The organism is Vibrio phycocola, assembly GCF_053850235.1.
Genome location: NZ_JBSQDJ010000021.1, coordinates 1 through 57,671, shown reverse-complemented (window position 1 = coordinate 57,671; position 57,671 = coordinate 1). Strand labels below are relative to the sequence as shown.

Here is a 57,671-nt window from a genome sequence, read left to right as displayed (position 1 = left end):
TCTAACGCACTGCCGACCAACGAACCACCTTCACCATGATCTTTTGCTTCTTTACGGTTGAAACAATATGCAGTATCCACATCGTGATGATCTGCTAGCGCAACTGCTGTGGTTGTTGCAATTGGAATACCTTTGTAAGCAGGGCCAAAAAGCACATCATACTGAATACCTGAATCCGCTAATGCCGCAGCATAGAAACGACCAAGACGCGCCAAATCACGACCGGTATTAAATAAACCGGCATTAAAAAAGTAAGGACTAGTACGACCTGATTTCAAAGTAAACTCACCAAACTTAAGAACCTGCTTTTCAATTGCAAATTCAATAAACTCGCGCTGATATGCTTTCATTATTTTCTCGCCTTATTATTGCTGTACCCTGGCATCACTGCCACATGTCATGACCAACGATAAGCTCACGCTGATCATCTCTGACTTATTTAGTCAGCTAACGCCGCTTTCTGTGCAACGACGATTTCTTCGATTCCTTTCTGCGCACTCTCTAAAAGTGCTAATAACTCTTGATGACTAAACGGTTCGCCCTCAGCAGTACCTTGAATTTCAATCATTTTACCTTCTTCAGTCATCACGACATTCATATCCGTATCGGCTGACGAATCTTCCACATATTCAAGATCACACAAGATATCCGATCCAAGAATGCCAACCGAAACCGCCGCAACATGGCTTTTCATTGGGTTTTTCTTCAACTGCCCTTTTTCGATCAGGTGAGAAAATGCATCCGCTAACGCAACACTTGCTCCACTGATAGAAGCGGTACGAGTCCCACCATCAGCCTGAATAACATCACAATCTACTGTGATCATAAATTCGCCCATCGCCTCTAAGTCAACGACAGCGCGTAAACTACGAGCGATCAAACGTTGAATCTCCATCGTACGACCACCTTGCTTACCGCTAGCCGCTTCACGACGAGTTCGACTATGAGTTGCACGTGGTAGCATTCCATATTCTGCCGTCACCCAGCCTTTCCCTTTGCCTTTCAACCAACGCGGAACATTATCTTCAACCGTCGCATTACACAAAACTTTAGTATTGCCGAATTCGACTAATACTGAGCCTTCTGCATAAGCGGTATAGTTACGCGTAATTTTGATTGGACGGACTTGATCTGCTGCTCGGTTACTTGGACGCATGGTGCATCTACCTTTGATTAATGAAGAGTCTAATTGGGCGCGAATTATAGCGGAAATCCGTTGATGTTCCTAGTCAAGCTGAGGTTCTACAGCGCGACTCTCGAGTTCGAACTATGTTACTATGGCCGAATTATTTATGAACGTCAGGAACCTAAGGATAAATTGATGATCTACAGTATGACAGCGTACGCACGCAAAGAAGTCAAAGCTGACTGGGGAACCGCGGTATGGGAAATTCGTTCCGTTAATCAACGCTATCTAGAAACCTATTTTCGCCTACCAGAACAGTTTCGTTCTTTAGAACCCGTGCTTCGCGAGCGATTCCGTAAGCGCTTAGCACGCGGAAAGGTTGAGTGCCATCTACGTTATGAAGCGAACCCTTCAGCTAAAGGCGACCTTACTATCAATAACACCTTGGCAACTCAAGTCATCAATGCTGCCAATCAAGTAATGGAACTCACCGGCGAAGCCAGCCGAATTAATCCATTTCAAGTCATGCAGTGGCCTGGCGTCATGGAAACCCCTGAGCAAGATTTCGATACGATTAATAAAGAATTAATGGAAGCGTTCGATATCGCAGTCACCGATTTTATTGATGCTCGCGGACGTGAAGGCGAGAACATGAAAGAATTGATCGTTCAGCGTTTAGATGCCATTAGCAGCGAAGCCACCAAAGTTCGAGCACTGATGCCTGAAATTATCGAATGGCAACGTACTCGATTAACCAGCAAGTTTGATGATGCAAAAGTGGAATTAGATCCAACTCGTATTGAGCAAGAGTTGATCATGATGGCACAAAAATCTGATGTAGCTGAAGAGCTAGATCGCCTAGATTCGCACGTAAAAGAAACTCAAAACATCCTCAAGAAAGGGGGCGCTTGTGGCCGTCGTTTAGACTTTATGATGCAAGAGTTTAATCGCGAATCAAACACCCTAGCCTCTAAATCGATCAATACCGAAGTCACCGCAACCGGCGTTGAGCTTAAAGTATTGATAGAGCAAATGAGAGAGCAGATCCAGAATATTGAGTAGGTTTTTCGGTAGAAAGTTATCTGGCCAAGAATGTCTTAAAGCCCTGTATTACCTTGTGAAGAGCATTATAAATACAGGGCTTTTTTGTACTTAATTAGTTATTGCATATCATAAATAGAATTTGATATGCAATTGTAGATAATTGTTAACTTACTTTCTTATTTGCAGTGGACATTATGGGAATTTATCCTCTACGAGGAGTACAGTGATATGTTCTGTTATTCATTTCACCTTCCGCATAATTAGTAAAACTCGCTTAATCACACCTCTGCCTCTTTGTATAATTTGTTAATAACTAAAGTCGTCATGATAGTCATCCTACAGCTAACTTAGCCGCTTGATGCCACATAAAATTCGGCATCGACTCTTTTAGCTGCCAAGTGATACTCATAGGTTGTGAACCGGCATGTGATACATAGTCCACTTCGCCATAATTAACAAAACCCATGGTGCGACCATACTCATCGTTAGTCTGTTCTCGCACAAATAAAAACAAACGCTTACCAATTTTTTGATGGTGAATATAATCCTTACCATGCCCACGATCAGGTCTGGCACTATTCTGTGACTGCCAATGAAATCGAGACTCATTAATCGCATAATCATGATACATGGTCGTGGGTGAAAACTGCTTTTCATTTTTGTCTAAGGTGACAAACATCAGTTCAATATTTTGATCTTTCAGCACAAATACACCCTCACGAGCTGACGGTTGTCGCTCAAACGTTGTTGCTCCGAACGCCACCAATATTTGCTCCCTTGCATAGCGCGCATGTAATCTCAATGGAACGTCAGGCAATCCGAACATTGTCGGTTGTTTATGCTTGATTTGCTCAAGTTGCCAATCTAAAACGTCAGAAAACTCCGCTTTTAACTCAGGTACGTTCAATTGGATAACACTTTGCTCGACCGACTCGAAACCACACTCTGGTCCTGTTTTTTGCCAAAAATCATAATGACACATCAACACATGGCGATGACTCGAATCCTCTATTGCGAAATTGTTATGGCAAAGCTGCTTTAAGAAACTTAAATAGGCACGATCATCACAGGTCAAAATTCGGTTATGAATGGCCTTTTTAAGCATGTTCAGCAATTTTTCATCTAGATTATTTTCGTTGATTTCATCTTTGGCTAGTTGAATGAGCTGCGACCAACTCCCCAGTTTATAAAGTTCATTCAGATCGATATGCGGATTTAGGGTTAAGAAGTTCGACAGCGTTAACGGTAGTGACGAATGCTGTGGATACTGGCGAATCATCGCGACGAGACGCTTCAAAGTTAACGAAGCTTGACGAATATTTCTGAGTACCATGTCTTGAGTGTGCTTGCTTAGTTCGATTCGGCAACCCAATGGCACATGAGGGAATCCTTGCTTTATCTCATCACTGATGGCGCGATTACTTTTACCCACCAAGGCTCGAAATTTATTAGCAAAATCATATTCAGGGCGTGAATTTCCGACAAAATCCAGTACAGTACAACACTCCTTGCCGTCAGCTAAACGTAAGCCTCGTCCCAATTGCTGTAAGAAAATCGTTAGGCTTTCTGTAGGCCTCAAAAAGAGCAAGGTATCGACTTCAGGAATATCAACACCTTCGTTGAAAATATCGACCACACAAAGGACATTAATACTTCCTGAGCGGATGGCTTGCTGCTTTTGTTGTCGCTCGTCGCGGTTATCGCTAGTCAGTACATCTGCTTTTACGCCCTTCAGCAAAAGCTGCTGAGTCATGTACTGTGCGTGCTCTTTGCTTACACAAAAAGCTAGTGTTTTCATTTTACTTAGATCAGTGATGATCTCCTGCATGCTCAGTAAAATCTTATCAAAACGCTCTTGGTTGTGGGTATAAAGATTAGTCAGCTGAGCAATGTCATAACGCCCACGACTCCACGGAATCGTGCGAAGGTCAGTATCATCATCGATACAAAAATACTGAAACGGGCAAAGGTGTCGACGATTAATCGCTTCAGGCAAACGAATTTCTGCCGCAATTACACCGCAAAAGTCAGCTAAAATATCACCACCATCATGGCGCTCTGGCGTTGCAGTCAGCCCTAATAGAATATCGGGAGAGAAATGATTTAGCACAACACGGTAACTTTTAGCCGCTATGTGATGAACTTCATCAATAACAACATAATCGTAAAAATTAGACGTTAAATTTAGTTGCTCAATCTGGTTGTTTAGCGTCTGAATGGAAACAAACAATTGTCGGTAATGCTCAGGCGTATGACCACCAACCCAAAGCTCACCAAAAGTGCCATTACGCAATACACCACGATAAGCTGCTCTTGCTTGTTTTAAAATTTCTTCTCGGTGCGCAACAAATAAGAAATTTGCTTGCGGTTTTTCTTTGATAAAACGCGCAAAATCAAAAGCTGAGATGAGGGTCTTACCGGTGCCTGTAGCTGCAACGACTAAATTACGAAAGCGCTGGTGAATGCTTCGCTCTACAGACAGTTGCTCTAGGATCTCACTTTGATGGGGAAACGGCGATATATCGAAGAAGTGCGTTTGGCTACCCTCATTTTGTACTCGCTGCTTGCTCAATGCTTTTTTAAGTTTTTCGCTGCTGGTAGCATCACCACTAAACAATTCAAAATCATCCGATGCCCAATATGTTTCAAAAGTACTCAGCGACTTTTTAATGATATGAGGGATTTCTTGAGAGGTGATCTTTAAATTCCATTCCAAACCGTTAGTTAATGCAGAATGCGAGAGGTTGGAGGAGCCGATATAACCCGTATGGTAGCCAGTACTACGCAAAAATAGATAACTTTTGGCATGCAGACGCTCACGCTCAGTGTTGTAGCTCAGTTTAACTTCGGTATTGGGTAAACTTGCTAGATACTCCACTGCTTTCGCATCAGTCGCGCCCATATATGAGGTCGTAATGATTTTTAGCTCGCGGCCACTTGAGGTAAATGCCTCCAGCTCTTTGCGAAAAATCCGTATTCCTGCCCACTTAATAAATGACACTAGCCAGTAAATTTTATCCGATGACAGGATCTCTCGCTTCAATTCTGATTCGAGTGACAAGCCTGCATTACTGCCACTAAATAACTCACTTTGAGTTAAACCGGTTAGGGGAAATATGTCTTTAATGTAATTTTTTAAATCAGCTGAAATAGGATTTTCTAATTCATAGAGAGCGGTCAGAATTTTGCCTTTGCTAGTAAGCAAATTATCTTCGATAAAAGCCTTGTCTTGAATTTGTGTTTTTAGCCAGAGTAACAATTGATTGGATAAAGCAATTTGCTGTTGCAGACGATCATCACCCGCCGGCACAGACTCAATCGCATACTCAAGAATGTGTGATAAGAAACGTGATAGCCAGACAGATGCTTCATTGCTATTGAGTTCACGTTCGCCAACATAGAATCGCTCTCGGTCAATACGACTCTCGATAAGTTGCGTTATAAGCTGCTCATAAATTCCGATTTGTTGCATGCTTTTCCTTTTATTATTATGGGTTAATCAAAAACCGTATGAGTACACAAATGCGATATAGCTTATCAACTGCTGATAATCGTACAGGATTATTTCCCGAATTAGGGAGATATTAAGCAGATAAATACCTACCAAACTCATAAAATTCAAAGATATAGGACTAGCCCATATCAAATTGATTTTTTGGGGTGGCATCATTGAATAAATCAGATGCGATGGTATTTACCTCAGCTTAAGCAAGTATCATCTCAACCTAAGAGTGCCGCGTTTTCTTGCTTACGCTCTGCGAGTGTTTTTTCTATCGCTAACACAGTGATCATACTCACCCCGTGTTGCTCGGCAAGCGGCCTAAACTGACTAATGGCATCAACGACTTCTTGAATGCATTCTTGCGCTTGCCTCCATGTAGCAAAGCCTGCACTGGCCGCAAGCTTTTGCATCACTTTGAGTGGTGGCGCTTTTCCGTATCCTGCAAAGGCGGTTGCATGTTCATTAAAGGGATGAGGGCTAAAGGTCACATCGTAAAAAGGGGCCAGCTCCCAACTTCCATCATCGGCTTGTAAAAAGCCCCAGTTTTTACTGTGATCGTCTTGGTTCGCGGCAAATAAGTTAAACATTGCACGGCGAAATTGAAGTTGCCCAGCAGCAGGTGACTTACACAGTTGGCGACTGGCTTTAATAAGGTCGCTGTAATCTAGGCTCGGGCTTCGGAAGTCAGCATCCAATAAGCCGCAGGCACTGTGCATATGTAAACGTCCAGCGTTCTTCTGTGCGGGTAAATAATCGAAGCGTTTTAACGCAAGCCATGCCTTAGCGCCGCTACTTGCTGGCGCTTCAATTAATTGCCACATCGGGGGCCGGCATTTTGCCAACTCAGCCATTTGTAAGTAGACCGCTTCACACAAACCCTCTTCATGGCCCAGCGCCAAGTTCTTCGAAGTAAACTTAACTAACCATGCTTCATCGCCAGGTTGTGCATAGGTGCGGCATTGCGTCGCGTCGCCAGCAGGCATATAAATTTGCGCTTTAGGGCGAGCACCGCCGGAGCTTCCTACGGCGACTAAGGTAGTGAGCACCTGTTGAGTATTACCGTCTAAGTCGTAAGTCTGGGATTGATCAAATAAGTTTTGTGCTTCCAAGCCGAGTGTTGCCAAATCAATATCTGATCGCTGATCCGATGAAAACTCTGATACAGGGGTAAAAGACAATGCCCCCATTCCTTGCTGGCCAACAAACGCTAGTCTATCCATTGCCGTTACTTGCGCTGGTATTACACCTTTTTGGCGAAACACACGATCTTGCAACAACAAACCCCAACCATCGGGAAGACTGTCGCCAAAAACACCGTGAATGCCTTGGTGAGGTTCTTTTGGTGCTTGCTGCAATCGCACATCGCCTTGAAGAGTAAAAGGGGATAAATTGCCAAACCTGCTTAGATATTTTTCATCGTACTGAAAGAAAACACCTTGACGGTTTTGCGCTAATATTCCCACCGATACGATTTCTCCCGTTGTGAGAGTGCGCTCCACATTCAGCTTTTGAATGGATTTAAAACTCATCTTTAAGCACCTCTTCGATGCTGGTCGGTAAAGCGGTGCGGTCAGCGGTTACTTGTGTCAATTGATAAAGCCGGTCTAGTGAATCCAGCGATTGCCATAAAAGCAGCAGCTGGCGAAATGAAATTTGTCCGGTGAGCTCAAATTTTTTTATGGTCGAAGCTGGTACACAACTACGCTGGGCCAGTGCCTCTCGAGATAACTTCGCTTGTTTGCGTAAGCCACGCAGGTGAGAAGCAAAAGCTTGGCTAACATCGGTATCATCTAAAAGTGAAAAGTTCATATGCAGCCTCAATGGACACAGTAGTGTCTATTATAGCGCTATTTTGTAAGTTATGGATACAATAACACCCATACAAGTGTAAATGACCACTATATGATTGGAGAAGGATACTAATTACTGATTCTTTACATCACCCACTACTTAGTAAACTGCAAACCAAACACCAATTTTTTACCACTATTGATAATTTACTACTCACAATATTGATACGTGTCATATACAATAACCATGAGAATACGAATAATTATCAAGGGCGTTATTGTTTCTGAATATTCGTTCATTCAACAAAAAATATTCGATTCTACTTGGAGGTTGTTTTGGTTCGTAAATCTATCCTATGGTCATGTTTGATCATGCTTTGTCCACCAGCATTCGCGAGTGCAGACACAACGCCAGTAGAAGCAAAAGCTCAGCTTGGGCAAATCCTATATTTCGATGTAAATATATCTAAGAACCGGACTCAATCATGTGCAACCTGCCATAACCCAGCTCATGGCTTTGTTGATGATCGAAAAAATGCGCTCAACGCCATGGTTTCACTGGGTGATGATGGTCACTCATTTGGTGATCGCAATGCTCCAAGCGCTGCATACGCCAATCGCATTCCTGTTATTACTCGAAATAGTGAAACTGGCGAGTTTAAGGGAGGCCAGTTCCTCGATGGACGAGAACGGGATTTAGCCGGTCAGGCAGGTGGACCTCCACTCAACGGGCTCGAAATGGGAATGCCTGATAAAGCATCCGTTGTTGGTCGATTAAAAGAAAATGAGTTCTATCTAACACGCTTTGCCGAGCTTTATGGCGATACGATTTTTGAAGATACTGACGCTGCATATAGCGCTATGACCGACAGTATTGCTGAATTTGAAAAAACCGACTTTTTCTCCCCTTTTGATTCTAAGTACGATCGCTACGTTAAAGGAGAAGTCTCTTTAACCAAGCAAGAGTCCTTGGGCGAAGCACTGTTCTTTTCCCAACAATTTACGAACTGCAATAGTTGTCATCAATTAAAAGCATTTGGTAATAGCCAAGGCGAAACATTCTCGAACTATGAATACCACAACCTCGGCGTGCCGATGAATATTGCTGTTCGAGAAGCCAATGGATTGGGTCTGGATTATGTAGATCGAGGTTTATTAGAGCACCCTCGAATCGACGATGAGAAACAAGCGGGAAAATTCAAAGTCCCGACATTGCGGAACGTTGCTATTACCGGACCTTATATGCATAACGGTGTTTTTCAGGACCTTCGCACTACCATTCTATTTTATGACAAATACAACAACAGCACGCGCAAGCTAAATCCTGAAACTGGGCAGCCTTGGCGTGAACCAGAAGTAAACCGCAACCTAGCGTTAGAAGATAAAGAGTTTAAGGCCCCTGCATTAACCGATAAAGAAGTCGATGCATTGGTTGCCTTCTTAAAAACGCTCACCGATGAACGTTATGAACATTTGCTGAAATAGTGCTCAATCGAATACAACAATGATTATTACGGTCTAAACATTCGAATTAGACCGTATTATCAAGTCATGGTGAGCACTTACTTACATTCCATAAACAAAAGGTCGACCTTTTTCACCCATAGCATGATGAATAGGTTTTAATGCTGTCGCATATGAAGCTAACAGCTCTAATGTATATTGCGTACGGAGCATCATGCCTTCATCAACACAATTGAGTTCACTGTCTAATGTGGATTCAATGTGGCGAAAAATTAGATGATCAGGCAGAAGGCAAACATGATTATTTTTGCTGGCTGTCATTCTTAATTCACTGATTGGATAAACCCCATTACCACTGGCAGAAACGCTTACAAGTAATGCGGGCTTATGTGCCAACTCATTTGCGGTTGTTAACATAAGAAAGTTCTTTAATGCTGGTGTCGCCATACCATGCCATTCAGGTGTTATAAAAACGAAAGCGTCAGAGACAGAAAGCTGCTGAGAAATCTCCTTCCATGGCTTCCATTCATCCGTATCTTGCCAAACCCCTTCATTCCAAAATGGCAAATTGAGATCGAACAGATCCATGATCTGCACTTCTTTAAAACCTTTGCTACTCATCTTTTTTAAATAACGAGCTACATTTAAGCTCTGTGAATTACCACGCTGACTACCAGAAATAATCGTGAGTTTCATAAAGTATCCTTAAAATAATTAAATGACTTATTCAGTCTGCACATTAATGGGCTTAGCAGAAACGCGATTACGCGAACTGACCATAACAATTGCAGCAAAAAGGCCTAACATTCCAACTCCTTGAAGAAGATTTAACGATTGGCCGAGAAATATATACCCGAGTAATACCGCAGAGAGGCTGCTCAAAAAACCAAGAATGGAAATAGTGAGCGTTGGCAGTTTACTAATTCCATTAAACCAAAGTGCATAAGCAAGTATTGCTCCTACGATAGATAAATAACCATATCCTATAGTATTCTTAATCGTGATCTCATTCGGCAGCCCCTCAGACCATAATGCCAATGGTAGCAACATGATCCCTCCCAAAAGCAATTGCCACCCTGTAAAACCAAGTAGAGTCATGGTTTGAGGACTTCCCCAACGCTTGGTTAATACTATCCCGAAAGACATGCTGATTGCACCGAATATTCCTATAACAACGCCTTCAACATTTAACTCAGCTTGCTCATTAAAAAGCAACAGTGCCATGCTTCCAATGGCAAAAAAACTCGCCACTAATTGCCTTATATTCAATTGATTTTTCAATAAAAAATAGCTTAATACGATGACAGCAATCGGAGAAATAGACATTACTAACGCGGCCATTCCACCAGGAAGGTGTGTGGCAGCATAAAATAGGCAATAGAAGAAAAAACCAACATTCAAAAAAGCTAAGGTCACTAATCGACACCACCAATGACCAGATGGTAATGATCTCGTTAACAATACTAGAATTAGGCCAGCGGGCAATGCTCGCAATGTAGAAGCTGTAACAGGATAATTTTCCGGTAGTAATTCGCTCGTCACAATATAGGTACTACCCCAGATAATCGGCGCGATGGCGGTTAATCCTACAGTCATAAGATAACTATTTTTCTTCACATTTCCCTCTCTCAATAAGAACTATTTTATTGCTCGATTATTTATCTTTCCAAAAAGATACTTTTTAGAGAGTATTGTTAAATGAAAGAGAAATCAAGTATCTTTTTAGAAAGTTACTTTTATGGTTTTAATTATGAATGATCATGTAGACCTCATTTTACAGCAGTGGAAAGAAGCCAAACCGGATCTAGATTGCTCTGCGATGGGCATCGTTGGACGCTTGGCACGAGTTGAATCGGTCTGGAAGAAACAACTAAGTCATGTGTTCAAGCATCACAAGTTGAGTGGGATCGAGTTCGACATACTTGCAACTCTATATCGAAGCCAAATGCCCCTAACACCAACAGATCTTTATACAACACTTATGCTGTCCTCAGGCGCAATGAGCACTCGTATTGAAGCACTTGTTCAACGTGGTTTAATAGAAAGAATTTTAAGTGCGGAAGATCGTCGAAGCTGCAAGGTTACCTTAACGGAACAAGGAAAAAACCTTATCAACCTTGCCGTTGAGGCTCACGTTATGAATATGGATGAGATGCTTTCAATGCTTAATGAAGATGAAAAAGTTCAATGTGCTGCACTATTAAAAAAGATACTACTCGCGCAAAAGCAGCCCTTCTGAGCTTATAAAATTACAATTTATCAGGTGCAGCTAAGGAGACGTGATTGAAATAGTGGCAAAGTAATTGATAGAAACGAGTGACGTGGGCTGGCTTATCCTTCTGGTATTGGTGCAAGAAATAGAAATGCCAGGCCCTTCCTTGAACCTCAGGTAGTATTTTCACCAACTGCTCCTTAAGCAATGCCGACTGAGCGAGAAACTCAGGATACAATACTATTCCCATATCATAGCGCGCCATATCCAATACCGTGGATAACGAATTCGCTTTAGCGCAATGTTCAATAGAGAAGGAAAATGGATTCTTTTGTTGATTATCAAAAAGTTGCAGCTCACCATTTTGCCACGGCGTTGCAATAAAACGATGTTGGGAAAGTTGAGCGACTTCTTTCACCTTGCCGTGCTGTTTAATATAGCGAGGAGAGGCACAAAACACCTCAGCGACCTTACCAATAGACAAAGCTCGATAATTACAATCTTTAAGATCGCCACCAAATACCGCAACATCTAGGCCATGTTCAATTAAATCTTGCCATTTTCCCGTCACAATTACATCTGGCTGAATAAACGGAAATTCCAAACACAATTGGTGAATTGCCGGAATAACAATGTCTTTTTCGAAAAATGGAGGAATAGCGACCTTAAAAACACCACTCGGTTGTTCTTTTTCACTCTCGAGCTCAGTGAGTGTCAGACTGAGCTGCTCACTTAATAACTCACTACGACTCAGTAATGTCTCTCCAACAGCAGTTAATACCAAACCTCGCGTATTCCGCACCAATAACTGATGGCCGGTGGCTTCTTCTAAACGCTTAATTTGCTGGCTAATTGCCGACTTGCTCAAACCCAATTTTTTCGCTGCCGCGGTAAAAGAGCCTTTCTTGGCAACTTCGACAAAAATAAGGAGCAATGGTGCTAGCTTTACTGCGTTCATATTATTAAACAGTCCGTACATATTGTGGTTATTGTTTAATATTCAGTAAGTTTTATTCTGTGTCAACACCATCAACAAAAGGAAACTTTCTTATGACCTGCTTAGTCATTATTGATCTAACCCCAACAGATAAAACCCAACTATCCGCCTACAGCGCACAAGCTGCTGACACCGTTACCGCTTACGATGGAAAATTTATTGCTAAAGGAGAAATCGAAATACTGCATGGCGACTCTGAATATAAGAATAAAGCGGTCATTGAATTCCCGAATCAGGAAAGCGCGAGAAATTGGTACCATAGTGAAGCATATCAAGCACTGGTTCCATTACGAGAGAAAGGAATGAACAGTCAATTTCATCTGGTTTAATACGAAAATGGGCTTACTTATCATAGTGAGCCCAATTAATAATCACATCACAACAACTACTCAATATCTCTTTCAAGTGGCCACTCTCCACAGATATTGAAAGGGGCTGCAATTGTCGACCATTTGACTGGTAGAAGGCGATCTTTAGGTAGAATTGCCTCATCTTGATAAGCGGCTTTGCGATAACGCTGCATTAACGCTTCCATATCCGAATTTAAAGCACTGAGCGTGTCTGGAGACATAAAACGAAATGAGCTAGAGAACCAAGTTTTAGGATCACTGTGGTTATTTATCGCATGGTCCAAGAAATTATGATTCCTCTCTCGCACAAGAGCGGCTAACTTGCTATCCAAACTCATTAATAATTTGCCTTCCACTTTGAGTTTGAATTGGTTATTCGCCGATAACTCAATAAACCCATGCCGATCTAAATCACGTAAGTAACGAAAAACAGTGATGTCATTAAGCTCGTAATTTTCCTGAACAGCATCAAGGCTATAGCCAGAGACGAGAAAGAAAAGGAAATAGAAGTGTGAGGGATGGGATGCAAGAAACTCTTCTTGTTGACCATTTAAGCGCACCAAAGGCTCAGAGTACCCTTTCGCCACTTCAAGCAAATCATAAAGGGAAATATTAATCGCATCACACACCTCGCTCAGTCGGCTAAGTGAGCAGTCACGATCTTTAAATAATCGCTTAATCGTTTGTTCTGATACACCAATGTGATTGGCCACATCTTTGTAAGTAATACCTTGTGCTTTCAATGCCAATTTGAGAGCAGTGGTGATCTCTTGAGGAGCAGCCTGTTGCATTGTTTTCTCCATTTAATGGTACTTACCCAACCCAATTAGATACACAAATTGTACCTTTTAATTACATTAATGACAAAAAGATACTTTAGGTGTTCCATACCCATAGTCTTAACTACACACTATTGGAGAACAAAATGAAAAAAACCACGTTGATTGCTGGCCTACTACTCTCTCAAGTTGCCCTTGCTGAACCAGAAGTATTATGGCAATACGATGATTTTAAAATGCCAGAATCGGTACTGATCGATAACGAACGTAACCAGATTTACGTATCAAATATCAATATGGATCCCGTGTTAGAGGATGAGAATGGCAGCATTGGTCTCATTAGCGCTGATGGGAAAAGTCATACTGTTGAATGGGTCACAGGACTTAGTTCGCCAAAAGGTCTCGCGCAAAAAGGCGAGTATCTCTATATCGCCGATGTAAAAGAGCTCGTCGTCATTAATGTCGATACCGCTCAAATTTCAGCACGCTACCCAGTTCCAGGTGCTGGTGTTCTGAATGGTTTAGCATTTGACAAGCAAGGGGATCTCTATGTCTCCGACTGGATGGGGAACCGTATTTATCGCCTAAAAAACCAAGAATTAACCGTCTGGTTGGAGACCGAAGAACTGGAGTCACCGAATGGCCTTGTAGTCAAAGATGATTACCTTTATGTGGCGGCTTGGGGCAAGAACCCTAAATCAGATTTCTCCACAGAAGAAAGTGGCTTACTAAAACGCATTTCGCTGAGCGACAAGCATATCGAAAATTTACCTGATGACCGTTCTTGGAATAACTTAGATGGCTTACACCCTTTACCCAATGGCTGGTTAGCAACAGACTTTTTAACCGGGGAGCTCCTCACTTTAAACAATCAAGGAAAAATAGTAGACCGAGAGCTTTATGGTCAAACCTCTGCGGATTTCTGGCTGGACGAGAAACACAACCTGTTGCTCGTTCCTTACATGATGAGCAATCGTGTTGCGGCATATCGCTATGAAGAGAAAAAGTAGAGATCTACATAGTGTCTCTTCGCTACCAAGGAGTTTCTTTCGAGTTTAAGAATTCTTAGTCGTCATATTGAAGACAAATGATATACTTCCACCTTTGGTTACTAACGATAGACAGATTTAGTCGACTGTCTAAGCATTAGATCGATTGGTGGGAGCCTAGCTTCATGTTTTTCCCCCGACAATAAATTCAGTATCGAATGCGCACAAACAATCCCAATTTCTTCAATTGGCTGGCGTAACGTCGTCAACCCCGGAGTGAAGTATCGAGAAGTAGGTAAGTCATCAAACCCTACAACTGACACATCTTCTGGTACTCGAAATCCATTATCGGTTAATGCTTTTATAGCACCATAGGCTGTAAGATCATTGGAGGCAAAAATCGCCGAAAAATGCACTTTCGATTCAATCAGTTCAACTGTTTTTTCGTAACCTAAGTCAGCACCAAAATCCCCCTGCTTCACGAGTTTTGGATTTACCTTTATCTCAGCTTCGTGTAACGCTTTTTTATACCCATCAAAACGCGCGCCTGAATCGGGTTGGCTTGCTAATCCTTTTATATGCGCGATATTCATGTGACCAAGTTGCAATAAATGCAGCGTGGCAATATAGCCCCCGAGAACATTATCTAGGTTAAGGGAACGTATATTATCGCCTTCAATATTAAATCCTACAGTGACAACAGGAATCGATTTTGCTGTTTTTAAAATCAACTCCTCACTCAGTGTACCGGTAACGACAACCAAGCCATCAACATGACTTTTCATCAAATACTCAAGCGCGTGCATTTCGAGCTTGTTTTGCCAATGACCACTAGCCAAAACCAACGAGTAGCCCTGTGCTAATAATACATTTTCCATATCGTTTAAGATGCGACTGGTGTACGGACTGTCTGGGTGCTGAACCAATACACCAATCGTCAAAGTACGGCTATTGGTGTTTGCCTGCATATGAAAATTGGGCGTATACCCAAGATCCGTTATGGCGCGAGCGATGTTTTTACTCTTGTCATCAGAAACATAAGTGGTTCGATTAAGAAATCGTGAAACGGTACTTGCTGATACGCCAGCATGCTTAGCGACATCGTAAACGGTTATTTGTTTTTTACTTCGCTTTTTCATTGAATTCACTTATCAAACTATAGAAAGATAGAAGATAACTTTAGCACCCCTATATGTATAGGAGTGCTCGTCATTTTGTCTACAATGACTCATAAAGATAGGCGAATATCATACCTGGCCTAAAGTAGCGCCCTGCGGTGTATTTTAGCCCTGTACTTAAAAGCCATTTATTCAGATCTAGCATGACTGACTCTTCAATCACACGCGAAGCCTCAAGCTGGCACTTAAAGGTCGAAATATCACTGGTCAACTCTGGGTTTACTCGACCATCACCAAGTAAGTAACCCACCTTGATTAAGTCATTATACCAGTCACTTGCCACCGCAGACGTCAATTGAAATTGCTCTGCTAAGCTAGCTTGAGTCACCGCCACCGAGCAGTTAAAACCTTCAGGAGCTGCGAACGGAATTTTCGCCATACCATAAAGCGCATGATATACCGTATCAATTAAGCGTTCAGCTTGTTGTTGCTTCCCTGCAAACCTTAACGCAGTGGCAGCACTAAATTGAACGCCAATCCACACATCTTGAGCTTGAAATGCCTCATGAGGTTGACCATCCGCTAAAGTCATATTGGCGACTCCCAACTTAGGGCTATTTATTTCAAAGTTCGTTCGGTAGATAAAATCTAATGTTCGATCAATACGCTCTTCAGGAAATAGTCCTTCTAAGCCAACAAGTTTCAGATAGCTATCGGCCAGTAAGGCATCACCAAAACTGTTATCAGAGTCAGGCACAAGCTTAGTAAATTCATCACTAAAGGCATTGGGGGCTAATGATAGCAACGTCTGTTTTTTCTCAGCTCGCTGCTGACTTTTGGGCACTGAACTTGTCAAATCAACATCATCTAAAAACTGATTCAAAAGACTCGCATCTGCAATGGTCTCTCCAGATAATGTTAACCCTAAAGGCTCAAGTAATTGATAATCGATTCCGGTTAAATGCTTTGCTTGAATCGGCGTAATAAAGAAATGGTAATAGCCGTTCTTCTCATCCCATAATCCACGTTCTACCGTTGCAATAGCTTGTACTGAACGCTCAGAAAAACCTAGAGCCAATGTCGGCTCATTGAGTAAACTTGCCAGCTCGCTCGCTGCTTTTAATCCTGCCGCCCATAAACTACCACAGTAAATAGAGACACCATGCGATGATAAGTTATCAAAGGTATCATCGGTACCACGAGTCAGAGGTAAGGTATCTCCTTCTTCGATCAAACCATTTAGAAATCTAATGCTCGCTTGAACAGCTGGCCAACACTGTGTTACCACATCCAGATTGCCCGTTTTTTGCCAATGACGATACACCATCAAAATGTATTTCGGTGCTAAGTCTTTCCACTCTTTTACATTATGCCAGCTGTAAGCATCTGGCTGAATGTCATAAGGGCTGCCTAAGTCATGAATCACCGCGCCTTCTATGGCTCGTGTCCCTTGATACTTCTGATCAACTAATTCTGCATTGGGTTTATCTTCGTATTCCCAATATCGCCGGACCGTATCATCACTGGCTAAAATAGCTTCGGCAAAATGCGTCATCACACAGCCATCGAGTTCCGGAAGTAGATAGAGCAATGAGAACGAACCATAGAAATAAACATCAAGAGAGTTAAAAAATGGGTAGTCGACGCACTCTTTCACTAAAAACTTATTCTCTTTATCCCATACGGTAGACTCCGCTAAGAAGGATAAACTATTCATTGCCATCGTCGCATATCGAGCACTACTGTCACTGTGCTCAAAGGCAGCTTCAGCTTGCAATCGAAACTCACTTTGCTGACTGATAATACGCTCTTCAATACTTTCTAATTGAGGAAGCACATCCTCTAGTATCGCCTTGGCTCGTTTGTTGCCTGAGTAATAACGTGAGTACGCTTTTTCTGATGCCCAACCATTTAACGATATCTTGCTATGATCCATCACTTGAGCAAAGCGCAATTCAATGCTTTCGCCCGCTTGCAATTCGATCTGGACGCACACCAATGCACTCAAGGATTCTCGACCGCTGTATATACCATGATCAAAATGATCGTTGGTTCGCCCCGTTTTCAATGCGCGTTCAACTTGCTGCTGTGTATGACTAGCGTACAACTGAGATTTCATCGAAACCGTGACTGTATTTGAGAAAACCGATTGGGCATCAGCATGCACGCCATACACAACTTCGCCTTCAATATCTGCCCCGTATCTTGATTGAGAGCTGAGACTCACACCTGAAAATTGAAATTCTTCTCCACCTATTTCAACTTTACAATGACGTTGTGCAATCGGATTTTGAACCAAATGACAACAAGAATCCTGTATACCATCTCGCGCCTTTTGATAGGTTGAACCAATAAGGTTTCTTAGTGGCTGAACCAACGTAACCAATTGAGTTTTCTCAGACTGATTGACCATCGAGAAGTGATTCCAGTGCAGCGGTAAACTGCACCGTTTCTGATCATCCTTAACCACAGGTGAAATCACATTTCGCGTAATTTTGACGGTTTCAAATGCTTGATACTCGTATTCAGCAATAGGGTAGAGTGCTCGGTAATCAATCTGATTTGCTGAAATACTGTCGATTCTAGAATGCCGATTGCCCGCCGTTAGAGACAGAGATCTTGCACTCGCGTTAACCAATAACCCATTAAAAAAGTCCAGAGCGACCAATAACTGGGTCTGCATCGATTTGGGGTTAACGCTAATTTCGCGTTGAGTCTTTGCTGTGAACTCGACATTCCAACGTGCAAAAGCCCGTTGGTTATTAAGATAAAATTCTCCCGATTTAAGCGAGTGTTGAATGTTGGTTAGCCACGCTTCTTTGCTGCTTATTGCCGAGCAATCGAAGCCCAAATCCGCAGGATAAAATTTTAAGAATGAGGCCAACTCATCGGCATCGAGTATTTCTAGATTATCTAACGAAATATCATCCATAACAGAACAATAGAAGTCGTTAAAATGAATATCCTCGTGCTCACAATCGATAAATATTCCAGGGATAAAACTAAAATTAGGCGTTTTCCCTTCAGGTGTCAGTGTGAACGTATTGCCAATACCACCGACAGCCATACCTGTATTTTCAGGTGTTGTCGAAATTGGGACATACCAAGGTTGAATAAATTCAACCGCATTTCCTTTGCTACAAAGTGCCTCAGACTTACCTAAATATGAGGTATATGGAATTTTATTTGTCATAGTCCGACGTCCAATATTGAATGCTTAATTTTCAATCTTAAGTAAATAAGCGAACCAAATAGGGAGCCTTCACTCCCCATTTTATTAGCCGAGTATTACATCCACAATATGCTCACCACTGGTAAAGATCGGCGCTTTATTTCCCTCAACAATTGCGCCATTGACTCGCATTTCCAATACCCCTTTACTAACGCTATTTGGGTTGGTGACATGAATATGATACGTCGCACCACGGAAGCGACGTTGAACACGAAACTCAGGCCAGCCAGAAGGAATACAAGGATCAATGGTTAATCCATCCACTTCAGGGCGAATGCCTAAAATCCATTGCGTGCCAGCGATATATGTCCAAGATGACGTCCCAGATAACCAAGCATTACGCCCAAGCCCAAACTGCGGATGCTCATCCCCTAAGATGTTCTGTGGGTAGCAGTACGGTTCTGATTCAAACACTTCGATAAAATGATTTTTAGACGCTGGGTTTATCTGACGATAGTATTCGTAAGCTCGGTCACCGTTGCCCATTTTCGCTTCGGCAATCATGACCCAAGGGTTTGCATGAAGGAAAATGCCACCGTTCTCTTTCGCCCCAGGAGGGTATGTCGAGACGCCACCCAAATTTGGATCAAATCCATCATATCCTGGTGTTGAAAGCTTAATCCCATTTGCGGTATTCAATTTGCTGTAAACCGAATTTAACGCTTGTGTCGCCCGCTCCTGACTCGCAAAGCCGGAGATCACTGGCCAACTTTGACCATTGGTATAAATTTGCCCCTGAAGATTCACTTTTGAGCCTATTGGCGCAGCTTTTTCATCAAAATAACGAATAAACCATTCACCATCCCAGCCACACTCATTGACTGTCGATTTCATCTGCTCATACTTGGTTTGATACTGAGCTTTAAGCTCGATATCTTGTTTTAGGTCACAGAGATCCAACATGTCCAACAGCGCCTTTCCGTACATATTGGCAACCATCATAGATTCTGCACCAGTCGGCAAATTCACCGTATCGTTCCAGTCTGCAAAACCAAGTAAAGGCAAACCATGTTGACCCGTATTGGAGTAGGTAAATTCAATCGCGCGACACAAGTGATCCCAAACCGTTCCCGATTCAATTGGATTATCTTGTGTGTCCTTTTGATAGTAAGGAATAACACGGTCTAAGAAGTCGACATTGCCGGTTTCTTTAATGTACTGAGCCACTGAGAAAATAATCCACAAGTGGTCATCACCATAATAATCAGGACGATCTAACTCCTCACGTGAGTCTCCAGCGTTCGCTTCCATGGTTGATGGAAAGAACTGATGCATAGCTGAACCATTCTGGTTTTGTACCGAGAGTAATCGTTCAATAAACTCACGCGCTTCTTCTGGCATATGAGTAATAACACCGAGGGTATCTTGCGATGAATCTCTAAAACCGATGCCTCTTGCTCCGTAACCCAATTGATAAAGCGACAGGTAACGAGACCAGTTCTTTGTCGTATGACACTGTCTTGGGTTATGAATATTTAACATCGAATTCATTGCAGGATCAGGAGTTTCCACCTGAACTGTCGACAAGTAATCGCCCCAATGCCTAGCCAACTCGTAAAACGCACGATCGACTTCTTCATGGTCACGATATTTCTCTAGCAATGACGTCGCTGCGTCAACACTTTCCATCTGCGTCAACTGAACGACCGTACGTTCAGTTTGTTGTGGCTTTAACCACCCCAAACGCAAGTTAAGTGCACCAATGTTGTCCCCACGTACGCATTCACTATTGCCAAGTTCAGAGGTAAATAATTTCTCTGGAGCACTCCAACTGCCGTATCCCATGTTGCCAAGGAATTTCTGACGGTCTCCATCAAACGACGTTGCAACTCGGTCTGCTGTCATCAAGTTAACCGCGTAATCGCGCTTCATAAAGGCGTATTGCTCAAGAACAATGTGACCCGATTCTTGTTGATGGGCATTGAGCGTCATGGTTTGTGGAACCCAATCTGCATTGACCAACTGTTTTAATGCATCAAAATGCGTGAATTCAAAAACCGGAACCACATCGACATGCAGTTCTTCGTCGCTCAGGTTGGTAATTTTAATATCTTCGAGTAAGACGGCATCACTCTTAGGAACAAATAACGTTGCCTCACAACGAACGCCATACCCTTCAGAAACAATCTTGGTGTAAGACAGCCCAGTATGGTTTTCAAATTTATCCAATGGCTTTAATGTTGGGGTATAAAACGGAGAGAACACCTCAACCTTGCCCGCTTTATCCGTCACCTTAAGGTAAATCGTTGACCCTTTAAAATCTGAGTTTGGCAACTGGGTAATGTATTTGGTAATACGGTTTAGTGCCGGATCACCTTTACACAATATCACTCCTCCATTGCTGTCAACTAATCCACCAAACGCCAGCGTACCGACATAGTTACTCCATTTGATCGGTGTACATGGTGTTGTGGTGACATATTCTTTATTGGTATCGTCAAAATATCCGAATTTCATATCTCTATTCCCTAGCCGGCTTTCTCAATGGGTGAAAGCCAAAATGTAAAATTTTTATTTAGGCGGTTAATTAACTTGCCAATGAGTTCCCACTAAGTGCATCGAATAGGTGGATTGCATCTAAATCGAGGTAAAGTGTTAATTCCTCTACATTTACTTCTGCAGCTTGAGTCTCCACCATCAAAGGTTGATCGCTAATTTCGGTTTTGAGCAAAATACTGGCACCAAGTAACTCTTTATCTTTAATTTTTACAGGAACAGGCAGAAGGCGATCATGATCCACTTGTTGCGCTCTTAGATGAATATCGGTCGGTCGAACGCCAAAATGCAATGCGATATTTTTCGAAGCCAGTGCTTTAAATCGCTCTGGTAAGGGAATTTCAATCTCTCCCAATGTCACAAAAAATTCGCCTCCTCTATCGATCAATTGAGCATCGAGCATATTCATTGAAGGGTTACCAATAAACTGAGCAACAAACTTGTTGGCGGGACGCTTAAACACTTCCGTTGGCGTACCCACTTGAGCCACATAACCGTCTTTAAGAATGACAATACGATCTGCCAACGTCATCGCTTCGATTTGGTCGTGCGTTACATAAATTGTGGTGGTTTTTAACTCGCGATGAAGTTGTTTAATCTCTTCACGCATCACACCACGCAACTTAGCATCGAGGTTCGACAAAGGCTCATCGAACAGAAACACTTTCGGGGTTCGTACCATAGCCCGACCCATTGCAACACGCTGACGTTGGCCACCAGAAAGATCTTTAGGTTTTCGGTCGAGCAGCTGTTCAAGCTCTAACATCTTGGCGGCCTTGCGGACTTCTGCATCAATATCGGGTTTTTTCATGCCTTTTAGCTTTAAAGCAAACGCAATATTTTCGTAAACCGTCATATGTGGATAGAGCGCGTAACTTTGAAACACCATGGCAAGGTCACGATCTTTGGCATCAACGTTATTGACCAACTTATCGTCAACAAGAATATCGCCAGAAGAGATACTCTCAAGCCCTGCAAGCATACGAAGTGTCGTCGATTTACCACAACCTGATGGGCCTAGGAAAACCACAAATTCTCCATCTTCGACAGTGAAATCAAAATGCTTAACCACATCGACATCACCAAACGATTTCTTAATGTTTCTAAACTCTACTTTTGCCATTACTTGTTCTCCTCAGCGCGCTGTTGCAACATATTTCGATACGCAATAGCGCTCTGTTTCAATGTTCTTTTTTGTGTTTGGTAATCGACATGGACAATGCCGAAACGTTGCTGGTAGCCAAAAGCCCACTCAAAGTTATCCATTAAACTCCAAGCGAAATAGCCATCAACGCGAACGCCTGCTTTAATCGCGTTATCAACCGCTTCTAAATGAGTCTGAAAATAGCGGACACGCTGGCTATCATTGACGTCACCGTCGTGCACTTGGTCATTACCTGCAGCACCGTTTTCGGTTATATAAAGCGGGGGAAGGTTGTCATAACGCTCTTTAAATCGAACCAAAAGATCCGTTAGTCCTTGTGGGTATATTTCCCAACCAATATGGGTCGTTTCGACACCTTCAGGTACAGGGGTTTTAATGTCGCCATCCGAGTCATAGTACGCGACACTTCGGGTGTAATAATTGATGCCAATATAGTCAACAGGTGCTGAGATCACTTCAAGGTCACCAGGTAGAATCATAGGCACATTGGCTTTTTGGTGTTCCATTACGAGTGCCGGGTATTCACCTTTCAATACCGGATCGACAAACCAATGGTAGTTTTCCGCTTCACAATACACGGCCGCATCGATGTCTTTTTCGCTCTTTGGATAAGATGGCGTTGCATTAAATACCACGCCATGCAGAGATTTAGGTGCATTGACTCTCAAATAAGGCATCGCCAAACCATGAGCTAACATCAGATGGTGCGACGCTAAAAAACCTTCTTTTTCTCCAATAATCCCCGGAGCATGTACTCCCCAGCGATACCCCAAAAATGCCGCAACAAAGGGCTCATTTAATGTGGTGTAAACATCGATTTTGTTACCAAAATGACGACTTACGATATCGGCATATTCAGCAAACTTATACGCAGTTTCACGATTAAGCCAACCACCTTTATCTTCAAGATATTGTGGTAGATCCCAATGGTAGAGAGTGACATACACTTTCATCCCACGAGCGTGGCATTCATCAATAATTTGTTCATAGAATGCTAACCCTTGTGGGTTAACCACCCCATCTTCCGGCAAGATTCTTGACCATGCGATGGAGAGACGATACGCATCAACACCGAGGTTTTCGATCATCTCAATATCTTGTTTCCAAAGATGATAATGATCGCAGGCTATTTCTCCGCTATCGCCATTATCGACCTTACCTGGAGTGCTGCAAAATGTATCCCAAATAGAAGGGGTGCGTCCGCCTTCTGAAGTTCCACCTTCTATCTGATAAGAAGATGTCGCGACACCGAAGACAAATTCCTTACGGCGTAGCTTTGAGTCTGTTGGTAGTTGATATTGATTCATTGGATTTCCTAACCTTTCACTGCGCCTGACGTTAAACCACTGATCATCTGTTTTGATGCGAAGAGATACGTTACGACCAATGGCAAAATAGAAATCGTGGTACCTAGCATAACGGCGCCCCAAGGCGTGTTTGGAATACCTTGCACACTTCGTAGTGCTTGAGTAATGACATAATTATCTGGCGTGGTGAGTACTACTAAAGGTTGCATAAACATATTCCAGAAGAAGACAAACTGAACGATAGCAAGGGTTGCTAATGCTGGTTTCATCAATGGCAATACCACACTCCAATAGGTTCTAAACTCCCCAGCACCGTCTAATTTCGCAGCTTCTAGGAGCTCTTTGGGAATAGATGCCACTACGTGTTGACGCATTAAGAAAATACCAAAAGGGGTTGCGGTAAACGGCAGTAGTACCGCCATATGGTTATCCATCAAACCCAAGAATTTCACGATCATGAAGTAGGGAATTAAGCTCAATACTGGTGGAATCATCATTGAACCGACCAACATGCCAAATAGGAAGTTTTTGCCACGGAATTTAAACACCGCAAAGGCATACCCACCCATACTACAAAATAACAGAGAAATCGTAGTGCCTAGAAAAGCAACGTAAATGGAATTAAACATCGCCTGCCAAAATGGCATAATTTCCTGCAATTTTGCATAGTTAATCGCAAGGCTGTCACCAATCGCAAAACTGATCCCCGAGCCAAAGATTTCAGTTCTATCACGCGTTGATAGCAGTGCTGACCAAACAAATGGAAACACGGTGACAATCGCTGAAATGATAAGAATGACCGCCAATAAGACCATTAGTAGTTTAACGATAATTTCGATAGCTCGATCGCTTGGCTTTATTGCCACGATGGACGAAGCACTCGACGTTACAGAATGAGTCGACATATTATTGCTCCCCTAACCCTTTTTTACCGAAGAAGAAAAACTGAATAGAAGTACAAGTAGCAATCAAGGCAAACAACAACCATGAAATTGCTGAAGCAGTCCCCATTTCTAACCATTCCCAACCCACTTTATAGAGATACATCGAAATCGTTAGGCCAGATTGCCCAGTTCCACCCTTACCTTGTGTGAGAACAAAAGGTTCTTCAAATAACTGCAAGTTACCAATAATCGTCATCGTGACGGCAAAAAAGACAAATGGACGAATCATAGGAAGGGAAATATTCCAAAAACGTCGGAATACATTGGCACCATCCATGCGAGCGGCTTCAAGGATATCTTTTGGAATCGTCATTAACCCGGTTGAATAAAGCACGATGTTGAAACCGGTATATTTCCAAAACACCATAATGGCGATCGACGGTTTAACCATTGCGGCATCATCAAGCCAACGAATGGGTTGGTAATCATTGACCCAACCAAATGCCCACCCCAATAAAGAACTGTCCGCTAACGCCATCAAGGTTTGGTTGATAATGCCTGAATTAGGCGAGTACATATTGAAGAAAATAAGCGATGCAGCAACCGTAGACGTGATAAACGGCAAGAAATAGGCTGACGTTAACCAATGACGCAAACGGTCACTCATCGACACTAATATATACGCCACTGGAATGGCAATTAGATGTTGAGCAACACCCGATGTGATGGCCAACCACAACGTATTCTTAAGTGATCGCCACAGCCAAGGGTCGGTAAGCGCAATGTCGTAGTTTTCAAACCCGACATAATTCATTGCCCCTAACCCTTCAACTGGGTTCCATTCATGAAACGACAAATAGACTGAGAAAAGTAACGGGAATACCCCGAAAACAGAAAATATGATGAGGAATGGCATCAAAAAGCCATACGCTGTAAACGCTTTCATATTTAAGCGAGAAAAAAGACTTTGGCGAGATGAAGTTTCCACGACACTGTTCGTTGTCTGATTCATTGTATCAACCTCTTACTTAGGGAGACGCTTTCGTGCGCCTCCCAAACTTAAAACGAACTCTTTATTACAGTTTACGTGTACGGCGCTTGATTAACATTTCGGCCTCTTCTAGAGCGGTTTTAATGTCTTTTCCTTCATCAAGCACTTCCATCAATGCGTTTTCCAAAATAATGGACTTAGCAACGTGATCACCCTTCGCAGGAGCCACTGGTTTGATGTTTTTCGCTACTTCAGCAAAAAGAAGACGAGCTTTCTGACCGCCTAAGAATGGCACTTCTTGTTCAAATAAAGCGTCATCGTAAGTCGTTACGTTCGCAGGAAATGCAGAGATAGTTTCGAAGTGCTTAAGTTGAACATCACGCTTAGTCGTCATGTATTCAATTAACTTCCAAGCTTCATCTTGCTTCTTCGATTGAGTTGGAATAGAGAGGAACGAACCACCCCAGCTACCATAAATTCCGTCAGGTAAGTTAGATGCGCCCCATTTGCCCGCTGTATCTGGTGCAATCCAGTTATTTAGGTGACCAAGTAGCCAAGCACCGGAAAGTTGAGTGGCAAAAGTGCCGCTGCGGAACCCTTCATACCATTCGTTCGTCCAAGCAAGAATTCGACCATCAAGCCCTTTATCACGAATCTCTTTCGCCACTTCAAATGCATGAACAAAACGCTCTGAAGTTACGACTGAGTTACCGTCGTTATCAAAGTAAAGACCTTCGCCTTCTGGAACTGTTGTAAAAATAATGGCTTGAGCCACATCCGCAGCAGATGCGATAAGTTGAACATTCTGCTCTTTAAGTTTCACGCCCGCCGCAATGTAAGAATCCCAATCTTTGATCGCTTCTTTTACATCAATGCCTGCGTTCTCAAAAATATCGGTACGGTAATACATAACACCAGGACCTAAGTCGACTGGAATCCCGTAGACATCACCATCACTGCCTTTACCTTGTGTCCAAGCATAGGCCGCAAACTTATCGGCGTATTTATCGGCACCGTACTGTTTTGATAAATTCACCAACCCGCCAGAGGCGACAAATGGGCCAATTTTTTCTACATCAACAACGATAACGTCGCCAGCACCAGAGCCTGTTGCTAGGTTTGTTGTCAGTTTAGTGTGGTGATCACCGTGATTGTTCATCAAGTAATCAACTTTGATGCCCGTTTCTTTTTCGAAATCAGGCAAGATGACTTTTAAACTGCTGTCGAAATCCGGAAATCCATCAAAACGAATGTCTGCGTCTGCTGCAATCGCTGTTGCGGTAGAAGCTAAACCAAATGCCACCATGCTCGAAAGCGCTAATGTCTTTAATTTCATGTCTTATCCTTAATATTATTTTATAGGGTACAGGTTAAGTCTTTAACTGAATCTCGCACCACCAACGCTGGGTTTAGTTTGAAATTCACATCTCGTTTGTTCTTGTTTAATTTTTGTAATGTCAGTTGAACGGCTTCAATGCTCATCTGCTCAATTGGGAAATTAATCGTCGTTAGTGCTGGTGTAAGGTACCGAGCAAACAGGTTATCATCGAAACCCACCAATGAAATATCATTGGGGATCGAAAGCCCTTCGCTGCGCAGAACTTCACACGCCCCAAACGCCATATGATCATTAGACGCAAAAATCGCACTAAACTGGCACTGGCGCTTGAGTAGTTTCTGCGTCGCAACAAAACCAGTTTCTTCAGTAAACCCGGCTTCAGACACCAACGCTTCGTTATATAAAATCCCATGTTCTTCCAGTGCAATTCGGTAACCCTGCAAACGCTCTCTAGCATCTGACTTTTCCAAGGGCCCTGTAATACACGCAATGTCAGTATGTCCTTGTTGCAAAAGATATTGAGTCGCCAACTTTGCTCCCAACTCATTATCTATATCAATACAGCTCTGATTCATTTCAGGAATAAAACGGTTCACCAATACTACGGGTACCGTTTGCTCTTCCAGTTCAATCAAATAATCATCGGTTAAGTGCTGGGTATGTAGAATCAAAGCATCAACTCGACGCCCCAATAAGAACTCCACTGACTCTCTTTGACCTTGCTCAGTATTCGATCCTGCGGTAACAACCGCGTGATACCCAAAACGGCGTAGGTTTTCTTCAATACAATGAAGGATACCGGAGAAAAAAGGACCACCTAACTCTGGAACGACAATACCCACGCTCCCTGTCCGACTCGATGCCAAAGCTTGAGCAATTGAATTCGGACGATACCCCAATTCCTTAATCGCTTTTTCCACTTTTAACTTCTTATCGTGACTGACTCGAGTTGTACCATTAATCACACGCGATACTGTCGCCTGAGAAACGCCCGCTCGTGCCGAAACGTGTTTAATTGTTGTCACTAAAACCCCTAATTAAGCTATTCATCTTATTTGAAACCGTTTACAAACCGAGTATTCCGCACTTAACACTCTAAATTGGTGACCTAAATCACATCAGATCATTAGTTAAATGGGCTGTTTTTTAAAATAGAGAGTACATCGTCAGTTTCAGTAATTCTCATGAAACAGTTTCATAGACTATTTTTCATTCATGTTTTAGGCATGTTCAAACCCAAACTTCAAACGTATTACGAAAAAAAGTGGGCACCAAGGTACCCAAAGTGGATTTAACATGGCTAACTAATGAAAAAGAATCGGTTTATTGAATAGACTATTTGTCTGAAGTCCGATTTAGAGCTCGTTGTGAATCAAGTGATTACCACCAAGCTTCAAACATGGCACCTAATACAACCGTATCTGCTGTCGTACTTGCACCAGTTGTAGTGGTTGTTTCAACATCACCCAGTGTTGTATAAAAACGCAACATAGGACGACTTCCAGGCATTCCTCCTAATGACACATTTTGTGAGAGCGTTACTTTCCAACCCGCTTTCTCACTGCCATCATCGTAATCTTCCATCGCATAGCCAGCTTCTAGCCAGGTAGAATGTACGTCGTCCCATTGGTACTGTGGACGAACGATCCCTGCCAACTCGCTTTTCTCGTCAACATCAGAACCCGCGATATCTTTGTAAGACACTAAGTAGTCGATGACAAATTGGTCTGAAGCACTGTGACTGCCATCAACACTTAGATAGACAACTTGTTTATCACCAGCAAGATCAAAGGCTGAGTCATCCGCTCCATCGGCGTATTTCATCACTAAATTGTTTGAACTTCCTAGCCCTAACACTGCGGCTACTTGGAATGCTGTTTCATCTTTCACACTGTCACCCGCTTCGTCCGATGCAAAACCGTAGTTCGCATAAATATTCAGACTGCCGATGCCTGTATCTAGCCCATGAAGACGTGAAGTGATTGCATATCTGCCAGTATCATTGCCTAGAGCTCCGTCATCGTTATCATGTTGTCCGACAAACCCCATATCCAATTGAACACCATCTAAAGATAAGTTTTTGAATCCCGCACCTTGGCCATCATGAGACATATAGAAATAATCGTTTAGACCTTGTTGTGGGCGTTGATGGAAATCACGACCGGCCCAAAGATAGAGATCAGGTTGGCTATCGAACACATTGGAAACACCTGCGTACATTTTTTTCAAACTGATACCACCAGCCGAACCCCATTGATCATTGTTCCAATCATTGATCATTAATACGAGATCCCATTTAGCACCATTTTCGGCTTGGATTGGTTTGGTGAACTGGTACTCACCACCATTTCCTTCATTACCAAGACGTCCAAGAGAACGACCAGTACTGCCGACTTCAACATAGCGGTTATCTCCTGTTGAATAATGAGCACCGTATCGAGCGTAACCAGAAAAAATAAGTTCTGACGATTTTGACTTTGTTTCTAGCTCCTGAATTCGCTGTTCCAGTTGTTCAATTTGAGAATCTGCAGCCAGTAATGAACCTGATGCAAAAGTTGTAACCACTGCTATGGTTAGAGGTAAGACTTTAAATTGTTTCATGTTATATCCCTATTAGATTTCGGTTGTTCTAATTCAGGAGAGATCATAATCAATGAAATATTTGAAAAGCCTTCCTTGGTTCACACCAAACTGGTTAATCGAAACTCATGAAATCGCAATAAATAAACCACATAGTTAAACCTCTTTTGTATTCATAATGTTAAATACAATAACAACCTCATAACTCAAACCTGATAACGCTTTCATTTCATAGGAATTAGCGAAGGCAATCACAAAAAAACGGCTAAAATTCAAACAGAAAAAGGCTGTAATTTTGAAATATTTCACTATTCTGCTCGTTTTCATAAAAAGCCACGAAATGAATCACAAATTAGTCACTCCCCATCCCGCTCCTCTGTTTTTACTCTCCTTCATCTAAAAACCAACTACGATCTTCCTCTTCTTTTTACTAATTAGATCATCATAGTCTAATGGGTTGCTATGTTCCTAAAGCTTTTGGAACATCATAGAGCAATTAGATCATTATGTTCTTTTAGCTTTTGGAACATGGTGATCTAATTACTATTTGATGTAATGAAAAAGATGAAAGGCGAAAAAATAATTAAAAACAACACAGGTGCATTGAAGAATGAAGCTATCAACAGGCAAAGCAGAGCTACGCCGAATTAACGACGCTTTTAGAAGGAAATTAGAGAGAATTAAGCGAAATGTTGTATGAGATTGGAAATAAAAATTAATTCTTGCTGGCTTGAACGCATATCAAGAGCTTCTAGCCATAGTGCCTGACTATAATGTTCTGCTTTAATGAAAAATTGCTGCTCATCAAAATCAATTAACCAGGTATGAATATCGGCATCTTGTTGCTTTTCAATAATTTTAGCTGAAAGCAAGGTAACAAGCTCTTCACCAATAGCAGGGAAACTATCGTAATCAAATTCAGGAGCTATAAGAATTAATACGCCCTGATCTTCAAGTATTTCTTTAACAACAAAGCTAGCCATGATTGGTTAAGTACTCCTGAATCAAATCCAAGAAAGGGTCGGCATACTTTTCTAATTTTCGCTCACCGACTCCGTTCACCGCCAGCATTTCGCCGTATGAGCATGGTAATATTTCCGCCATATCAATCAATGTAGCATCATTAAATACAACATATGGTGGCAACCCTTCGCGATCAGCGATCGACTTGCGTAACTTACGTAGCCGAGCAAAAAGCTTCTTATCATAATGTTTATTGGCTAGTTTATCCGATTTAGCACTACGAGCAGCGACATCAAGGCGTGGTACTGCTAGCTCAAGCGAACTTTCACCACGTAATACTGGCCGAGCTTCTTCGGTTAACTGCAGTGTGGAGTTGCGGGTAATATTTTGTTGTAACAACCCTTTGTGAATAAGCTGACGAAAAATACTGATCCAATAGTCATGACTATGATCCCTTCCTAACCCATAGGTCGACAGCTTATCGTGTCCATTTTCTCGAATTCGGATATTTTGCATGCCACGCAAAACTTCTACGACATATCCCATGCCGAAGTTTTGATTCACCCGATAAACGCACGATAGCGCTTTTTGCGCCTCATTTGAGCCATCGAAGTGCTTCGGAGGATCAAGACAAATATCGCAGTTACCACATGGCTGTTCACGGTATTCACCAAAATAATTTAATAACACTTGTCGCCGACAGGTCTGAGCTTCAGCAAATGCACTCATTGCATTTAACTTATGACTTTCTACGACTTTCTGTGGTCCGTCTGGTTTTTCGTCCAACATACGACGCAACCACCCCATATCTGCAGGGTCATAAAGCATAACCGCTTCAGCCGGTAAGCCATCACGACCAGCCCGCCCTGTTTCTTGATAATAAGATTCTATGTTGCGTGGAATATCAAAATGCACGACACAACGAACATTCGGCTTATTGATTCCCATTCCAAATGCCACCGTTGCAACAACAACTTGAATATCATCACGCTGAAACGCTTCTTGCACTTGAGCGCGCTGATCAACTTCCATCCCAGCATGGTAGCTCGCGGCACGTATGTGGTTGTTGCACAGCTTTTCTGCCAGCATTTCAACTTTTTTACGACTGCCACAATAGATAATGGCGCATTGCCCGGGTTGTGTGGCAAGGAAGCGAATAACCTGACTCACAGGTTTATGCTTTTCCAACAAGGTATAGCGGATATTAGGACGATCAAAACTGCCCAAATATATATGAGGCTCAATCAGTTGTAAGCGATGCAGAATATCACTGCGAGTGGCATCATCAGCGGTTGCGGTTAATGCCATCATAGGAACATGAGGAAATCGTTCTTTTAAACGCCCAAGTGCGGCATATTCGGGACGAAAATCGTGTCCCCATTGAGAAATACAATGTGCTTCATCAATGGCGATCATCGATAGCTCGGTATTGGCTAAACGGCCAATAAAATCATCCATCAACACTCGCTCTGGCGAAACATATAATAGTTTTAACTCTCCACTGTTAATGGATTGATAAACCGATATCAAGGTTTCACGACTCAAACTCGAATTCACGCAAGCCGCCGCAACCCCATTTGCAACTAACTGGTCGACTTGATCTTTCATCAAAGAAATCAAGGGGGAGATAACCAAGGTTAAACCCGGACTAAGTAGCGCGGGAATCTGATAACACAATGACTTGCCACCACCGGTAGGCATAATCACAAGGCTATCTTGCCCAGACAAGGTCGATTCGATGACCTCTTGCTGCCCGTCTCGGAATGATTGATAGCCAAACACTGAACGCAGAACCGAACTTGGGCTGCTGTTAAGAGATTCGTCTGATTTCGCTATCAAAGTTGAGGTCATAGTCTGAAGAGGCTCTAAAAATATGCATAATAACGATAAGTCATTATATCTGACCGGCTATTGTAGTCGTCATCCATTGGGATTAAAACCGGAATTTGTTAATGACTATAGCAAGATATTAATTCGTGTATTGTGTTGAAATATAGGTATAGACTGTTACTTCCGTCACATATCTAAACTAGTAGTATTACCCCTATGAATAACACAGACCAATCCCGCAAGGGTGTTTCCTATGCCGTAGGCGCCTACACCATGTGGGGAATCTCGCCGATTTACTTCAAAGTACTGCATGATGTGCCCGCACTTGACATCCTAAGCCATCGAATCATTTGGTCATTTGTATTTCTAGCTGGTTTGGTTTTAATAAGTCGACAAGCCATCGTTCTTAAAGAGATCGTACAGTCGAAAAAGAAAATGGGAATATTATTGGTAACCAGCTTACTCGTTGCCACCAATTGGTTGGTGTACATATGGGCGGTCAATTCAGATCACATGCTCGATGCTAGCCTAGGTTATTACATCAATCCACTGGTTAACGTACTACTTGGTATGCTCTTCTTAGGTGAACGCTTGCGAAAACTACAATGGCTAGCAGTACTGCTTGCAGCCATCGGTGTCGGGGTCCAAATTATTGTGTTTGGCTCTATTCCGATCGTCGCGATTGTCTTAGCCGTTACATTTGGTTTTTATGGTTTATTACGCAAGAAAGTCTCTGTTGGTTCACAAACAGGGCTATTTGTAGAAACCCTTTTTCTCGTCCCTGCGGCTTTGATTTACGTATTCTTTATCACTGATTCAGCCACAAGTGACTTCACGTCGAATTCTCTTTCATTCAATTTATTACTAATGTCTGCCGGGTTTGTCACCACCCTTCCATTGTTAAGCTTTGCAAGTGCTGCGGCGAGGCTCAAATTATCGACGCTGGGATTTTTCCAATATATCGGTCCCAGTATCATGCTTATACTTGCTGTCATCTTCTATGGCGAAGTTTTTAGCCTTGATAAAGCGATCACATTTGGGTTTATTTGGGCAGCACTACTGCTTTTCAGTATCGATGGGCTCAAAACCCATAAAGCACTTCCAAAAGTTGGTGCGATCTCAAACTCATTAAAATAGGTAAAATACATCCGATCCATCAAATAACCGCCTCAGCAAAGATTATATTCACCTAACTCACGGTTTTATTGAACAATGTTCAATAAAAATTCGTAGCAGATCAGCGTTTTTCCTTGTGAGATATCTCTTACAAGGCATTCAGTTTTAAGCGATAGATCCACCCTATCGATCTCTCTTAATGACACATAACCAATTGAAAAATAAGAATATGAACAAAAATAACACAAAAAAATTTGCCTAAATACTGAAAATGACCATTGTCGCGCTAGAGAATCTCGGTAATATGTACTCATCGGCAGGACGCTGATAACGGACATGAACGGAATCTAATCGTAGCTAGGATGGCAACGACTAAGGACGGAAATGGACACCTTCAGGATGAAGGCATGGATGAAACATCAGGATGATGTAAAGGACACGCTTTAGGATTAAGCGATGATGGTTAACTAGGATAGTTAATCGACCAGGATAAGGTCATGGACACCGCTAGGAAGGCGATGAAAGGATTAAGCTAAAGGATTTAGCAAACTGATCAAGGATTGGATGCAGGAAGCACATAGAGTAGCGGGATTGCTGCAAGTAAGAACATGAACCCCGACGAGCGCAAGCTCTCGGGGTTTTTCTTTGCTTGTTATAGGCTTATTTTGTAAACCGCGAAACCTGCGTCATCTTCCCCTACTTTCTCCATAGGATACTGGCCTTTCTCTTCAACAAACTTAGCCGCTTTCTCGCTCGGTGAGGTTTCAAATTGAATATCCAATTGAACTTCGCTCTCGATTGGCGCAAAAGACCAGTTATTGTCAGCACTAGGCGTGACCTCTCCTTTCTCTTTACTTACATCTGAAATGTAAGAAGCAAGGATACTGCGATTCTCATCTGGTGAATCAAAGGCAATAAATTCTGAACCAGTGCCAGCGAATTTAGCGCCATAAGCTCGGTAGTTGTTGCTCGCAATAATAAAGTACTGCGCCATATCAACTGGCTTGTCTTGGTAAGTTAGATTTACGATACGCTCAGCATCAGGGTTGATCACATTACAATCACCATCATATTTCGCGGGTTGAGTTACATCTATCTGATAATTCACGCCATCAATGACATCAAAATTATAAGTGCGGAAATCATTCCAGTTAATCAAAGATTGAGTTGCAGAGCTAGTTGTATCAATCTGATTAAATTGACCAGCGGAGCACTCAATCCACTCTTTAACTTCTTTACCCGTCACTTTTAGTGCAACTAAGGTATTTGGATAGAGGTAAAGATCCGCCGCATTTCGGAAAGTTAACTGACCAGATTCAACTTCTGTATAGCCAGAAGGATCGTTTTTACGCCCGCCAGCCTTAAACGGCGCTGCAGCTGAAAGAACGGGAATATTAGCTAAATCAGGGTCACCTTGAATAAACGTCTCAACATACGCTTTCTGCGCTGCGTTTACGATTTGAATTGTAGGATCATCTTGCACCAAAGCTAAGAAGCTATACATCACATCATTTGCTTTACCAATTGGTTGATTTACAAATGCTAATGTATCGACGTGGTCTTTTTCTAATGCTTTCTCAATACCAGCGTCATTTGCAGCCAGTGATGTTTTGCTTTCGCGATCGTAAATAGCACGCGACTCGGCTTTCCCACCTATTACGTCCCATTCTCCCTTCTCTTTATCAAAATAGAGAACTAAATCCATCACCCCAACATGGCTTCCCCAACGCCCCGGCATAACCGCTGTTACACCATTAATTCGACCATTTTCGTTGTCAACGTTTTGAATACCATCAAACCCTTTACCTGGGAATACAGCATGGGAATGACCGAATGCAATCGCATCAATATCGGCAACTTCAGACAGATAGATTACCGAGTTTTCCGCACCATTTTTGTAAGGGTCTTTCGAAATGCCAGAGTGAGGAATAGCAACAATAACGTCAGCTCCCTCTGCTTTCATTATTGGAACAAATTTCTCTGCCGTTTCTTTGATGTCCTTTGCGACAACTTTTCCTTCAAGGTTTTTCTTATCCCAAGTTAACACTTGTGGTGGAGTGAAGCCGATGTAACCAATACGAATAGAATGCTGTTTCCCCTCCGTATCCTTGAATGAATACGTTTTGATAATATATGGGGTATAAAAGTTCTCTCCCGTTTCTTCATCATAAAGATTGGCGTTGATGTATGGAAAGTTCGCATCATTGACCGATTCCGTCAGAAACTCTAATCCATAATTAAATTCATGGTTACCAAAATTGCCAACATCATAGGCCATTTGGTTCATCGCCTTGTATACCGGATGGACTTCTTCAGGGTCAATTCCTTTAGAGGCCATATAATCCCCCATAGGGCTACCTTGAATTAAATCGCCATTATCAACTAAAACACTGTTTTCAGCTTCCTCTCGAGCTTCTTTCACAAGCGTAGCAGCTCGAGAAAGACCAATTTTTTCCGACGCTTTGCCTTTGTAATAATCGTAAGCCAATACATTGGCGTGAATATCCGTGGTTTCAATAATACGTAGGTTGACCGTTGCTGCATAAACAGAACCAGACATCGCGAATGTGGCTGCCATAACAGCAGCTAGGGGAGAAAAACGCATAGTTAATTATCCTTTCCAAAAATTGAAGGTCATACTGCTTATTTGATTAATGTAACAATTGACTGTTAACTTTTTACTTACTCGTCATTGCTATTAGTGATATGCATCTCATTTTACTATAACGATATGTTTTGTTTATAAAAAGCATTAGTTAGGGAAATTACCCATCTTGATTACCAAGCGCCAAAGAATGAAAAAGGTTGATTCAGAGAATAAACACATAACACAACGATACCTACCCTTGCTGCATGAAAAGGAAGCACTAACATGAATATCAAAGCATTTTCCAAGCACACTGGCCTCTCCCCTCACACTCTGAGGTTCTATGAAAAAATCGGGCTATTAAGCGATGTGAACCGAAGTTCCAATGGACATCGTTTCTACAATGCTAGAGATCTAGAATGGGCAAAGTTTATTGTGCGTTTAAAAGAGACCGCGATGCCTCTTGAACAAATAAAGCGGTACGCCGATCTACGAGCACAAGGTGATAACACCATGCTTGATCGCCAAATATTATTAAAACATCACCATGAAAGACTGAAACAGCAGATCGAAAAGCAGCAAACCCACCTTAATGCACTAGAACAGAAAATTGATTTTTACGATCGAAAGATAACGCCTTGACTTAGAGTATGCTCTAACAAGTAATCTCATTATTACGATCAATAAACAATGAGAATTGAGTAATGAGCAATACAAAATACGAAATCGGCCTTGCAAACTTAGAGAAAATCGATGGTCAAGCTGGACATAAAGTCATTGAAAGCTTACAAGATGTCTGCCCAGACTTAGCCAAGTACACGATTGAATATCCGTTTGGTGATATTTACAACCGACCAGGCTTAGATTTGAAATCTCGTGAGATTGCCACCGTCGCGGCACTGACCGTATTAGGCAACTGCCAACCTCAACTGAAAGTTCACATACACGCTGCTCTCAATGTGGGTTGTACAGAAGAAGAGGTGAAAGAAGTTATACTGCAAATGTCTGTATACGCCGGGTTCCCAGCAGCACTAAATGGCATGTTCGCCGTTAAAGACGTCCTCAACGAACGCCGTAACAGCGAATCTTCTTGAATCACATCTAGCCGCTTAGAGCTTTTCTAATCTCGCATAAGCGGTCACTAACCACTTGATGCCTTCGCCATTAAACGCGACTTGTACTCGGCTTTGAGGGCCAGAGCCTTCAAAGTTAATGATAGTCCCTTCTCCAAACTTGGGATGATTGACTCTTGCACCTAAGCTAAACCCAGTTTCGTTGAAGTTTTCCTTTACGGCAGTTTGGCTAAAACGGCCACTACTTGTTGGCCGACTCACTTGAGCTTTCATCCGAACTTCATCCAAACAGGTTTCGGGTAACTCACGAATAAAACGAGAAGGCTTGTGGTATTTATCTTGGCCATATAAACGACGCATTTCGGCGTAGGTGATATAGAGCTTTTGCATTGCTCGAGTCATACCGACATAACATAAACGGCGCTCTTCTTCTAAACGCCCAGCCTCTTCAACCGACATCTGACTTGGGAACATGCCTTCTTCAACGCCGACCATAAAGACCACCGGAAACTCTAAGCCTTTCGCACTGTGCAATGTCATTAATTGAACCGCTTCGTCAAACTCATCGGCTTGCCCTTCCCCTGCTTCTAGCGCTGCATGAGTCAAAAAGGCAATCAGCATTGATAGCTCTTCCGCTTCTTCGGGTTTTTCAAACTGTCGTGTGGCGGTGACTAATTCTTCCAAGTTCTCAATTCGAGCCTTAGACTTTTCACCTTTCTCTTGTTCATACATCGCGAACAAACCAGAGCTTTTAATCACATGATCGGTTTGAACATGAAGTGGCATGTCGGCGGTATCATCTTCTAGCGCATTAATCAGCTCGACAAAGCGACTCAATGCACCAGCGGCTCGTCCCACCAATACATTTTCAGCGAGCAACGCAGTACACGCCTGCCACATCGTACAACCTCGATCTCGAGCGGCAAAGCGCACCGTTTCAAGGGTTTTATCGCCCAGACCACGAGTAGGTGTATTCACGATGCGCTCAAACGCAGCATCATCATTGCGATTCGAAATCAGACGTAAATAGCCAAGTGCATCTCTAATTTCCTGACGCTCGAAGAAACGCATGCCGCCATAGATTCGATACGGCAAACCAGCTTGAATCAAAGCTTCTTCCAATACTCGCGACTGAGCGTTATTGCGATATAGCATCGCGGTATCATCTAACGAGCCACCATCCTCCTGCCACGCCTTTATCTTACTCACCACAAAACGCGCTTCATCCAACTCGTTATAGGCTGAATAAACAGAAATTGGCTCACCTTCTTTTCCTTCAGTCCACAAACTTTTCCCCATACGCTCGGTATTGTTCGCAATCAGGGTATTCGAGGCTTCGAGGATGGTTTTGGTTGAGCGATAGTTTTGCTCCAAACGAATCGTATTTACACTAGGGAACTCTAAGGTGAACTTTTCGATATTCTCAATCTTCGCTCCACGCCAACCGTAAATAGACTGATCGTCATCACCAACAATCATGACATGGCAGTCAGGCCCAGCCATTAGACGTAGCCAAGCGTATTGAATGTTGTTGGTATCTTGAAATTCATCGACCAAGATATGCTTGAAACGTGCTTGGTAATGCTCACGAATAAATTTATTTTCACGCAATAACTCTTGAGTTCGAAGAAGAATCTCAGCAAAGTCGACTAAGCCTGCACGATCACACGCCTCTTGATACGCCTTATACAGTTGAACATAGGTCGTCGTAACAGGATCGTGATAACTATCAATATGGTTCGGACGTAGCCCTTCGTCTTTTTTACCGTTAATCCACCACGAGATTTGCTTTGCAGGCCACTGTTTTTCATCGAGATTTTGCGCTTTAATTAAGCGACGTAGTAAACGCAGTTGATCGTCTGAATCAAGAATCTGGAAATCTTCCGGAAGCTTCGCATCAAGATAATGTGCGCGTAAGATGCGATGACAAATGCCGTGAAACGTACCATTCCACATCCCTGAAGCGCTACCCATCATTAATTCTTCAATTCGGCCACGCATTTCCGCAGCAGCCTTATTGGTGAAGGTTACTGACATAATGGAAAATGGAGACGCTTGCTCAACCGACATCAACCATGCAATTCGATGGACTAATACGCGAGTTTTACCACTTCCTGCACCCGCAAGAATCAGCATATTGTCCAATGGAGAGGCAACGGCTTCGCGCTGTTTGTCATTGAGTCCGTCGAGGAGGAAAGAAGGATCGATCATAATGCTAGGCTACTGGTTATTTATACATATAAGCGATTATAACCCTAAACGGTTTTAATATGCTCGTGCTTCAACAGATTTATCCAATTAAAAAAGCCTACCGAGTAGGTAGGCTTAGCGATAACAGGTTCATTTTCTCGTTTAGGCGGCAATTCCAGCATGACGCAATAACGCATCAATACTTGGCTCACGTCCACGGAAGCGTTTAAATAACTCCATTGGCTCTTCGCTGCCACCCATTTCAAGAATGTTATTAAGGAAGCTCTGCCCTGTCTCAGTATTAAAGATGCCTTCTTCTTCAAAACGAGAGAATGCATCTGATGACAATACTTCTGCCCATAAATAGCTGTAATAACCTGCGCTATAACCACCAGCAAAGATATGACCAAAACTGTGCGAGAAGCGATTCCAATCTAACGCTGGTAATACTGCAACTTTCGATTTCACGTCCGCGAGGGTTTCCAAAACTTTAGGACCAATCTCTGGGTCATAAGTCGTGTGTAGGGTGAAGTCAAACAAGCCCAACTCTAACTGACGCAAAATAAACATCGCAGATTGGAAGTTTTTCGCAGCAAGCATTTTATCAAGCATCTCTTTTGGTAACGGTTCACCACTTTCATAGTGACCAGAGATAAATGCTAGCGCTTCTTCTTCCCAGCACCAGTTTTCTAAGAATTGGCTTGGGAGTTCAACCGCATCCCAAGGTACGCCATTAATTCCGGATACCGCACCGACACCAACTTGAGTCAGCATATGGTGGATACCGTGTCCAAACTCATGGAACATAGTGACAACTTCGTCGTGAGTGAACAGTGCCGGTTTATCACCAACAGGCTTATTAAAGTTACACGTTAAATAGGCTACTGGTGTTTGCAATTCACCTTGTGCAGTATAACGACGACCACGACAATCATCCATCCACGCACCACCGCGTTTATGTTCACGCGCATAAAGATCAAGGTAGAAGCTGCCGCGAAGCTGGTTTTCATAATCGAAAATATCGAAAAATCGTACTGAACTGTGCCAGGTGTCAACCCCTTCACGTTCTTTCACTGACATATTAAAGACGCGATTCAAGACTTCAAACAACCCACTGATCACTTTCGATTCAGGGAAGTAAGGACGCAGCTCTTCATCTGAAATTTCAAACAACTTTTGCTTTTGCTTTTCACTGTAATATCCAATGTCCCACAATTGCAGTTCGCTCACACCAAACTCTTGTTTAGCAAACGCTCTCAATTCCGCAACTTCTTTTTCACCTTGAGGCTTAGCGCGTTTCGCCAAGTCGTTAAGGAAACCCAAGACTTGATCAGGTGTTTCTGCCATCTTCGTCGCTAAAGACTTTTCACTATAACTTGTGAAACCAAGCATATGAGCCAACTCATAGCGAAGTTTTAGTAGCTCTGAAATAATATCGCTGTTATCCCATTTACCTGCATTTGGACCTCGTTCCGATGCTCGAGTTACGTATGCTTCGTACATCTCTCTACGCAACTCTTGGCTATCACAGTAGGTCATCACCGGTATATAAGACGGCATTTCTAATGTAATCAAATATCCATCAAGTTCTTTTGCTTCTGCTGTTGCTTTTGCTGCTGCGATGGAGCTTTCAGGCATACCCGCTAGTTCTGCAACATCAGTAATATGTTTACTCCAACCCATGGTCGCATCAAGCACATTATTTGAAAACGTAGAACCTAGCTCGGACATACGTTTGCTGATTTCACCGTAGCGTTTCTGTTCATCCGCCGGAAGGCCAATGCCTGATAATTCAAAATCGCGTAATTCGTTAACGATGGTTTTTTGTTGCGCTGTCGTAAGTGTTGCGAACTCGTCGCTCGCTTTCAGGGCTTTATACGCTTCAAACAACCCTTTGTGCTGACCAACCCAGGTACCGTATTCTGATAATATCGGTAAACAACTTTCGTAAGCTTCACGTAATTCTTCACTATTCACTACCGAGTTCATATGGCTCACTGGAGACCAAATTCGACTCAATAGATCATCCACCTCTTCAATCGGCGCAACAAGGTTTTCCCACGTTGGCGCAGTATTTCCTTCGAGAGTCTGTTCCGTCACTTTACGACAATTTGCAATCCCCTCTTCAATTGCAGGCTTAACATGCTCGGGTTTTATACTGCCAAATGGGGGTAAATCCGTAAAAGTAAGAAGAGGATTAGACATAGAACGTTCCTTATCGAAGAAGACAATATGTCGTCAGCAAATCGCCGACGCTTTGATAAGTAATATAGGCAGATCAACTATTTTTCAATAGTAAGGTAGATCGAAAATCAACAACGCTGCAACAAGCGCCAAGAATGGTTATAATCTCACTCCATCATAATTTCTATCTATGCGCCCATAATATCGGGCTAAAGAGCCTAAATTGCTAAGTTACCGACACAATTTTCATGCAGGAAATCACGCAGATGTCGTGAAGCACATTGTTCAAAGCCTGATCCTATCTTCGTTACAAGAAAAAGAGAAACCGTTTGTCTATCACGATACGCATTCGGGTGTTGGTCGTTATGACTTAAACCATGAGTGGTCGGAAAAAACCGGTGAATACAAGCAAGGCATCGCCCGTTTATGGCAACAAACTGAGTTACCGACGGAACTAAACAGTTACCTCAATGCCATAAAAGAGCTGAATAACAACGGTGAGTTGCGCTATTACCCGGGGTCACCTTGCATTGCTCGAGCGCATCTTAGACCGCAAGATCGCATGATATTAACCGAACTTCATCCAAGTGATTACCCGTTGCTTGAACAAGAGTTTCATCGCGATCGCCAAGTGAAGATTTATAAAGAAGATGGCTTTCAACGCCTCAAAGCAAGCTTGCCACCTAAGGAGCGCAGAGGGCTGGTTCTGATTGATCCCCCTTATGAACTCGCCAACGAATATCGTGATGTCGTAAGAGCAATTGCGGCGAGCCATAAGCGCTTTGCCAATGGAATTTACGCCATTTGGTATCCTGTGGTTAATCGCTATGATATTGATGATATGCTAGAGGGTCTGCAAGCACTGGGAATTCGTAAAATTTTACAAATCGAGCTTGGTGTTAGTCCAGATAACAATGAACGAGGAATGACGGCTTCAGGTATGATTGTAATTAATCCTCCTTGGAAGCTAGAAAGTCAGATGCAATCTCTGCTACCTTTACTAAAAGCAGCAATCGCTCCAGCAACGGGCCATTGGAAAGTTGATTGGGTTGTTCCTGAATAACAAACATAATTAAACCGTAGCTCAACCAAAGACTAAAACGGAGAAAGTAATGGCAACACATTTTGATTATATCTGTATCGGTGGCGGCAGTGGCGGTATCGCATCTGCAAACCGCGCAGCGATGCACGGTGCTAAAGTCGCACTTATCGAAGCTAAAGACCTAGGTGGCACCTGTGTAAACGTTGGTTGTGTACCGAAGAAAGTGATGTGGCATGGCGCACAAATCGCCGACGCAGTTAATCTTTATGCCGAGGATTACGGGTTTGATATTAAGGTCAATGGATTTAACTGGTCAAAGTTAGTCGAAAGCCGCCAAGCCTATATTGGTCGAATTCACGAGTCTTATGATCGCGTTCTTGGCAACAATAAAATTAATGTTATCAAAGGCTTTGCAAAGTTTGTTGATGCAAAAACAGTAGAAGTAAATGGTGAACTATACACGGCTGATCACATTCTGATTGCTGTTGGCGGTCGTCCTTCGATTCCAAACGTGCCTGGTGCAGAATACGGTATCGACTCAAACGGCTTCTTTGATTTAGAAGAGCAACCTAAGCGCGTTGCTGTCGTTGGTGCAGGTTATATTGCGGTAGAAATCGCAGGCGTATTGAATGCTCTTGGCACTGAGACCCATTTATTCGTTCGTAAAGAGTCACCACTGCGCAGTTTCGATCCTATGATTATCGACACTTTAACGGAAGTTATGACCGCCGAAGGCCCTGCGCTGCACAACCATTCGACGCCAAAAGAAATTGTGAAAGAATCTGATGGTAGCCTAACTCTGCACCTTGAGAATGGTGAGAGCTACAACGTCGATACCTTAATCTGGGCAATTGGTCGTGAGCCAGCAACCGATGCCATTAACCTCAGTGTCACCGGCGTTGAACTCAATAGCCGTGGCTACATTAAAGTCGATGAATATCAAGCCACTAACGTTGAAGGCATCTACTGTGTTGGCGATATCATGGAAGGTGGTATCGAACTCACTCCTGTTGCTGTTAAAGCCGGTCGACAATTGTCTGAGCGTCTATTCAACAATAAGCCCGATGCAAAAATGGATTACGACTTAGTACCAACCGTGGTATTCAGCCACCCACCAATTGGCACAATGGGCTTAACCGAGCAACAAGCAATTGATCAATATGGCGCTGATAACGTCAAAGTGTATAGCTCAGGCTTTACCGCAATGTACACCGCGGTTACCTCTCACCGCCAAGCATGCAAAATGAAGCTTGTTTGTGCCGGAGAAGATGAAAAAGTCGTTGGTATACATGGAATCGGCTACACCGTCGATGAAATGCTTCAAGGCTTTAGCGTTGCCATTAAGATGGGCGCGACCAAAGCTGACTTCGATGCCGTTGTTGCAATTCACCCAACAGGCTCTGAAGAGTTTGTTACGATGCGCTAGGCATTTGAATCATAATAAAAAAGACCGCTTATACTGCGGTCTTTTTTATTTCTGCCCACCTAACCATCTACCAAGCGGTGCTATTCACGATCGCAAGGAAAGAAAAAAAGCCTCAGCATTTCTACTGAGGCTTTTCTAAAGGTGGTCGGTGAAGAGCTGAACTTGAAAGAGCCGAACCCCCGCCCCTCTGGTCCCGCTTTCTATTTAAAAGCATGAGATGCGCTACCAAACTGCGCTATTCACGATCGCAAGGAAAGAAAAAAGCCTCAGCATTTCTACTGAGGCTTTTCTAAAGGTGGTCGGTGAAGAGGGATTCGAACCCCCGACCCTCTGGTCCCAAACCAGATGCGCTACCAAGCTGCGCTATTCACCGATAATCTTCAATAATAAATGGGGTGGCTAACGAGACTTGAACTCGCGACAACCGGAATCACAATCCGGGGCTCTACCAACTGAGCTATAGCCACCACTAATCTTTGTATTTCCTCGTACATCTTGTACCAAGAAATAAATAAGTGGTCGGTGAAGAGGGATTCGAACCCCCGACCCTCTGGTCCCAAACCAGATGCGCTACCAAGCTGCGCTATTCACCGATAATTCTTGCTAGGTATTTTGCGTTTGCAGAGGGTCGGCCTCTGGTCCCGCTTATCTCAAAACACGTGATGCGCTACCAAGCTGCGCTATTCACTGAGATGTTGCTAGGTATTTTGTGTACGCCACCAAGCAGCGTATGAAACTTTTGCCGACTAAGAAAGATGACTGATTAACGAAAGAGGATTTACCTAATCGTTTAACAGGTGACAATCTATAGTGAAGCGAGCAAGAAATGGGGTGGCTAACGAGACTTGAACTCGCGACAACCGGAATCACAATCCGGGGCTCTACCAACTGAGCTATAGCCACCACTGTTTTTTCTAACTTCTCCGAAATGGCACGCCCGAAAGGATTCGAACCTTCGACCTTTGGCTCCGGAGGCCAACGCTCTATCCAGCTGAGCTACGGGCGCTTCATGCCCTATCGGCGAGGACGAATGATACGGATATCACTATTTGCCGTCTAGTACTTTTTCAAGTTTTTTTATTATTTGGTGCCTTTTTCAACAGATAATAATTAAAATTCCCATACAAGTGATGTGACTAATGCCAAGAAGATGTGATGTTACTGTTTCTAGGAGAAGAAAGTCAGGATATAATCACTTTATATTCACATTGATTTAACAGTTTTTATAACCTTAACTCAATGCAAACTACAATAATAATTTTGACCTATTGCCCGGTCCCAACTGAAAGTAAAGTGAGTTAAATCGTATGATTCGAAGATTTCTGAGCATTTTAATCGTAGCGCTTAGCTTCTCAAGCGTAACTATTGCCGCTACTCAAGCTGATTATGATGCAATCGCAGAGCGAATTAAGCCCGTAGGGGATGTCTACCTTGCTGGAGCAACACCTGCCGTTGCTGAACCTACAGGTCCTCGTGATGGTCCAACAGTATACAACACATTTTGTACTGCTTGTCATAGTACTGGTGCGAGCGGCGCTCCAATTAAAGGCGATGCCGCAGCTTGGGCTCCTCGTATTGCTCAAGGAAGAGATGTACTAATGGATCATGCAATCAATGGCTTCAACGTAATGCCTGCTAAAGGGACGTGTATGGACTGTAGCAATGACGAAATTTCAGATGCTATCGACCATATGCTCGAAGGGCTCTAATACTAACGAGCTCTAACTCAACAGTTCTTATAAAAACCAAGTCTGGCTTTAAACGTCAACTTGGTTTTTTTACGCCTTATTTTTTGAACATCGCTCTTAAGTTCGCAATGTGGGTTTGTCCCTTTTCCATTCGTTCTTCTTGAGTGAGCACTTTCTTCTTTATTTCCCATTCAACATCATCAAAAGGCAGTTCTTCAAGGAAGCGACTTTGCTGGGGTTTAATAAGCTCCCCAAATTGGCGGCGCTCTTTACACATACTAAAGGTCAATTCACGCTGAGCTCTGGTAATACCGACATACATCAAGCGTCGCTCTTCCTCGACATTGTCTTCATCAATACTGGTTTGATGCGGTAAAATACCCTCTTCAGCTCCGACTAAATAGACATAAGGGAACTCCAGTCCTTTTGATGCATGAAGCGTCATCAACTGTACTGCGTCACTATCATCATTCTCTTCTCCCCGTTCCATCATGTCGCGCAATGTCAAACGCTGTACCACTTCTTTTAGCGTTTTCTCTTCTTGATCATAATTGTCCCCTTCAAGATCAGCGACAATCCATGAATAAAGATCCGAGACATTTTTCATTCTCATCTCTGCTGCTTTCGGGCTAGAAGAGGTTTCATATAACCAATCTTCGTAGTGAATATCTCGCACCAGAGAGCGAACGGCTTCTATTGTGTCTCCTCGCTCTGCATTATCACCCAAAGCCACCAGCCATTGAGTAAAGCGACGCAGGTTTTCAAGCCCTCGCCCTGTTAGAGTCTGTTCCAATCCCATCTCAAAACTGGCATCAAACAAACTCTTTCCTCGCATATTGGCGTAGTTGCCTAACTTCTCTAATGTCACTGGACCAATTTCTCGGCGGGGAGTATTCACTATCCGTAAAAATGCATTGTCGTCATCTGGGTTCACCAGAACTCTGAGATAAGCCATGATGTCTTTGATCTCAGCACGAGCAAAAAATGACGTACCGCCTGATAATCGATATGGCACTCTGTTGAGCATCAAGTACTTTTCAATTAAACGAGATTGATGGTTACCACGATAAAGAATCGCATAATCACTGTAGTTGGTTCGATTAAGGAACTTATGAGCGATAATTTCACCAGAGATCCGCTCGGCTTCATGCTCTTCATTATTCGCGTTGATGACTTTGAGCTTTTCGCCATCAGGGAGTTCCGAAAAAAGCACCTTGTCATATACATGAGGATTGTTCGCAATCAAGATGTTAGCTGCGCGCAAAATTCGACTAGTTGAACGATAATTTTGCTCAAGCTTAATTAACTTGAGGTTAGGAAAGTCTTCTCCTAGCAGGACTAAGTTCTGAGGTTTGGCACCACGCCATGAATAGATTGACTGATCATCATCGCCTACCACTGTTAAACGCGCTCGCTCTCCGACTAATAACCGAATCAGTTCGTATTGGCTGGTATTTGTGTCTTGGTATTCATCCACCAACAGGTAACGAATTTTATTTTGCCAGCGTTCTCGCACTTCTTGGTTTTCCTTTAACAGACGAACCGGCATCTGAATCAAATCGTCAAAGTCGAGGGCGTTGTACGCTTTCATTTGGTTTTGGTACATCTCATAACAAAAGGCGAATAGCTGTTCTTGCTCACTTTTGGCCATATCCTTGGCTTTTTGTGGCGAGACCATATCGTTCTTCAAATTAGAAATCGTACTAAGTAACAGACGCAATAAGTCTTTATCGCCATCAAGCTGCTTTTCCGTTAGTTCTTTTAAAAGCGCCATCTGATCTTGATCGTCAAACAACGAAAAACCCACTTTTAAACCAAGCTGTTTGTATTCACGACGGATAATATTCAAGCCCATGGTATGAAAGGTCGAGACCATCAAACCTCTGGATTCTTTTTTGCCGAGAGTCTGAGCCGCACGCTCTTTCATTTCCCGAGCAGCTTTATTGGTAAACGTCACAGCAACGATATTGCGTGGCTTGTAACCGCATTCTTGAACTAAGTAAGCAATTTTATTAGTGATAACCCTAGTCTTACCTGATCCTGCCCCCGCAAGAACCAAACATGGACCAGAAACATATTTAACGGCTTCATTTTGACTAGGATTAAGCTTCATAATATTTCTTTGCATACCTTACTTATCAATAGCGCTAATGATAATCGCCACGACTATTTATTACCATGATCAATCCGCCCAGAGAGTTTGATTAAATTTTATTGCACAGATGTATTGCAAATAAAGTACACTTAACCGCATAATGTTGCATCAAAGTACTAACATGCTGAATGTAAGGTCATCGACACAGTAAGGCCCTACGACACAACTTTTTGGAGTTCAATTGAAAATGAAAAAGTGGACCTTTTTTATGTTGCTTATTGCGCTGGTACTTTTCGGAGGCGTAATTGGTTTCAATTTATTTATAAAAAATGTAATTAATGAAGCCATTGCCAATTCCCCAGAGGCTTCGAATCCTATAACTATTGAGGAAATCGACGTTAAAGCTTGGACCCCAACCATTGAAGCGGTAGGTTTTATTGAGCCAGCTCAAGGCGTCACACTAACCAACCAAACAGCTGGTATTATCGATTCAATTCAGTTTGAATCCGGCCAAACGGTTAAAGCGGGTAAGACGTTAGTGATACTTGACTCAGACGTTGAAAAGGCCAATTTAAAAAGTGTTCAGGCTCGCCTTCCTGCAACCAAAGCAAAATTTGAGCGCTATAAAGGTCTATACCAAAAAGGTTCGTTATCTCAAGAGGCATACGATGATGCTCAAGCCGCCTATTTCTCTCTGGTTGCAGATTTAGAAAGCTTAAAAGCCTCGATCTCAAAACGAACGATTCAAGCTCCCTTTAGTGGTATTGTTGGTCTAAGAAATATCTATTTAGGTCAGTACCTTCAAGCAGCAACAGAAATTGTACAGCTTGAAGATATCTCTCGGATGCGTTTTCACTTCTCAATTCCTCAAACGGAAATATCTCGTATTGTTCCCGATCAAGTCGTGGATATTTCTGTCGACTCTTATCCAGATCTAATCTTTACCGGCTCTATCACCGCGATTGAACCAGCAGTCAACCCGCTAAGTGGTTTAATTCAGGTGGAAACCGACATTCCGAACAGTGATGGCAAACTGCGCAGTGGCATGTTTGCCCGTGCCAGTATTCGTTTACCAGCACTAGAAAACCAAATTGTTATCCCACAAACCGCCATTACTTACACGCTGTATGGTGACAGTGTTTATGTTGTCGTAAATCAACCAGACATTAACGCTGAGCCTGCTGAAGATGGAGAGCAGCCCACAGTTCAACGTGTAGAGCAACGCGTTGTTGAAGTCGGCGAGCGCCGTGGAAGCATCGCACACATTATCTCGGGTTTAAAGGGTGATGAAACTATCGTTACATCAGGCCAAGTTCGCTTGAGTAATGGGGCAAAAGTGCATGTGGTTGAAAGCGATGCGGTGACTCCGCGTGCTGAAATCCCAATGCTGTAACTGGAGGCCATATGCGCTTTACTGATATTTTTATTCGCCGCCCGGTTCTCGCTGTTTCGATTAGCTTATTGATTCTATTGCTGGGCGCTCAAGCTATCTTTAAGCTTCAGGTACGCGAATACCCAGATATGGTCAACACTGAAGTAACCGTTACGACAAGTTACTATGGCGCCAGCGCCGATTTAGTTCAGGGCTTTATTACCCAACCCTTGGAGCAAGCCATCGCTCAAGCAGACAATATTGACTACATGACCTCGGAGTCTTCACTCGGACGTTCAACCATTACGGTAAAAATGAAGCTCAATACTGACCCTAATGCAGCGCTGGCTGACATTTTGGCGAAATCCAACTCTGTACGCTCATTATTGCCAAAAGAGTCGGATGATCCCACAGTAAGCTTGTCGACAGGCTCATCAACCGCGGTTATGTATTTAGGCTTTACCAGTGACTCCCTTAATTCTAGCCAAATTACCGACTACTTAAATCGTGTTGTTAATCCTCAACTCTTTACCGTTTCTGGAGTATCCAAAGTCGATCTTTATGGTGGTACTCAATACGCTCTTCGCGTTTGGCTCGACCCTCAGAAAATGGGGTTACTCAACTTAACCGCCACCGATGTCATGAGCGTACTTGAAGCCAATAACTATCAATCAGCATCAGGGCAAGCCACGGGGGAGTTTGTTCTATACAATGGCGATGTTAAAACCCAAGTCTCCTCTACTGAAGAGCTTGAGAAGCTGGTCATAAAAGCAAGCGACGGAAAGCTCATCCACTTAAAAGACATTGCTAAAATCACCCTCTCGAAAAGTCATGACTTTTTCCGAGCCACAGCTAATGGCAAAGAAGCGATTGTCGCAGCGATTAACGCAACACCGAGTGCCAATGCCATTACATTAGCCAAAGACATTCGTCAGCTATTACCTCGCATTGAAAAAAACATTCCGAGTACGATACAGATGGAGCTGTTGTATGATTCAACCATTGCGATTAACGAATCGATCAATGAAGTCATCAAAACCATCGCAGAAGCGGGATTAATCGTACTCATAGTTATCACCCTGTTTTTAGGTTCGTTTAGAGCGGTATTAATTCCAGTTATCACCATTCCACTCTCTCTTATTGGAGTTGTGATGGTTATGCAACTGTTTGGATTCTCGTGGAACCTAATGACGTTACTTGCCATGGTTTTAGCCATCGGCCTCGTTGTTGATGATGCAATTGTGGTATTAGAAAATGTTGACCGCCACGTGAAGTTAGGAGAAACACCATTTCGAGCTGCGATAATCGGAACTCGTGAAATTGCTCTCCCCGTCATTGCCATGACGATAACTCTTGCAGCGGTCTATGCACCTATTGCAATGACAGCAGGAGTTACTGGGGCGCTATTCAAAGAGTTTGCATTGACTCTAGCTGGCGCGGTATTTGTTTCGGGTATCATCGCACTGACCTTATCGCCAATGATGTGCTCAAAGATGCTCAAGGAACAAGACCAACCTTCTCGATTTGAACAAGCCGTTCATCGATTCCTTGATCGCTTAACCGTTCGCTATATGCGTATGCTAAAAGCTATCATGCTCCGCCGTCCAGTGGTGTTAGGGTTTGCTTTTATCGCATTTGCAACTCTACCAATCCTCTTCAAAATGATCCCTTCGGAACTCGCTCCTGCGGAAGATAAAGGCTTCTTCATGATGATTGGTAATGGGCCTTCAAACGCAAACTTAGATTATTTACAAAACACCATGTCTGAGGTTAACACCAAGTTAACCGACCAATCAGAAATCGATTTAGGTTTAATGTTTACAGGCATACCGAAATCAAACCAAGCTTTGGGTATTTCTGTCATGGTGCCATGGAGCCAACGAGAAGCAAGTCAGGCCGAGGTGACAAAGAATGTTCAAGGGATTCTCAACGATATTCCAGGAATGAGTATTTCTGCGTTCGAAATGCCAGAGCTTCCCGGGGCAGGTTCTGGCTTACCCATTCAGATGGTGTTTACCACAGCAGACAGCTTCGAGAATTTATTTACGTTAACAAGTGATATTCTCACTCAAATCCAAAATAGCCCACTGTTCGTCTATTCGACCCTAGACCTCAATTTTGACTCTGCGACTATGAGAATTGAAATTGATAAAGAAAAAACCGCTGCGTATGGCGTAACCATGAAGGATATTGGTATCACGTTGGGCACAATGATGGCGGATGGTAGTGTCAACCGTGTCGATCTCGGTGGACGATCCTATGAAGTTATTCCGCAAGTAGAACGTAAATATCGCCTCAATCCGGAGTCAATGAATCAATACTATGTTCGTTCTGTAAATGGCCAATCGATTCCACTAGGCAGCCTAATTAAAGTAAATGTAGAAGCGCAGCCTCGTGCACTGTCTCACTTCAACCAATTAAATTCAGCGACTATTGGCGCAGTTCAGTCGCCTACAGTCGCACTGAGTGATGCGATCAATTATCTTGACGCACTGGCTATTGATAAATTACCTATTGGTTATAGTTATGATTACTTAGGTTCCTCGCGCCAATATGTGACTGAAGGCAGTTCATTATTTACAACATTCGGCTTAGCCCTCGCGATTATTTTCTTAGTATTGGCGATTCAATTTGAATCAATGAGAGATCCTTTGGTCATTATGGTATCTGTACCTCTCGCAATTTCAGGGGCGTTAATCACATTGGCTTGGCTCAAACTCTTCGGACAAGTAACACAACTACCAATAATCGGTGCCACCATGAATATCTATTCGCAGGTTGGGCTTATCACGTTAATCGGATTAATAACCAAGCATGGTATTTTAATCTGTGAAGTGGCAAAAGAGGCACAATTACACCAAGCAATGAACCGTATTGATGCCGTGATGGAAGCCACGCGCGTGCGTCTGCGCCCGATTCTGATGACAACCGCAGCAATGATTGCGGGGTTAATTCCTTTGATATTTGCTAGTGGAGCAGGTGCTGGACAACGTTTTAGTATCGGGGTGGTCATCGTATCGGGATTAGCTATTGGTACAATCTTCACTTTGTTTATCCTGCCAGTGATTTATAGTTATCTCGCAGAAAAACACAAGGCAATTCCTGTATTTGAAGAAATGGATCGAAGTCATTAAATTCAATGCAGAGTCCTAGTAAAGAATAAGGTAAAGGTCACTTAGGTGGCCTTTTTTATTCGTTTAGTAACGACTTTTATCGACGAATTGCATAGAATGTTAGCAATTGAATAGGAGTTTATCAGTGTATGTTTGATCCAAAAAAAATAGAGCAAGTAGCAAAACAAATTCATGAGTCAATGCCACAGCCAGTCAAGGACCTAGGGACAGATGTTGAACAGAAAGTCCGTCAAGTTATTCAAGGGCAGCTAAACAAGCTTGATGTCGTCAGTCGTGAAGAATTCGATGTGCAAACTCAAGTACTACTGCGTACTCGTGAGAAGCTAACGCTTATGGAGCAAAAGCTTTCTGAGTTAGAAGAAAAATTAGCAGAGAAGTAATTTTCTCAATGCTGCAATACGATACGTATGAATAAAATCTAGCGTAAACGACAGACACAAAAAAGGCTTGGAATATCCAAGCCTTTTCTATTTAACGTCGAAGTTGATTAGTCACCAACAGCGATACGTTTCATGTCTTGCATGTAGCCACGTAGCTCTTCACCAATGTATTCAACAGGGTGGTTACGGATAACTTCGTTGATTTGGATTAGCTGAGCGTTGTCAACTTGGTTAGACTCTTCGTTCAAACCTTTACCAATCACATCAGTATTTACGTTTGGCATGAATTTCTCACGCAATAACGGTGTTGCAACATTTGCAAATAAGTAGTTACCGTACTCTGCAGTGTCAGAGATAACTACGTTCATTTCGTATAAACGCTTACGTGCAACAGTATTTGCGATTAGTGGAAGCTCATGTAGAGATTCGTAGTATGCAGACTCATCGATAATACCTGAAGTTGTCATCGCTTCGAATGCAAGTTCAACCCCAGCGCGAACCATAGCAACCATTAGAATACCGTTATCGAAGTACTCTTGCTCAGCGATTTTCACGTCTGATTCAGGGTAGTTTTCAAATGCAGTTTCACCGGTTTCTTTGCGCCAGCCTAGAAGGTTCACATCATCGTTAGCCCAGTCAGCCATCATAGTGCTAGAGAATTCACCAACAATGATGTCATCCATGTGCTTGTTATAAAGTGGACGCATAAGGTCTTTCAGCTCTTCAGAAAGCTCAAATGCTTTTACTTTTGCTGGGTTAGTTAGACGATCCATCATGTGAGTAATGCCGCCAAACTTCAATGCTTCAGTAATCGTTTCCCAACCGAATTGAAGAAGCTTACCTGCGTAACCAGCATCGATTCCGTCAGCAATCATTTTCTCGTAACATACGATTGAACCAGCTTGCAACATACCGCATAGGATAGTTTGCTCACCCATTAGGTCAGATTTAACTTCAGCAACGAAAGAAGACTCTAGACAGCCAGCACGGTGACCACCAGTTGCTGCAGCCCAAGCTTTAGCGATATCCCAACCTTCTGCTTTAGGGTCATTTTCTGGGTGAACAGCGATCAGTGTTGGAACACCAAAACCACGCTTGTATTCTTCACGTACTTCAGTACCAGGACACTTAGGCGCAACCATAACAACAGTGATGTCTTTACGGATTTGCATGCCTTCTTCAACAATGTTGAAACCATGAGAGTAACCAAGTGCTGCGCCATCTTTCATTAGAGGCATTACCGTTTCAACAACATTGGTGTGCTGTTTGTCAGGAGTAAGGTTTACCACTAGATCCGCTTGTGGGATAAGGTTTTCATAGCTATCTACAACAAAACCGTTATCTTTCGCGTTTTTGAACGATTGACGTTGCTCGTCGATAGCAGCTTGGCGTAAAGCGTATGATACGTCTAAGCCAGAATCGCGCATGTTAAGACCTTGGTTAAGACCTTGAGCACCACAACCAACGATGACAACCTTTTTGCCTTTTAGGTAGTCTGCTTCGGTTGCGAATTCAGCACGGTCCATAAAACGACAACGACCAAGTTGATCTAACTGCTCACGCAGATTTAGGGTATTGAAATAGTTAGCCATGAGGCACTCCTTTGAATTTAGCTTTCACATTTCGATGGTATTACATCGAGTGGGCACATACTAAAGCAGACATTCCATTGCGGAAAGTGATATATTCACAATCAAGTATTGCGTTTTTTGCAACATGAGATCTGGGTCACGATGAATATAAAATCACTGCAAATTTTCATACATTTATGTGAGAGCAAGAACTTTAGTAAAACGGCTAGTGCGATGCATATGAGCCCTTCAGCCTTGACTCGGCAAATTCAGAAACTTGAAGAAGAAATTGCGCACCCTCTCTTTAGTCGCGACAACCGACGCGTTGAATTAACTCCATCAGGAAAACAATTAATCCCAGTCGCTCAACGTATTATCCACGAATGGCACCAATATCAAGTCGCCTTGCAAGAACAAAGCAGTAATCTTCAAGGAGAAATTCGTCTGTTTTGCTCAGTGACTGCAAGTTACAGTCACCTTCCAGAGCTCTTATCGGAATTTCGTGCTCATCACCCATTCATTGAATTTAAACTACTTACCGGTGATCCTGCGCAAGCGATTGATAAAGTTCTAAGTGATGAAGCTGACCTCTCTATTTCAGCGCTTCCAGACAACCTCCCTTCAAGAATTGCGTTTGAATCCATTAGTGAAATCCCATTGTCAGTCATTGCACCGGTTGGGATGAGTGCTTTTGCTGATGCATTAAACCAAGATCAGCCCCAGTGGAGTGATATCCCTTTTGTGGTTCCCGAAGCAGGAACCGCTAGAGACAGAGCAAATGCTTGGTTTAAGCAAATGAAAATAAAGCCCAATATTTACGCTCAAATCGCGGGGCATGAAGCTATCGTTAGTATGGTTGCGCTAGGTTATGGTGTCGGTATTGCGCCCGATGTGGTCATCAACAACAGCCCGGTTCGAGATAAAATTCAACGTCTAAGTGAAAGTGATGTGATTAAACCTTTCCAATTGGGTGTCTGTTGCAAACGGTCTAAACTCCTAGACGAACCACTGCTTAGTGCGCTTTGGAAAGTGATTACTGCAAAGCACAACATCATCACTTAAGCGATACGATAAAAAACCATTGGTCATGTGGGTAAACATAGTACTTTGAGCAATCTTATACTTGTTAGTGATCGTTAAAATCAATCAATGTGCTTAATTGATAAAGTTATAAAAACCCACCTTGTTAATAACTAATTATCATTTAGAGCTGATATGCGTTAGAATGGTGTGTTTTTTATACACCCTTGTTAGAAAAAATATAGCCCTATATGACGGCATTAATTCAACAAGAACTCACATTTCACTTATAACAAAAGGACAAGTTATGAAATGGACGCTTATAATAAGCACCGCTTTACTAACAAGCATTAACGCACAAGCTAACGAGTGTGGAAAAGTCACGATTGCCGATATGAACTGGAACTCAGCCAGTTTGATCGCCAATATTGACAGATTCATTCTTGAAAAAGGTTATGGCTGTGACGCAGAACTGGTGCTTGGCGACAACGTACCAACCGCAACGTCAATGGTAGAAAAAGGCGAACCGGATATTGCTCCAGAAGTTTGGACAAACTCAATTAAAGATACCGTCGATGCTGGTGTTGCGGAAGGTAAAATTAAGTTAGTTGGTAATACTCTGCTTGATGGAGGCCAAGAAGGCTTTTGGGTACCCGGAACTCTAGTAGAAAAGTACCCAGAACTCAAAACCATCGAAGGGATTAAACAACACCCAGAGCTTTTCCCGCACCCAGAAAAAGACGATGTGGGCGCTTTTTATAGCTGTCCAGCTGGCTGGCAATGTCAAACAACCAACCAAAATTTATTCGATGTTCTTGGTTTAGAAGAGGCTGGGTTTGAATTAATCGATCCAGGTTCAAGTGCTGGGCTATCTGGCGCTCTAGCTAAGTCTCTAGAGCGTGGAGAAGGGTGGTTTGGTTACTACTGGGCACCAACGCCTATCCTTGGGAAATACAACTTAGTCAATGTCGATTTTGGTCATGGTGTAGATGAGGATGCTTATTTGAACTGCATGACAAAAGAAGACTGTACAGAGCTAACACCAACGATGTATCCACCATCACCAGCGTATGCAATTACAACTGACACATTCGCAAAAGAGAATCCAGCTATAACGGAATATCTCTCAAAGCGTGGCTTCAGAAATGAAGCTCTAAATGAACTGTTAGCTTGGATGGAAGATGAGCAAGCAAATGGGGAAGATACAATGTATTACTTCCTACAAAATTACCCACAAACCTGGAAGCAGTGGGTTCCTAAAGACGTTGCTGAGAAAGTCTCTAGTAATCTATAAAATATCATCCTAAATATAATGTACGAAGGGTAACTTGTTATAAGTTACCCTTTTTTACGACTACTCTTCTCGATAAGAATAAGTATCGGAGAATCGAGAAAGAATCCACTCACCAGCGGTTGTATCTTCAAATAACTTTTCCCCTTTTTCCTCAACGCATGCGCTTAATACTTTAACTGGTGTATCAAAGTCTGGTTCAACAAAAAAAGGCATTGAAAAGCGCTCACGTCCCGAAGTAGGGCTCGTAACTCGATGAGGTGTCGATTGGTAAAGCCCGTTAGTCCAACGTTGCATTAAGTCGCCAATATTAACAACCAAGCTCCCTTCAACTGGTATAGCATCAATCCAATCCCCGCTTACGCTCTGAACTTGCAGCCCACCGCTATTATCTTGATAAAGTAAAGTAATGCAGCCGTAGTCGGTATGTGCTCCCGCACCATTGGTATGGTCGGTTTGCACGGGATATTGAATTAACCTTAAAACTGAAATGGGATATTGGAAATGATCAACAAAAAAGTCTTCACGCTCCCCTAAAGCTAGCGCCATTACTTTTAATAACTTGAGACCAACATCCAAACTCATTTGATAGTGATGATTAACCGTTTGGATAAAAGATGGTGACTCTGGATATTGATTAGGGCCGTACAATGCTTTACACCGTTGAACTTGAGGATGTGATAGAGGTAAATCCAACGCCATATCAAAGGTTTCTTTGCAATCCTGTGGACCACTGGAGTCAAGTTGCTCTGCATTCAACGCTCCCCACCCTCGGTGGTTTTCGCTATTTTCAATCGAAATTTTCTTTTTTTCTGCAATAGGTAATGAAAAGAAATCGCTCGCGGTAGCTTTCATATGCTCAAATTGAGTATTTGGTATTCCATGTCCGATTACATAGAAAAAGCCAAGCTCTCTACAAGCCTTATCAATTTGTGCAATAACAGGTGCCCAATCTTCTTTGTGATCAGAGTTAAGCGGAGAGATATCTATGATTGGTAATTGCATTTTCCATCCTTTAAATTTCATCATTAAGGAGATCTAGCAAAAAACTCACCAAGTAATTCTAAATATCCATAAGAAACTCATCAAAATATCTCATGGAAGATAAACAAGTAAAACACAATAAAAACAAACAATTAATGATCTTATTACAATATTTATCAGAGCGAAGAAGAAAAACTAATGAAGTGGCTCGCACCAAAACACAGCAATGAATGCTAATTTGAAAACGTAAAAAAGCCCTAGTCTTTCGACTAGGGCTTCAATAGTGGCGGAGAGATAGGGATTTGAACCCTAGGAGGGTCGCCCCTCGCCTGATTTCAAGTCAGGTGCTTTCGGCCACTC

Annotated in this window: 42 protein-coding genes, 5 tRNA genes and 1 pseudogene (1 of these 48 running past the window's edge); 16 read left to right on the top strand and 32 right to left on the bottom strand. The window is 42.7% G+C overall.

Annotation, left to right across the window (positions count from 1 at the left end; all coding sequences use genetic code 11):
- Together pyrE and rph are read right to left on the bottom strand one after the other, a co-directional pair.
- Positions 1-350 carry the 5' portion of an orotate phosphoribosyltransferase gene (gene pyrE, locus ACWU4D_RS18905; protein ID WP_456053000.1) on the bottom strand. 292 nt of this gene lie to the left of the window's left edge, so the window shows 350 of its 642 coding nt (coding positions 1-350); its start codon is at positions 348-350; its stop codon lies beyond the left edge, outside the window.
- Between the two features lie 89 nt (positions 351-439).
- A complete protein-coding gene (rph, locus tag ACWU4D_RS18900) occupies positions 440-1,156 on the bottom strand; it encodes a ribonuclease PH (RefSeq protein WP_456052999.1) in 717 nt (238 codons plus the stop codon).
- 165 nt (positions 1,157-1,321) lie between these two features.
- Here rph and ACWU4D_RS18895 point away from each other — a divergent pair, with 165 nt between their 5' ends.
- A complete protein-coding gene (locus tag ACWU4D_RS18895; protein WP_456052998.1) occupies positions 1,322-2,188 on the top strand; it encodes a YicC/YloC family endoribonuclease in 867 nt (288 codons plus the stop codon).
- A 313-nt stretch (positions 2,189-2,501) separates the two neighbouring features.
- On the opposite strand, the gene ACWU4D_RS18890 is transcribed toward ACWU4D_RS18895, so the two are convergent.
- From ACWU4D_RS18890 to ACWU4D_RS18880, 3 genes are all read right to left on the bottom strand, one after another.
- Positions 2,502-5,642 carry a DUF3427 domain-containing protein gene (locus tag ACWU4D_RS18890; RefSeq protein WP_456052997.1) on the bottom strand — a complete coding sequence of 1,047 codons (3,141 nt, stop codon included), beginning with the start codon at positions 5,640-5,642 and terminating at the stop codon, positions 2,502-2,504.
- Between the two features lie 248 nt (positions 5,643-5,890).
- On the bottom strand, positions 5,891-7,201 hold the full coding sequence (locus tag ACWU4D_RS18885) for a type II toxin-antitoxin system HipA family toxin (protein WP_456052996.1): 1,311 nt from the start codon (positions 7,199-7,201) through the stop codon (positions 5,891-5,893).
- The gene (locus ACWU4D_RS18880; protein ID WP_456052995.1) at positions 7,191-7,481 is read right to left on the bottom strand and encodes a helix-turn-helix domain-containing protein; all 291 of its coding nucleotides are present in this window, start codon (positions 7,479-7,481) and stop codon (positions 7,191-7,193) included. The genes ACWU4D_RS18885 and ACWU4D_RS18880 overlap by 11 nt, the downstream gene beginning before the upstream one ends.
- A 317-nt stretch (positions 7,482-7,798) precedes the next feature.
- Between ACWU4D_RS18880 and ACWU4D_RS18875 the strand changes: the two genes are divergently transcribed.
- Entirely contained in the window at positions 7,799-8,947 is a 1,149-nt protein-coding gene (locus ACWU4D_RS18875) for a cytochrome-c peroxidase (protein ID WP_456052994.1), read from the top strand.
- A gap of 81 nt (positions 8,948-9,028) precedes the next feature.
- Here the strand turns inward: ACWU4D_RS18875 and ACWU4D_RS18870 are convergent, their stop codons facing one another.
- Both ACWU4D_RS18870 and ACWU4D_RS18865 read right to left on the bottom strand, forming a co-directional pair.
- A complete protein-coding gene (locus ACWU4D_RS18870) occupies positions 9,029-9,622 on the bottom strand; it encodes an NAD(P)H-dependent oxidoreductase (RefSeq protein WP_456052993.1) in 594 nt (197 codons plus the stop codon).
- Between the two features lie 27 nt (positions 9,623-9,649).
- Entirely contained in the window at positions 9,650-10,543 is an 894-nt protein-coding gene (locus ACWU4D_RS18865) for an EamA family transporter (RefSeq protein WP_456052992.1), read from the bottom strand.
- Between the two features lie 130 nt (positions 10,544-10,673).
- On the opposite strand from ACWU4D_RS18865, the gene ACWU4D_RS18860 reads away from it, so the two are divergent.
- Positions 10,674-11,165 carry a MarR family winged helix-turn-helix transcriptional regulator gene (locus ACWU4D_RS18860; protein ID WP_456053006.1) on the top strand — a complete coding sequence of 164 codons (492 nt, stop codon included), beginning with the start codon at positions 10,674-10,676 and terminating at the stop codon, positions 11,163-11,165.
- A 10-nt stretch (positions 11,166-11,175) separates the two neighbouring features.
- Here the strand turns inward: ACWU4D_RS18860 and ACWU4D_RS18855 are convergent, their stop codons facing one another.
- Positions 11,176-12,096 carry a LysR family transcriptional regulator gene (locus tag ACWU4D_RS18855; protein ID WP_456052991.1) on the bottom strand — a complete coding sequence of 307 codons (921 nt, stop codon included), beginning with the start codon at positions 12,094-12,096 and terminating at the stop codon, positions 11,176-11,178.
- A gap of 92 nt (positions 12,097-12,188) precedes the next feature.
- Between ACWU4D_RS18855 and ACWU4D_RS18850 the strand changes: the two genes are divergently transcribed.
- On the top strand, positions 12,189-12,464 hold the full coding sequence (locus ACWU4D_RS18850) for a DUF1330 domain-containing protein (protein ID WP_456052990.1): 276 nt from the start codon (positions 12,189-12,191) through the stop codon (positions 12,462-12,464).
- Between the two features lie 56 nt (positions 12,465-12,520).
- On the opposite strand, the gene ACWU4D_RS18845 is transcribed toward ACWU4D_RS18850, so the two are convergent.
- Positions 12,521-13,276: a helix-turn-helix domain-containing protein gene (locus ACWU4D_RS18845; RefSeq protein ID WP_456052989.1), complete on the bottom strand. Its 756-nt coding sequence runs from the start codon at positions 13,274-13,276 to the stop codon at positions 12,521-12,523.
- A gap of 134 nt (positions 13,277-13,410) precedes the next feature.
- Here ACWU4D_RS18845 and ACWU4D_RS18840 point away from each other — a divergent pair, with 134 nt between their 5' ends.
- A complete protein-coding gene (locus ACWU4D_RS18840; RefSeq protein WP_456052988.1) occupies positions 13,411-14,274 on the top strand; it encodes a hypothetical protein in 864 nt (287 codons plus the stop codon).
- A 101-nt stretch (positions 14,275-14,375) separates the two neighbouring features.
- On the opposite strand, the gene ACWU4D_RS18835 is transcribed toward ACWU4D_RS18840, so the two are convergent.
- The 12 genes from ACWU4D_RS18835 to recQ form a co-directional block, all read right to left on the bottom strand.
- A complete protein-coding gene (locus ACWU4D_RS18835) occupies positions 14,376-15,392 on the bottom strand; it encodes a LacI family DNA-binding transcriptional regulator (protein WP_456052987.1) in 1,017 nt (338 codons plus the stop codon).
- A gap of 79 nt (positions 15,393-15,471) precedes the next feature.
- Complete coding sequence (locus ACWU4D_RS18830) at positions 15,472-18,564, bottom strand: GH116 family glycosyl hydrolase (RefSeq protein WP_456052986.1); 3,093 nt, start codon at positions 18,562-18,564, stop codon at positions 15,472-15,474.
- An 84-nt stretch (positions 18,565-18,648) separates the two neighbouring features.
- Positions 18,649-21,060 carry a GH36-type glycosyl hydrolase domain-containing protein gene (locus tag ACWU4D_RS18825; protein ID WP_456052985.1) on the bottom strand — a complete coding sequence of 804 codons (2,412 nt, stop codon included), beginning with the start codon at positions 21,058-21,060 and terminating at the stop codon, positions 18,649-18,651.
- A gap of 70 nt (positions 21,061-21,130) precedes the next feature.
- Positions 21,131-22,222 carry an ABC transporter ATP-binding protein gene (locus ACWU4D_RS18820; protein WP_456052984.1) on the bottom strand — a complete coding sequence of 364 codons (1,092 nt, stop codon included), beginning with the start codon at positions 22,220-22,222 and terminating at the stop codon, positions 21,131-21,133.
- Positions 22,222-23,571 (bottom strand): GH1 family beta-glucosidase, encoded by a 1,350-nt coding sequence (locus ACWU4D_RS18815; protein ID WP_456052983.1) that lies wholly within the window; start codon positions 23,569-23,571, stop codon positions 22,222-22,224. The genes ACWU4D_RS18820 and ACWU4D_RS18815 overlap by 1 nt, the downstream gene beginning before the upstream one ends.
- An 8-nt stretch (positions 23,572-23,579) precedes the next feature.
- Entirely contained in the window at positions 23,580-24,386 is an 807-nt protein-coding gene (locus ACWU4D_RS18810; protein ID WP_456053005.1) for a carbohydrate ABC transporter permease, read from the bottom strand.
- Positions 24,387-24,477: 91 nt separating this feature from the next.
- Positions 24,478-25,467: a carbohydrate ABC transporter permease gene (locus ACWU4D_RS18805; protein ID WP_456052982.1), complete on the bottom strand. Its 990-nt coding sequence runs from the start codon at positions 25,465-25,467 to the stop codon at positions 24,478-24,480.
- A 64-nt stretch (positions 25,468-25,531) separates the two neighbouring features.
- Entirely contained in the window at positions 25,532-26,782 is a 1,251-nt protein-coding gene (locus tag ACWU4D_RS18800) for an extracellular solute-binding protein (RefSeq protein WP_456052981.1), read from the bottom strand.
- Positions 26,783-26,802: 20 nt separating this feature from the next.
- Complete coding sequence (locus ACWU4D_RS18795; RefSeq protein WP_456052980.1) at positions 26,803-27,810, bottom strand: LacI family DNA-binding transcriptional regulator; 1,008 nt, start codon at positions 27,808-27,810, stop codon at positions 26,803-26,805.
- Positions 27,811-28,165: 355 nt separating this feature from the next.
- Positions 28,166-29,386, bottom strand: a complete 1,221-nt coding sequence (locus ACWU4D_RS18790) for a carbohydrate porin (protein ID WP_456052979.1) — start codon at positions 29,384-29,386, stop codon at positions 28,166-28,168.
- Positions 29,387-30,045: 659 nt separating this feature from the next.
- Entirely contained in the window at positions 30,046-30,351 is a 306-nt protein-coding gene (locus ACWU4D_RS18785) for a DUF3630 family protein (protein ID WP_456053004.1), read from the bottom strand.
- Positions 30,341-32,179 (bottom strand): ATP-dependent DNA helicase RecQ, encoded by a 1,839-nt coding sequence (gene recQ / locus ACWU4D_RS18780; protein ID WP_456052978.1) that lies wholly within the window; start codon positions 32,177-32,179, stop codon positions 30,341-30,343. The genes ACWU4D_RS18785 and recQ overlap by 11 nt, the downstream gene beginning before the upstream one ends.
- Before the next feature lie 195 nt (positions 32,180-32,374).
- Here recQ and rarD point away from each other — a divergent pair, with 195 nt between their 5' ends.
- A complete protein-coding gene (rarD, locus tag ACWU4D_RS18775; protein ID WP_456052977.1) occupies positions 32,375-33,295 on the top strand; it encodes an EamA family transporter RarD in 921 nt (306 codons plus the stop codon).
- 631 nt (positions 33,296-33,926) lie between these two features.
- Here rarD and ACWU4D_RS18770 read toward each other — a convergent pair.
- Entirely contained in the window at positions 33,927-35,852 is a 1,926-nt protein-coding gene (locus tag ACWU4D_RS18770; RefSeq protein WP_456053003.1) for a bifunctional 2',3'-cyclic-nucleotide 2'-phosphodiesterase/3'-nucleotidase, read from the bottom strand.
- A gap of 294 nt (positions 35,853-36,146) precedes the next feature.
- On the opposite strand from ACWU4D_RS18770, the gene ACWU4D_RS18765 reads away from it, so the two are divergent.
- Both ACWU4D_RS18765 and ACWU4D_RS18760 read left to right on the top strand, forming a co-directional pair.
- Positions 36,147-36,503, top strand: a complete 357-nt coding sequence (locus tag ACWU4D_RS18765; protein ID WP_456052976.1) for a MerR family transcriptional regulator — start codon at positions 36,147-36,149, stop codon at positions 36,501-36,503.
- Between the two features lie 62 nt (positions 36,504-36,565).
- Positions 36,566-36,955, top strand: coding sequence for a carboxymuconolactone decarboxylase family protein (locus ACWU4D_RS18760; RefSeq protein ID WP_456052975.1), 390 nt, complete (start codon positions 36,566-36,568; stop codon positions 36,953-36,955).
- 15 nt (positions 36,956-36,970) lie between these two features.
- On the opposite strand, the gene uvrD is transcribed toward ACWU4D_RS18760, so the two are convergent.
- Together uvrD and prlC are read right to left on the bottom strand one after the other, a co-directional pair.
- Positions 36,971-39,145, bottom strand: a complete 2,175-nt coding sequence (uvrD, locus tag ACWU4D_RS18755) for a DNA helicase II (RefSeq protein WP_456052974.1) — start codon at positions 39,143-39,145, stop codon at positions 36,971-36,973.
- A 141-nt stretch (positions 39,146-39,286) separates the two neighbouring features.
- Positions 39,287-41,329, bottom strand: coding sequence for an oligopeptidase A (prlC, locus tag ACWU4D_RS18750; RefSeq protein ID WP_456052973.1), 2,043 nt, complete (start codon positions 41,327-41,329; stop codon positions 39,287-39,289).
- A gap of 202 nt (positions 41,330-41,531) precedes the next feature.
- Here prlC and ACWU4D_RS18745 point away from each other — a divergent pair, with 202 nt between their 5' ends.
- Positions 41,532-42,371 (top strand): 23S rRNA (adenine(2030)-N(6))-methyltransferase RlmJ, encoded by an 840-nt coding sequence (locus tag ACWU4D_RS18745; RefSeq protein ID WP_456052972.1) that lies wholly within the window; start codon positions 41,532-41,534, stop codon positions 42,369-42,371.
- Positions 42,372-42,420: 49 nt separating this feature from the next.
- Positions 42,421-43,776 carry a glutathione-disulfide reductase gene (gene gorA / locus ACWU4D_RS18740; protein ID WP_456052971.1) on the top strand — a complete coding sequence of 452 codons (1,356 nt, stop codon included), beginning with the start codon at positions 42,421-42,423 and terminating at the stop codon, positions 43,774-43,776.
- 296 nt (positions 43,777-44,072) lie between these two features.
- On the opposite strand, the gene ACWU4D_RS18735 is transcribed toward gorA, so the two are convergent.
- From ACWU4D_RS18735 to ACWU4D_RS18715, 5 genes are all read right to left on the bottom strand, one after another.
- Positions 44,073-44,149 (bottom strand) — tRNA-Pro (locus ACWU4D_RS18735).
- A gap of 18 nt (positions 44,150-44,167) precedes the next feature.
- A tRNA-His gene (locus tag ACWU4D_RS18730) sits at positions 44,168-44,243 on the bottom strand.
- A 49-nt stretch (positions 44,244-44,292) separates the two neighbouring features.
- Positions 44,293-44,369 (bottom strand) — tRNA-Pro (locus tag ACWU4D_RS18725).
- Between the two features lie 234 nt (positions 44,370-44,603).
- Positions 44,604-44,679, bottom strand: a tRNA-His gene (locus ACWU4D_RS18720).
- A 26-nt stretch (positions 44,680-44,705) separates the two neighbouring features.
- Positions 44,706-44,782: transfer RNA gene (locus ACWU4D_RS18715), tRNA-Arg, on the bottom strand.
- A gap of 301 nt (positions 44,783-45,083) precedes the next feature.
- Between ACWU4D_RS18715 and ACWU4D_RS18710 the strand changes: the two genes are divergently transcribed.
- Complete coding sequence (locus tag ACWU4D_RS18710) at positions 45,084-45,485, top strand: c-type cytochrome (RefSeq protein WP_456052970.1); 402 nt, start codon at positions 45,084-45,086, stop codon at positions 45,483-45,485.
- 76 nt (positions 45,486-45,561) lie between these two features.
- Here ACWU4D_RS18710 and rep read toward each other — a convergent pair whose 3' ends face one another.
- Positions 45,562-47,577 (bottom strand): DNA helicase Rep, encoded by a 2,016-nt coding sequence (gene rep, locus ACWU4D_RS18705; RefSeq protein WP_456052969.1) that lies wholly within the window; start codon positions 47,575-47,577, stop codon positions 45,562-45,564.
- A 229-nt stretch (positions 47,578-47,806) separates the two neighbouring features.
- Here rep and ACWU4D_RS18700 point away from each other — a divergent pair, with 229 nt between their 5' ends.
- The 3 genes and pseudogenes from ACWU4D_RS18700 to ubiK all read left to right on the top strand — a co-directional run bounded on the left by ACWU4D_RS18700 (position 47,807) and on the right by ubiK (position 52,445).
- Positions 47,807-48,952, top strand: coding sequence for an efflux RND transporter periplasmic adaptor subunit (locus ACWU4D_RS18700; protein WP_456052968.1), 1,146 nt, complete (start codon positions 47,807-47,809; stop codon positions 48,950-48,952).
- Between the two features lie 11 nt (positions 48,953-48,963).
- A pseudogene (locus ACWU4D_RS18695) lies at positions 48,964-52,047 on the top strand (multidrug efflux RND transporter permease subunit); the annotation flags it as partial.
- Positions 52,048-52,193: 146 nt separating this feature from the next.
- Positions 52,194-52,445, top strand: coding sequence for a ubiquinone biosynthesis accessory factor UbiK (gene ubiK / locus ACWU4D_RS18690; RefSeq protein WP_456052967.1), 252 nt, complete (start codon positions 52,194-52,196; stop codon positions 52,443-52,445).
- A gap of 107 nt (positions 52,446-52,552) precedes the next feature.
- On the opposite strand, the gene ilvC is transcribed toward ubiK, so the two are convergent.
- Positions 52,553-54,037 (bottom strand): ketol-acid reductoisomerase, encoded by a 1,485-nt coding sequence (gene ilvC / locus ACWU4D_RS18685; protein WP_456052966.1) that lies wholly within the window; start codon positions 54,035-54,037, stop codon positions 52,553-52,555.
- A gap of 141 nt (positions 54,038-54,178) precedes the next feature.
- Here ilvC and ilvY point away from each other — a divergent pair, with 141 nt between their 5' ends.
- Both ilvY and ACWU4D_RS18675 read left to right on the top strand, forming a co-directional pair.
- Complete coding sequence (gene ilvY / locus ACWU4D_RS18680) at positions 54,179-55,078, top strand: HTH-type transcriptional activator IlvY (protein WP_456052965.1); 900 nt, start codon at positions 54,179-54,181, stop codon at positions 55,076-55,078.
- A gap of 265 nt (positions 55,079-55,343) precedes the next feature.
- Positions 55,344-56,330: an ABC transporter substrate-binding protein gene (locus ACWU4D_RS18675; RefSeq protein WP_456052964.1), complete on the top strand. Its 987-nt coding sequence runs from the start codon at positions 55,344-55,346 to the stop codon at positions 56,328-56,330.
- Between the two features lie 60 nt (positions 56,331-56,390).
- On the opposite strand, the gene ACWU4D_RS18670 is transcribed toward ACWU4D_RS18675, so the two are convergent.
- The gene (locus ACWU4D_RS18670) at positions 56,391-57,332 is read right to left on the bottom strand and encodes an isopenicillin N synthase family dioxygenase (RefSeq protein ID WP_456052963.1); all 942 of its coding nucleotides are present in this window, start codon (positions 57,330-57,332) and stop codon (positions 56,391-56,393) included.
- Between the last annotated feature and the right edge of the window lie 339 nt (positions 57,333-57,671).

Coding starts and splice junctions, on each gene's coding strand:
- rph (WP_456052999.1), bottom strand. CDS start 1,156: ATGCGTCCAAGTAACCGAGCAGCAGATCAAGTCCGTCCAATCAAAATT.
- ACWU4D_RS18895 (WP_456052998.1), top strand. CDS start 1,322: ATGATCTACAGTATGACAGCGTACGCACGCAAAGAAGTCAAAGCTGAC.
- ACWU4D_RS18890 (WP_456052997.1), bottom strand. CDS start 5,642: ATGCAACAAATCGGAATTTATGAGCAGCTTATAACGCAACTTATCGAG.
- ACWU4D_RS18885 (WP_456052996.1), bottom strand. CDS start 7,201: ATGAGTTTTAAATCCATTCAAAAGCTGAATGTGGAGCGCACTCTCACA.
- ACWU4D_RS18880 (WP_456052995.1), bottom strand. CDS start 7,481: ATGAACTTTTCACTTTTAGATGATACCGATGTTAGCCAAGCTTTTGCT.
- ACWU4D_RS18870 (WP_456052993.1), bottom strand. CDS start 9,622: ATGAAACTCACGATTATTTCTGGTAGTCAGCGTGGTAATTCACAGAGC.
- ACWU4D_RS18855 (WP_456052991.1), bottom strand. CDS start 12,096: ATGAACGCAGTAAAGCTAGCACCATTGCTCCTTATTTTTGTCGAAGTT.
- ACWU4D_RS18850 (WP_456052990.1), top strand. CDS start 12,189: ATGACCTGCTTAGTCATTATTGATCTAACCCCAACAGATAAAACCCAA.
- ACWU4D_RS18845 (WP_456052989.1), bottom strand. CDS start 13,276: ATGCAACAGGCTGCTCCTCAAGAGATCACCACTGCTCTCAAATTGGCA.
- ACWU4D_RS18840 (WP_456052988.1), top strand. CDS start 13,411: ATGAAAAAAACCACGTTGATTGCTGGCCTACTACTCTCTCAAGTTGCC.
- ACWU4D_RS18835 (WP_456052987.1), bottom strand. CDS start 15,392: ATGAAAAAGCGAAGTAAAAAACAAATAACCGTTTACGATGTCGCTAAG.
- ACWU4D_RS18830 (WP_456052986.1), bottom strand. CDS start 18,564: ATGACAAATAAAATTCCATATACCTCATATTTAGGTAAGTCTGAGGCA.
- ACWU4D_RS18825 (WP_456052985.1), bottom strand. CDS start 21,060: ATGAAATTCGGATATTTTGACGATACCAATAAAGAATATGTCACCACA.
- ACWU4D_RS18820 (WP_456052984.1), bottom strand. CDS start 22,222: ATGGCAAAAGTAGAGTTTAGAAACATTAAGAAATCGTTTGGTGATGTC.
- ACWU4D_RS18815 (WP_456052983.1), bottom strand. CDS start 23,571: ATGAATCAATATCAACTACCAACAGACTCAAAGCTACGCCGTAAGGAA.
- ACWU4D_RS18810 (WP_456053005.1), bottom strand. CDS start 24,386: ATGGTCTTATTGGCGGTCATTCTTATCATTTCAGCGATTGTCACCGTG.
- ACWU4D_RS18805 (WP_456052982.1), bottom strand. CDS start 25,467: ATGAATCAGACAACGAACAGTGTCGTGGAAACTTCATCTCGCCAAAGT.
- ACWU4D_RS18800 (WP_456052981.1), bottom strand. CDS start 26,782: ATGAAATTAAAGACATTAGCGCTTTCGAGCATGGTGGCATTTGGTTTA.
- ACWU4D_RS18790 (WP_456052979.1), bottom strand. CDS start 29,386: ATGAAACAATTTAAAGTCTTACCTCTAACCATAGCAGTGGTTACAACT.
- recQ (WP_456052978.1), bottom strand. CDS start 32,179: ATGACCTCAACTTTGATAGCGAAATCAGACGAATCTCTTAACAGCAGC.
- rarD (WP_456052977.1), top strand. CDS start 32,375: ATGAATAACACAGACCAATCCCGCAAGGGTGTTTCCTATGCCGTAGGC.
- ACWU4D_RS18770 (WP_456053003.1), bottom strand. CDS start 35,852: ATGGCAGCCACATTCGCGATGTCTGGTTCTGTTTATGCAGCAACGGTC.
- ACWU4D_RS18765 (WP_456052976.1), top strand. CDS start 36,147: ATGAATATCAAAGCATTTTCCAAGCACACTGGCCTCTCCCCTCACACT.
- ACWU4D_RS18760 (WP_456052975.1), top strand. CDS start 36,566: ATGAGCAATACAAAATACGAAATCGGCCTTGCAAACTTAGAGAAAATC.
- uvrD (WP_456052974.1), bottom strand. CDS start 39,145: ATGATCGATCCTTCTTTCCTCCTCGACGGACTCAATGACAAACAGCGC.
- prlC (WP_456052973.1), bottom strand. CDS start 41,329: ATGTCTAATCCTCTTCTTACTTTTACGGATTTACCCCCATTTGGCAGT.
- gorA (WP_456052971.1), top strand. CDS start 42,421: ATGGCAACACATTTTGATTATATCTGTATCGGTGGCGGCAGTGGCGGT.
- ACWU4D_RS18710 (WP_456052970.1), top strand. CDS start 45,084: ATGATTCGAAGATTTCTGAGCATTTTAATCGTAGCGCTTAGCTTCTCA.
- rep (WP_456052969.1), bottom strand. CDS start 47,577: ATGAAGCTTAATCCTAGTCAAAATGAAGCCGTTAAATATGTTTCTGGT.
- ACWU4D_RS18700 (WP_456052968.1), top strand. CDS start 47,807: ATGAAAAAGTGGACCTTTTTTATGTTGCTTATTGCGCTGGTACTTTTC.
- ubiK (WP_456052967.1), top strand. CDS start 52,194: ATGTTTGATCCAAAAAAAATAGAGCAAGTAGCAAAACAAATTCATGAG.
- ilvC (WP_456052966.1), bottom strand. CDS start 54,037: ATGGCTAACTATTTCAATACCCTAAATCTGCGTGAGCAGTTAGATCAA.
- ilvY (WP_456052965.1), top strand. CDS start 54,179: ATGAATATAAAATCACTGCAAATTTTCATACATTTATGTGAGAGCAAG.
- ACWU4D_RS18675 (WP_456052964.1), top strand. CDS start 55,344: ATGAAATGGACGCTTATAATAAGCACCGCTTTACTAACAAGCATTAAC.
- ACWU4D_RS18670 (WP_456052963.1), bottom strand. CDS start 57,332: ATGCAATTACCAATCATAGATATCTCTCCGCTTAACTCTGATCACAAA.